The sequence below is a fragment of the Leucobacter sp. wl10 genome, assembly GCF_003569785.1.
GTDB lineage: Bacteria > Actinomycetota > Actinomycetes > Actinomycetales > Microbacteriaceae > Leucobacter.
In genome coordinates this window covers 168,889-216,187 of sequence record NZ_KZ983991.1, presented here as the reverse complement: position 1 = coordinate 216,187, position 47,299 = coordinate 168,889, and the positions used below count along the sequence as shown (strand labels likewise).

Genomic DNA, 47,299 nt, shown 5'->3' with positions numbered 1-47,299 from the left:
CGCCGGACCCCACACACCGTTCATCGGACAGACCCGAATCCGCTAAACACCTTACCGGTGAACGGTGTTCCGGATCTCTGTCAGGCTTCGATCAGCACTGACGGTTGTCTGTTTGGCGTAGGTGGCCATGGGCCACTCCGCCTCGGCAAGGTCGAGCTTGGCGCGTGTGCGCGCATCGGTGGAGCCAGCCGTCGTCTGTCCGGCTTCGACCTCAGTGAGCACGCGTGCGACACGAGCGTCTCTCACATGCGGGGTGGACTGTGATCTGTTCGTTGGGCATCGGGGTACCTTTCCACTGGTTCCCCAGATGAATGCGCGGGCGCAGCTCACCAGTTGCCGCCAGTGTTCGGAATCCCGATGATATCGGCGAGTATCGATTCCTCCCTTTCGAGAAAAATTCCGAGGTGAACCGCGGGTCGCCAGTGTGCATGACGACCAGACTCCCGCCCATCGGTGTGAGTGTCAGCGTCTTCTGCCAGCGCTTCGAGCAGCGTGAGCGCAGCCGCTTCACCCGCGCGGCCGACGGCCGCTGGGTCTACACCGACGGGGTCGAAGCGTAGCGCTCGCCGGTTCAGCGGATGTAGACGTCGAGGTGGTTGCCCACCGTGCCCCGGTCGTAGATCTTGCCCCGGTACCCGAAGGGCGTGTCGTAGACGGTGCCCTTCGGCGCCGACCCCGCGAGCACGATGTAGCCGTCGGCGTCGCTGACGTAGCCGTCGGCGTTGACCCGGCGGCCCGGGATGTCGAGCCCCGTTCCCGGAAGCACCTGCTGGCTGTAGAAGGTGAACTTGTACCCCTGCCAGTTGACGGCGCCCATGAACATGAACTGCTGCAGCGTGTAGAGGGCCTTGCCCGACGGCCCGGCCGCCCCCGCGCCCCCGGGCTCGGCGGCGGACACGCCGGTGTCGACGACGGTCTCGGCCGAGCGGGCGGCGTCCAGGCCCTGCGCGCGCTGCGGGCCCCGGTCGGCGGCGGATCCCGCGTCCGCGAACGCCGCGGCCACCGAGAACGGCGACAGCGCCGCCGTGCCGAGCAGCACGAGGGCGGCGCCCGCCGCGCCCGCGCCGCGCACGCGGGCTCGCCACGAACCGCTCGGGTGCGCAGAACCGGAAGCCATGGGCATCGATTCTAGCTCCGATAGCTCCGCTGTCCAGCGGAGCCCGGCGAGATCGTCGCGTCTCGCGGGTGCCCCCGGCGCTGCCCGGCATCGGCCCCGCGCGGCGGATCGGTCACGCCCGCGACTGCGCCCGCCGGATCCAGTCCTCCACCTCTGCGGCGGTGCGCGGGATGCCCGCCGAGAGGTTCACGCAGCCGCCCTCGGTGACCGCGATGTCGTCCTCGATGCGCACGCCGACGCCCCGGTACTGCTCGGGAACCGTGAGGTCGTCGGGCTGGAAGTAGAGCCCCGGCTCGATCGTGAACACCATGCCCGGCTCCAGCACCCCGTCGAGGTACAGCTCGCGGCGGGCCTGCGCGCAGTCGTGCACGTCCAGGCCCAGGTGGTGGCTCGTGCCGTGCACCATGTAGCGGCGGTGGTAGGCTGTGTCGTCGCCCTCAGCGGTCTCCGGCAGCAGGCCCCACTCGCGGGTGCGGCGCTCGATCACGGCCATCGCGGCCTCGTGCACCTCGCGGAAGCGGATCCCGGGCCGCACGATCGCTCGGGCCGCGTCGGCCGCCTCGAGCACGGTCTCGTAGACGCGCCGCTGCACCTCGGAGAAGGTCCCCGAGACCGGCACCGTGCGGGTGATGTCGGCCGTGTAGAGGCTGTCCATCTCCACGCCGGCGTCGAGCAGCAGCAGATCGCCCTCGAGCACGGGGCCGTCGTTGCGGATCCAGTGCAGCGTGCAGGCGTGCGGGCCAGACGCCGCGATCGTCTCGTAGCCGACAGCGTTGCCGTCGAGCCGCGCCCGCTGGTTGAACACCCCCTCGACCACGCGCTCGCCCCGGGGGTGCGCGCTCGCCCGCGGCAGCGCCGCGAGCACCTCCTCGAACCCGCCCGCGGTCGCGTCGACGGCGGCCTGCATCTCGGCCAGCTCGTAGGAGTCCTTCACCAGCCGCAGCTCGGACACGGCCCGGGCAAGCTCGGCGTCGTCGAGGGTGCGGTCGGAGTCGCCCGCGGCGAACTCGGCGAGCGGAGCGGTGCGGATCCCGAGGGCTGCCGAAACCTGGGCGAGCGACGGGCGCGGGCCGATCCAGAACTCGCCGATCTCGGGGTCGGCGAAGAACTCGTCGCTGTCGCGGCCCGCGCGCTCGCGGAAGTACAGCGTGGCGTCGTGCGCGGCGTCGCCGGAACCCGCTGCGGGATCGCCGGTCGCGGGATCGCCGATCGCGGGATCGAGCACGAGGATCGCGCCGGGCTCGGCATCGGAGCCCCAGCCGGTGAGGTGCGCGAACGCGCTGTGCGGGCGGTACTGGTAGAAGGTGTCGTTGGAGCGCTGCTTCATCGCGCCGGCCGCGATCACGAGCCGCTCGCCCGGGAAGCGCGCGCCCAGGGCCGCGCGTCGGCGAGCGGCGTAGGGCGCCGCGGGCCGCGGGTCGGGCAGCGGTTCGGGGCGGTCGGCCCAGTGCGCCGAGATGTACCGGGCGAAGCCGGCCGTCTGCGGGGTCGTGCTGCGATTGCTGTTGTCGATCTCCACCTCGTGGGTGGCCTGCGCGGAGTCGGTCATGCCCCCATCCTCTCACCGCACCCGAGTCCATTTAGAATGAGGGGATGACGGGAGCGACGGGCGGGGGCGCATTCGACCTGCACACGCACTCGGTGTTCTCCGACGGCACCACCCGTCCCGCCGACATCGCCCGCGAGGCCGCGGAGCTCGGGCTCGCGGGCTTCGCGCTCACGGATCACGACACGATCGACGGCTGGAGCGAGGCGCGCGAGGCGGCGCGCCGGCACGGCGTCGGCTTCCTCCCCGGCATCGAGATCACTACGAAGCACGACTGGCACTCGCGTCACCTGCTGGCCTACGGCATCGACCCCGCCGCGGGCGAGCTGTTCGAGGCGCTCGCCGAGGTGCGCGGCCATCGGCTCGGGCGGGCCAGGGAGATGGTGCGCCGCATCGCGGCCGACTACGCGATCACCTGGGAGGCGGTGGTGGGTGCGGAGGACGCGCGCACCGTCGGCCGCCCGCACATCGCCGATGCGCTCGTGGCGGCGGGGTACTTCGCCGATCGCAGCGCCGCGTTCGCCGACGTGCTGCACCCGGGATCCCCCTACTACATCGGCACGTACGCGCTGGAGACCGTCGACGCGATCCGTCTCGTGCGCGCGGCCGGCGGCGTGCCGGTGCTCGCCCACCCCGCGGCGAGCCGCCAGCGCGGCACGACCTCGCGGCAGGAGATGCGAGAGTTCGCGGCGGCGGGTCTGTGGGGCGCCGAGCTGGATCATCCCGAGAACCGGGCCGAGTGGCTGCCGCCGCTGCGCCGAGCGGCCGCCGAGCTCGCGCTGGAGACCACGGGCGCGAGCGATTACCACGGCGCGGGCAAGCCGAACCGGCTGGGGGAGCGGTCGACGCAGGCGGCCCTCGTGGAGCGTCTGCGCGAGCTCGTCGTCACCCCGCGCTGACCGGGCGCCTGCCGCCGGCCCCGATCCCGCTCACTGGGCAGAGCCGTCGGCTCCGCCGTCGCCGGACCCCCCGGTCCGCCGCCGGCGGCGGCGCTTGGGCGCCGATCCCTCGCCCGGCTCCTGCAGCAGGGGAGCCCCGGGCTCGCCGCCGCCCTCCGTGTCGTGGCCGTGCTGCTCGTGCCCGTGGGCCTCGTGACGGCCGGGCCCCTGCGGGTTGGCGCTGCGCGTGCGGCGCCGGGTGCGCTTGCGGCCGCCCCCGCTCCGCTCCTCGCCGGATCCGCCGTCGCCCGCGCGCGTCGAGGATCCGCCGCGCGGCGCGCGCTCCTTCACGGGGGTAGCCTTGAGCCGCCCCTTCGAGCCCTCCGGGATGTTGAGGTCGGCGTAGAGATGCGGTGACGAGGAGTACGTCTCGACGGGCTCGGGCACGCCGAAGTCGAGGGCCTTGTCGATGAGCGCCCACTTGTGCAGGTCGTCCCAGTCGACGAACGTCACCGCGATGCCCGTGCGCCCCGCGCGGCCCGTGCGGCCCACGCGATGCAGGTAGGTCTTCTCGTCGTCGGGCACCGTGTGGTTGATGACGTGCGTCACGTCGTCGACGTCGATGCCGCGCGCGGCCACGTCGGTCGCGATCAGGATGTCCTTCTTGCCCGCCTTGAACGCCGACATGGCGCGCTCGCGCTGATCCTGATTGAGGTCTCCGTGCACCGAGGCGGCGTTGAAGCCGCGATCCACCATCTCCTCCTGCAGCTTCGCCGCAGCGCGCTTGGTGCGCATGAAGACGACCGTCTTGCCGCGGCCCTCGGCCTGCAGGATGCGCCCGATCACCTCGTCCTTGTCGAGCGAGTGGGCCCGGTAGACGATGTGCTCGATGTTGGCCTGCGCCACGCCCTCGTCGGGATCGGAGGCCCGGATGTGGATCGGCTTCGACATGAAGCGCCGCGCGAGCGTGACGATCGTGCCCGGCATGGTCGCCGAGAACAGCATGGTGTGGCGCGTCGCCGGGGTCTTCGCGAAGAGCTTCTCGATGTCGGCGAGGAAGCCGAGGTCGAGCATCTTGTCGGCCTCGTCGAGCACCATCTCGCGCACGTCGCCGAGGTTCAGGATGCGCTGACTCGCAAGGTCGAGCAGGCGGCCCGGGGTGCCGACGACCACCTGCGCGCCGTCCTTGAGCTGCTCGATCTGCCCCTCGTAGGCCTTGCCGCCGTAGATCGGCACGACGGTCGCCGCGCGGTTCTTCGCCGCCAGCTCGAGATCCTCGTACACCTGCACCGCCAGCTCGCGGGTCGGCACGACCACGAGGGCCTGCACGCCCGGTTCGGGATCCGCGCCGACGCGCTGCAGCAGCGGCAGACCGAAACCGAAGGTCTTGCCGGTGCCGGTCTTCGCCTGGCCGATGATGTCCTGACCCTCGAGAGCCAGGGGGATCGTCTGCTCCTGGATGGGGAAGGCCTCGATGATGCCCTGGTCTGCGAGCGAGTCGACCATGTCCTGGTCGACGCCGAGTTCGAGGAAAGTCGTCACGTTGCGTCCTATCTGCGCCGGTGCGGCGTGTGTGTGCTGCGCGCACCTTCTCGAGGGCGCAGCGGCGGGGGATCCGGTGCCCCCGCGGCGAATACGTACGAGGCCCAGTCTATTCCAGTGCGACCGCCGCCCGAGGGTAAGCTGTCAGGGTGTTCGAGTGGATCCGTGGGCTGCGCAAGAAGAGCGCTCCGGCGCGCAAGCTGCGCTCGCGCGGCGAGGGGAACGACACCGAGCGAGTCGAACTCGCCGAGTTCGCCCCCGGCATGCTGCCGTTCCTCGGGCTCACGGCCTACCTGCAGCTCGAGCTGTACGAGGCGGCGACCCGCGCGGTCTCGGGGGCGCCGACGCTCGAGGCGAAGGAGGTGCTCGCCCGGGTCGCGGGCCTGACCCTCGCCAAGCACCAGCGGCTCACCGACGAGATCCGCAGGCGCGACGAGGAGCCCCACGTGGTGATGGCGCCGTTCTCCCGCGTGATCGACGAGTACGTGGAGCGCATCGACACCGCCGACTGGCACCAGCACGTGCTCTCGCTGTATCTCGTGGGGGGCCTCTTCGACGACTTCTTCGCGAGCCTCGCCGAGGGCATGCGCGACGGCTACCGCGCCCAGGCGATCGAGATCCTCAGCAGCGACAGCGGGCGCACGGAGGTCAGAGAGCTGCTCGCCGACGCGCTGGCCGCCGACGAGGGGCTCTCGAGCTGGCTGGCGCTGTGGGGCAGGCGGCTCGTGGGCGACACGCTGCTCGTCTCGCGCGCGGTCCTGCTGCTCAGCGAGCACCGCGCCTTCGACGCCGACGAGGTCGAGCCGGTCTTCACCGAGCTCATCGCCGACCACATCCGCCGCATGGACGGGCTGGGCCTCACAGCCTAGCCCCAGCCCTAGCCCCATGGATCTCCCGCGCTGCGACTACTTCGAGGCGGGGCGCTGCCGCAGCTGCGCCCTCATCGAGACCCCCTACGACGAGCAGCTGCGCGCCAAGGAGCGGCGCTGCCGCGACCTGCTGCCGTCCGTGCCCGCCTCCACCTGGCTGCCGAGCGTCGCGGGCGGCGTGCGCGACTTCCGCAACAAGGCGAAACTGGTCGTCGGCGGCCGGCCCGCGTCGGTGACCCTCGGCATCCTCGGGCCGGACGGCGAGGGGGTCGACCTGCGCGACTGCCTCATCCAGTCGCCCGGGATCCGCCGGGCGATCCCTCGCCTCGCCTCCTTCCTCGAAGCGACCGGGCTGCCGCCCTACGACGTGCCGCGCCGCCGCGGCGAGCTGAAGTTCGTGCACGTGACGGAGGCCCCCGGTGGAGTCTCCGCCGGGGGCGAACTCATGCTGCGGTTCGTCGTGCGCAGCGAGCGAGGTCTCGCGGCGCTGCGCAGGGGCCTTCCCGCGCTGCGCCGCGCGATCCCGAACGCCGCCGTGGTCTCGGTCAACCTGCTGCCCGAGCACCGGGCCGTGCTGGAGGGGGAGCGGGAGGAGACGCTGCTCGGCTCCTCGCTCGCGATGGATCTCGGCGACGGCGTGCCGCTGCACCTGCGCCCCCGGAGCTTCTTCCAGACCCACACGGGCGTGGCGCGCGAGCTCTACGCGCAGGCCGCGGCGTGGGTGGCGCGCGAGAACCCCGCGTCGCTCTGGGACCTGTACTGCGGCGTGGGCGGCTTCGCGCTGCACGCCGCCGAGCGGGCCCCGGGGGGCGCTCGCGCCCGTCGCGTGCTCGGCGTCGAGATCAGCGAGGCCGCGGTGCGCTCGGCCCGCCGCAGCGCGCGCGAGGCGGGGATCGCTGCGCGCTTCGAGGTGGCGGACGCGACGGCGTTCGCGCTCGCGGCCGATCCCGCGGCCCTGCCCGAGTCCGTCGTCGTGAACCCGCCCCGCCGCGGGATCGGGGCCGAGTTGTGCGCGTGGCTCGAGGCGTCGCCCGTGCGGCAGGTGATCTACTCGAGCTGCAACACCGAGAGCCTGGCGCGCGATCTCGAGGCCGTGCCCTCGTACGCCGTGCGCGAGGCGCGGGTGTTCGACATGTTCCCCCACACGCGGCACATGGAGGTGGCCGTCGAGCTGGTGCGGGCGGGCTGAGGCACGGCGCGGCGAGGCGTGCGGCGGCGCACGGCGACAGCGCCGAGGGGCGTGGGATGATGAACGCATGAACATCGTGCTGGGAGTGACCGGCGGCATCGCCGCGTACAAGGCCGTCGTGCTGGCGCGGCTGCTGGTGGAGGAGGGCCACGACGTGCACGTCGTGCCCACCGAAGACGCGCTGCGCTTCGTCGGCCGGCCGACGTGGGAGGCCATCAGCCGCCACCCGGTGACGACCTCCGTGCACGAGGACGTGCCCGAGGTGCGCCACGTGGCGCTGGGCCGGCGCGCCGACCTGGTGATCGTGGCCCCGGCCACCGCCCACTCGCTCGCTCGCATGACCGCGGGGCTCGCCGACGACCTCCTCGGCACGACCCTGCTCGCCACGCGGGCCCCGCTGCTCGTGGCCCCCGCGATGCACAGCGAGATGTGGCAGCACCCGTCGACGCAGGACAACGTCGCGATCCTGCGCTCGCGCGGCGTCGAGTTCATCGGCCCGGAGAGCGGGAGGCTGACGGGCGACGACAGCGGGCCCGGCCGCATGAGCGAGCCCGAGCAGATCGCGGCGCGCGCCCGGGAGATGCTGGAGGAGGCCGGAGCGGCGGGGGGGCGGCCGGGGACGGCGCCGGATCCCGAACCCGCCGACGCGACGCCGCCCTCAGAGGCGGACGCCCCGGCCGACGGCGCGACGCCGCCCGCCGATCCGGTGCCGCCCGGCGATCTCGACGGCGTGCGGGTGCTCGTGACCGCGGGCGGCACGCGCGAGCCGATCGACCCGGTGCGCTACCTCGGCAACCGCTCGAGCGGCAGGCAGGGCGTGGCGGTCGCCGCGGCCGCCGCGGACCGGGGGGCCAAGGTGGTGCTGCTCGCGGCGAACGTCGACGAGGCCGTGCTGGCCGATGTCCGGGATCGCCCGGGCGTGCGGATCGTCCCGGTCGGTACGGCCGCCGAGCTCGACTCCGCCGCCCGTGCCGCCGCGCCCGGAGCCGAGGCCGTCATCATGGCCGCGGCCGTGGCCGACTACCGCGTCGCCGAGGTCGCCGAGCACAAGATCCGCAAGGAGGACTCCCCGGATCGGGCTCCCACGCTCACGCTCGTGGAGAACCCGGACATCCTGGTCGGCCTGGTCGGCGACCGGCGTCCGGGGCAGCTGATCGTCGGCTTCGCGGCCGAGACGGTCGCAGCCGAAGCCGGCGCGGAGGCCGTCGAGGAGCTGCTCGAGCGGGGTCGGCGCAAGCTCGCTCGAAAGGGCGTCGACCTGCTCGCGGTGAACGCCGTGGGTTGGAGCGAGGGCTTCGAGAGCGGCGAGAACACGGTGCACGTGCTCGACGCCGACGGTCGCGTCGCCCGCAAGGCCTCGGGCTCGAAGCGGGAGGTGGCGGATCGCCTGCTCGACGCGGTGCGCGAGGAGCTGAGGGCGCTGAGCCGCTGAGCTCCGCGAGAAAGGACCGTCATGACCGCACCCCCGATCGTCCCCGGCCCTCCCGGTCCGGCACCCGCGGATCCGGGACCGGCCGCTCCCGGACCCCGCGCGCCGAAGCCCCTCGCGCACCGCATCCGCCGCTGGATCGTCGTGGTGATGGTGGCGTCGTTCGCGATCGCTGCTGTCGCGGGCATCGCCGTGCTGCTCGGCGGTGCGACCTCCGAGCCCGCCTCGAAGGTGCTCGGTACGACCGCGCTGACCGGCGTGTTCAGCGTGGCGGTGCTCTGCGGCGCCGCGCTGATCGGGCGGCCCGTGCAGTGGTTCGGCTGGATCACCGTCGCGGTCTCCGCGGCCACGCTCGCCCGGATGCTCTGGATGATCTGGGTGGAGCCCGGCTGGGACGAGGACCCCTTCAAGCTCACGATCACGATGGTGATCCTCACCGGCGCGTGCGCGATCGCCTCGCTGCTCCTGCTGCTCGTCTCCCACGACCGCAGGTCCGTGCGCGCGGCTCTGCTGACGACGCTGGCTCTGCTCGCCCTCGGCGTGCTGCTCACGATGCTGCTGATCTGGGAGGTGGCGGGCGACGAGGACGACGTGTATCTGCAGGCGACGGGCATCGTGTGGATCCTCGCCGCTCTGGGGATCGTGGTGCTGCCCGTGATGTCCCTGCTGCTACGCACGCCGCCGCCCAGCCGCCCTGTGGCCTCGGACACGGGAGTTCAGGGGCCTGCGGATGCGACAGGTCTCTCGCGGGCGTCGCTCGAGCGCATCGCCGCCGCCGCTCGCGCGGAGGGCGTCACCCCTGACGAACTGGTGGAGCGGCTGCTGCCGTAGGGGCATCCGGCATGCGACGACTCGTCTTCACCCGTAGTGCCCGAGCTATGACAGGGAGTCGCGCCCGAACACCGTCAGTGATACTTCTCCGTTCTCCGCAGGAACGGAGATCGTCGTGGTGCGTTCAAGCTCCATCGGGCCGTACCGGACCACGAGCTGCCCGAATGCCTGGGATCCGGGGATCTGCTTCGCCGCCGCTGCCGCGTCGGCTCCGTCCGGGAGCAAGTACGTTTGCAGTACCGTGACCGAGGTGTCGCCCTCGTCGGCGATGCCGACCTGCATCGATCCGGGGACGCCCGCCTTGACGGTTTGCTCCTCGCTGCCGCAGTACCCGGCGACATTGCCGGTAGCGTTCGCCAGCGAGATGACGCAGATGTTGTCCGAATTGTCGCGGGCCGTCCAGATCTGGAACTCATCTGTCTCCGCCATCGCGCGAACAGTCGAGAGGTCGACCCCTCCATCCCCGATACCATCGGTCGACACCCCGCTCGGAAGCGGATCTGCTGCCTCAGCAGAACCGGTGTTCCCGGGTTGACCGACTGCGATCGCCCCGACGACGACTGACAGCCCGACGACCGCAGCGAGGACGAAGCCGTTCATTCCTTGAGCTCTCATCTCGATCCTCCTGCACTGGTGGACGTGCAATATCGGTTGTGTGCATTATTCTTGCCTGTTCGGCATTGCTCGACGAAGGGAAACAGGCATCATGAGCACAGACCACGACGAGCTGGCGGCGCGCGCTGAGCGCGGCGACCTCACGGTGAAGCCCGGTACTGTGCGCCGAGGCGCGGAGGGCACCGCCGAGGCGCAGCGGCTCCTGACGGAGGCGACCGGCGCGACGAACGCCGACGAACTGGCACATAGATTCAACGCTCTACAGGCTTCACGCATCGGAGTCACTCCATTGGAAGAGCTTGCAAGCTAGGGCAAACGTTCCGGCGGCTAGGCTGAAGAGCAGGATCGTAGTCAGCCAGAGCGGTATGGGCGCGGGGGAAGTTCCGAGCAGTTCGCTTGCAAGTTGCTCGGTTAGCAGCGTTGTCGGCAGCCACGACAATGTCGCGCCAACTGCATCGGGAAACGCGCTGTGTGGCAGCGCGGTGCCCGAGGTCGCGATGAGCACGAGGATGAGGATGTAGGAGAAGTTCATTGTGCGTTCGGGGTTCTGAAACCGAGCACCGATCAGATATCCGAGCGCCAGGAGCAGGAGCATCGCCGCAACCAGCAGCGTGCTTGCCCTTGAAAGCGTGGCGAGGGTGGTGGGTGTGAAGAGCACCGCGAGCGCCAGCAGTATGACGATCTGAATGAATCCGAGCGCGAGTCGAATAGGAAGATGCGCCGCGATGAACAGGGTACGACTGACAGCGGTGGTGCCGAGCTGCCGCAGGGTACCGTTCGAGCGGTACTTCGCCAGCGGCACGGCGGTACTCGTCAGCCCGAGGCTGGTGAACCCGATGAGTGCAATCAGCGGTAGGGAACTGGCGAGCACTCCTGCACCCATGAGCGCACCTGGAAGACGCGACTTGGTGTTTGCTGCGACCAGGAGGTCGAGCACGCTGAGGCCGATGGTCATGCCGCCAAAGATGAGAAGCATGGTGACCATGCCGCGCCGGTCACGCAATGCCTCAAGACTGTGCGCGAGGGCGAGCTGTCGAAACTGGTTTCGCCCGAACGCTAGAGGACGGCTCATCGTCGCATCGGATCCGGCAGTGGTTCGGTAGTCCAGTCGCGGTGTTCTTCTCCGGCGAGCTTTAGGAACACGTCTTCAAGTGAGGTGGCTTCGACGCGGAGCCCTGTGGCGTGTAGACCGCGCTGGAACGTCACCCGCCGTAGGAGAGCGTCGGGGTCTGCGGTATCGACCTGAACGAGTAGCGCACCGGAAACCGGCTTGATCTTGGCTTCTTCGCCCGACGATGCTTCGAGGATTGTGCCAGGGTCGGTTCCGGATGGCACCATGAATCGCACTCGTGAGGTTGTGCTGTGCTCTGCGATGAGTTGCTCGGGTGTGCCCTCGGCCACGATGTGCCCGGACACCATAATGGCGAGGTGATCGCACAGTTCCATCGCTTCATCCATGTGATGTGTGGTGAGCAAGACCGTGACCGCTTGATCGCGGAGGGATCGGATCAGGTTCCACAGTTCCCTCCGAGCGGCAGGATCAAGCCCGGCAGAGGGCTCATCAAGAAGCACGAGTCGCGGTCTGCCGATCACAGCGACAGCGATGAGCAGCCGCCTCGATTGCCCACCCGAGAGCTTCTTCACTCGCACGTTTCGTGAATCTTCAAGCCCCACGAGCCCGATCACTTCCTCCACGCTTCGGGGTCGCTCGTAGAAAGAGCCGAAGAGTTCGAGAGTTTCCGCGACGGTGAGTGTTGGGAACAGGTTTGCGGCTTGCGGCTGTAACGACACCAATCTGGTGAACTCGTCGCGCTCGGCTAACGGGTCAAGACCGAGCACCCGCACCGTGCCCTGCGTGGGGCGACGCAGACCTGCGATCATCTCTACGGTGGTCGTCTTTCCAGCCCCGTTCGGCCCGAGCAGCCCGAACACTTCGCCGCGCTCGACGTGCAGATCAACCCCAGCGACAACGTCACGGGCACCGTACCGCTTGACGAGTGAGTGCGCGACGATTGCGGGTTGCTTGTCTGTGGTGCTCATCGTTTGCCTCCGCTCGGTGGGGCATCGTTCTCGGAGGGGAAGAAAATGCGTTCAAGTGGCAGGCCGAACACGGCGGAGATGCGAAACGCGAGTGGCAGCGAGGGGTCGTAGCGGCCTTTTTCAAGCGCGTTCACGGTTTGCCGGGATACCCCGAGCGTTTCTGCGAGTTGTACCTGCGACCAGCCATGCTCCGTGCGCAGTTCGCGGACTTGGTTTTTCATCGGTCGCTCTTCATCGTGTTCACGGGGATCGCAATACCCCAACTCGTCATGCCAGCGATGAAGATAATCCACTCGCCGCCAGGAACCTCGATACCACCACCGCGCAGCAGCGCGATCACCAAGGTGGCGAGCATGGTGACCGCGAACCCGAATGCGAAGCTGCGCACCAGCACGGCGCCTTGCATCTCATCAACATTGCGCACATGCCGCCACAGCGCGATCACCGCCCAGAGCAGCGGCAGAATCGGCAGGAGCGTTCTCACCAGATGCGGCCAAGTGCCAGGTTCGGTCACCCACCAGTTCGGCAGCATGAGGAAGAGGAGGACGAACAGCACCATTCCGATGCTGAACTCCCACACATATCGGGCAGCGGCTCTCTTTTCGCGGCTCGTCATGCCGGTTTCATCGCTCATCACGACACCATCTCTTTCATAGCCGATTTCTGTCCACGCGGCGGAGTGTGCGTGACGGCTTCTTCGTGATCCCACTCGAATCGGCGCACTGCGAGCACCCCAGCAATGACGGTGACGGCGAGCATCATCACCCACAGCGCCAGCACTGGCAGAAACGGTGCTGCACCAGTAAGGTCAGCACTTATCGCGGCAGCAAACCATGTCGTAGGGATCGCGTTCGTGAAAATCTCGGTGAACGCAGGCAAGGTGCCTGGCGGCAGGAACGTGCCCGAGAACACGAACACCCCCATCACGAGAATGGTCATGCTCTGATGCGTGGATTCGGTGTTGCTTGACCGGCTCGCCAGGAGCATCGCACAGGCGAACAGCATGGCCGTACCGATGATGAGCGTGCCCAGCAGTCGCCAGTAGTTGTTGTGGTCGCCAACGAAACCGGCCACAACTACCAGAGTGACGATGAAACCGACTTCCAGAGCGATCAGCGCGAGGCGCGACGGAAGCTGCGCGAGAAGAAAAATGGGTCGCCTCAGCGGTGTCGTACCGAACAACCGGAGCAGGCCGCGCTCGCGCATTGACACGAGCGGCACCGTGGTAACCATAAACGCGATCCCAGCAATCCCCGTCACGAGGATACTTGGGAGCGCTGCACGCAACGGATGCGTTGCGGGGTCGCTGGCTGCCTCGCTCAACATGAACGACAGAACACCGTAGATCAACACCAGCCACGCAAACAGGAACATCGGCGCAAGACCAGTGAGCCTGTTGCGCAGCATGTCTTTCATGCTCATCGCAGCGAGGAGCCTCAAAGCTGACCGTTGAGCCATCACCAAGCCCCATAAGTATCGGAAAGTAACCTTTACACTAAAATATCCAACTGTCTACCCTATGTCAAGTATCCTTGTCGTTGTTCGTAGTCGTCAGTCACGCGACCCGAGCAGCCTTCTCTTATTGAATGCACGCGGACGACCGACGATAGCGAGTGGAGGGGCGGAGAAATCCCAGGTCAGGCGGGTGTCATCTCATCTATTCTGACTTCGGGGCACTTGCGCGGCACCGGCGAATGATGCATCTGATGCAGTAGCTCCCGGAGGGTGGCCTGCTTGTAAACATCGTAGAGATGATGACCGCCCAAGGGGCGGCTCGGTCCTTGGGGGTAGCATCGAGCTTTTGTGTTGGAAGCGGGCGTCGGAACGCTCAATATCTCTGCGTGTAGCCGGCCCCGTCTGCGGGTGCGTAGATCCTCCCGCGATTCTGGTACACCTTGAAGGCTCCACTGCTCGGTTTGGCGCCGACGGCGTAATACCCATTTGCTTTACGTGCTCCACGCAAGCGCCCGTGCAGCGGAGGGGGCGATAGCGATGACGCCAATGCCGACCAGAAGGCCAGTGAGGCCTCCGGGAATCCTCTTTTTCACGCTCCATCGATTCACTTCACTGTGATTATTAATAACGCTGCATTACATAAGCATCACGAAATGAGAAGAATATCCAATTCTGAAGAGAATTCATTCGTCAGTGCGGACATGCCGAGACCGCGTGCGCGCGTACGCCGAGGAGGAACGCGCGAGCCTGACGCAGGGCGACCGAGATGTCGCGTCTCAGCAGACCGATCGCGTCAGCGGCCTCGAGAGTGGTCGATGGCTCCCCGGTTCCCGTCGGCCGTCCACGCTCCTTCCAGACCGGCAGCTAGCTGATGAAGCCGACCCTGCGGCTGCCCTCGCCTCCGAGCTCGACGTAGGCGATGGAGTCGGTGCCTATGAGGTACTGCCGGCCCTTGGAGTCGGCGAGCGCGACGAGCGCTGCGTCCTTCGCCACGGCGTCCTCGACGAGCCCGCGCACCTCGTCCGCCGTCGAGTCCGTCTCGAATGAGAGCTCACGGGGCGAGTGCTTGATGCCGATGCGAATTTCCACGGGTGCCTCCTCGGGTGCTGCGGCTCGCGCCGCGCGTTCAACTGACTCCGAGTCTAGGGCTGGGCGGGGAGTCGGAGTGCCCGACAGGCGCGGGCGTTCGCCCTCGGCGCAGCCAGGAGCCCCGGTCCGTGAACGTCGGAGGCGCTCAGTAGGCTGAGCGCATGACCGGATTCGACCCCTCCCAGCTTCGCGCGCTCGAGCTCGATCCGGCGCGGCACGCCCGCGTGCTGGGGGCGCCGGGCTCCGGCAAGACGCGCGTGCTGGTCGAGGCGTACGTCCGGGCGCTCGATCGCCCCGGGTGGGAGGAGGAGGACGTGCTCGCGATCGCCCCGAGCCGCCTCGTGGCCTCCGGGCTCCGGGCTGCGGTCGAGGGTCGAGCGGGCCGCGCGATCGGCGGCACCCCCGTGCGCACCGCGGCCTCGCTCGGGTTCGCGGTGCTCGCGCGGGCCGCCGCGCTCGCCGGACGGGACGCCCCCCGGCTGCTCACCGGGACGGTGCAGGACGAGGAGATCGCAGCCGTGGTCGACGGCGGCGCAGCCGGGGCGGGTGTCGCGGGCCTTCCGCACGAGGTGCTCCAGAGCCCCGCCTTCCGTGCGGAGCTGCGCGAACTCTGGCGCATCGCCGACGATTTCGGCCTCGAACCGGCGGCCCTGGCGGCGCGCCTGCGCGAGCTGCGCCGGGAGACGGGTGCCGAGGCGTTCACGCGGCTCCCGGACCCGGGCCTGCTCGAGCGGTGGCGCGACGGGCTGGAGCTCATCTCGGCGGTCGCCCGCGATCTCGCGCGCAAGCGGCCCGACGAGCTGAGCTCGAGCGCCCTGCTCCGCGCCGCCTCGGACGCCGTGCGCGAGGGGGGATCCGTCGCGGCCGACCCGGTCGCGTCCGGATCCGCGGCGCACGCGAGCGGGCTCCGCGTGCCGCGCCTCCTGCTCGTCGACGACGCGCAGGAGATCGGCGAGGGAGAGCTCGCCCTGCTGGCGGCGTGCGCGGGCGCCGGCAGCGCCGTCTGGGTGTTCGGCGATCCCGACATCGCCACCGGCGCCTTCCGCGGGGAGCGCACCGGGGTGCTTTCCCGGCTGAGCGGGGAGCTGGCCCGGCGCGGCGCCGGCCTCCGAGCCGGGCTGCCCGAGCAGCTCGCGGTGCTCGAGACCGTGCACCGGCACGGGCCCGAGCTGCGCGGTCTCGTCCGCGAGTTGACGGCGAGGATCGGCGCCGCGGGTGCGGGAGAGCAGCGGGCGGCGGAGGCATGCGATGCCGCTGCCGGGACCGCGCGGACGCCCGCGGACGCCGAGGCGCGGTTCGCGGCGGCCGGATCGCCCGCCGAGCAGCTCGGCGTCATCGCGCACCGGCTCCGCGCCCGCCGCCTCGGGCTGGGCGGGGCGGGACGCGCCGGGTGGGGCGACATGGCGGTGATCTGCCGGAGCCGTCTCGAGGCCGCCCGCGTCGCGAGGGCGCTCGCCTCGCACCAGGTTCCCACGGACGTCGCGGCCGGCGGCCTGGTCCTGCGCGAGCACCAGATCGTGCGCGAGCTGATCCGCCTGCTGCAGCACGTCCTCGGTGCCCGTGCGCTCGGCTCCGAAGACGTGCTCCGTCTCGCGGGCGGCGTGATCGGCGGCCTGGATCCCGTCGCGGTCAGGCGCCTGCGCGGCGCGCTGCTCCTGCAGGAGCGCCGCGACGCCCGCGACGAGGGTCGGGAATCGAGGGGCATCGACGAGCTCGTGCTGGAGGCCTTCGCGCTGCCCGGAGACACGCCCGCGATCGACAGCGCCGGCGGCCGCGCGCTGCGGCGTCTCGGGCGCCTCGCGGTCGAAGCGGCGCGGGTGCGGCGAGCAGGGGGCACCGCTCGAGAGACCCTCTGGGCGCTGTGGGAGGGCACGAGCCTCGCCGAGCGCTGGCAGGAGGAGGCGCTCGACGGCCGGGGGGCGCGCTCCGACGAGGCGCACCGCTCGCTCGACGCCGTGATGGGCCTCTTCTTCGCGCTGCAGAGGCACGAGGAGCAGGACAGCGAGCAGCCGGTGGCCGCGCTGCTCGAGGACCTGCTGCGGAGCACCGTCGCCGAGGACACGCTGGCGCAGCGCAGCCAGCGCACGGCCGTCACCGTCACGACGCCGCAGGGCGCGATCGGCCGCGAGTTCGGCGTGGTCGCGGTGATCGGACTGCAGGACGGCGCCTGGCCCAATATCCGCGCGCGCGGCACGCTGCTCGGCACGGCCGCACTCGAGCGATGGCTGCGAGGCGGCGAGGCGATTCCGCCCTCGCGCCGCGACACGATCCACGACGAACTGAGACTGCTCGCGCACGCCTGCGCCCGCGCCCGGGACGAACTCCTCGTCGTGGCGGTCTCCGACGAGGATCAGCACCCGAGTCCCTTCTTCGGCTTCGGGCGCGACCGCCGACGGGACGATCTCCCGAGCGCCCGCCTCACGCTGCGCGGAGCCACGGCCGAGATGCGGCGCAGGCTCGCGCGCGACCCCGGGGACGGGCGCGCGCTGCGCGCGCTCGCGGCGCTCGCCGAGGAGCAGGTGACCGGCGCGCACCCGGACGAGTGGTACGGCGTCACGCCGGCGAGCACCGCGAGACCGATCCACGACCTCGACGGCGATCCCGAGGCGCTCGTGCCCGTGAGCCCCTCGCAGCTCGATCGGGCCGAGACCTGTCCGCTCGACTGGGCCATCTCCGCGCTCGGCGGGGGCGGGGGCGGGGTGCAGGCCGGCCTCGGCACCCTCGTGCACCACGCGCTCGAGACCGCCGAGGGCCACGACCCCGAGCGGCTGCTCGAGACCGTGCTCGGCGAGTGGCACAAGCTCCCCTTCGAGGCCGAGTGGGAGTCGGAGCGCACCCGGCGCCTCGCCGAGGCCCAGACGCGGGGGGTCGCAGCCTACCTGCGCGACTTCGAGGCTTCGGAGCGGCGGCTCGTGGGGCGGGAGGCCCGCTTCAGGATCCCGATCGACCGCGCCGTGCTGGGCGGCCTCGCCGACCGCCTCGAGGCCGTGCCTCGGGGCGACGGAGGGTTCGAGATCACGGTGCTCGACCTGAAGACCGGCCGCAAACCGCCCACGAAGGCCGAGGCCGAGACCCACACGCAGCTGCAGGCCTATCAACTGGGGGTATCGGAGGGCGCCTTCGAGCTCGAGGCCGGCGCGGACCCCGGCCCGCTCGGAGCGCCCGACGCCGGTGCGGCGAGCGGCGGCGCCCGGCTGCTCTACGTCCATCCCGACGCCGCGAAGGGGGCCGACTACGTCGAGCGCGTGCAGCAGCCGATCTCCGACGAGGCGAAGGATGAGCTGCGCGGTCGGGTCGCCGCCGCCGGGCGCCTCATGGCCGCCGGCGAGTTCACGGCCCGCGTCGAGCACCACTGCTCGGACCCGCACCAGCCGGGGAGCTGCCGGCTGCACATCATCCCGGCGGTGAGTCATGCGTGATCGCGAACCGGTGTTCTCCGCCGAGCGCATCGCGAGGATCCTCGCGGGCCCTTCGCAGGCGCCGATCGTGCCGACCGACGAGCAGCGCTCCGTCATCGAGCACCCCCTCGCGGGAAGCGCCCTCGTGATCGCCGGCGCCGGCAGCGGCAAGACCGAGACCATGGCCAACCGGGTGGTGTGGCTCGTCGCGAACGGACGCGTCGCTCCCGGCGAGGTGCTGGGCCTCACCTTCACCAGAAAGGCGGCGGGCGAGCTGCGCGAGCGCATCACCGGCAGGCTCGAGATCTTCGCCGACCGCCTGCGCGACGCCGCCGAGCGCGGTCGGCTCGATCAGGCGGAGGGCGAACGCGCGGCGCGACTCGTCGAGCTGCTCGCCGACGGGCTCGAGATCCCGGAGGTCAGCACCTACAACTCCTTCGCCGCCGGCGTGTTGCAGGAGTTCGGGCTCGCGGCGGGCGTGGCCCCCGACGCCGCGGTCATCGACGAGGCGACGGCCTGGCGCATCGCCAGGGAGGTGGTCATCGAGAGCCGGGATCCGGAGCTGCCCCGCAGCGAGCTCAGCGTCCCGCAGCTCGTCAGGCACGTCCTGGGTCTCGACCGAGCCGTCGCCGACCACCTCACCTCGTTCGACCGCGTCGACCGGGTGATCGAGGAGTTCGGCCGGGTGCGGCAGCTCCCGTACAACGAGAGGACGCCCCCAGACAGCGGCAAGATCTACGCCCCGCTGCGAGACGCCGTGGCGAGCCTCGCGGAGACACCGCTCCTCACCCGGCTCGCGCGCGAGTACGCTGCCGAGAAGCGGCGGCGCGGGCTCATCGAGTTCTCGGATCAGCTCGCCCTCGCCACGCGCGCGATCGAGCGCTCGGCGGAGGCGATCCCCGTGCTCCGGCGACGCCACCGCGCGGTGCTGCTCGACGAGGTGCAGGACACCTCGGTGGGGCAGACGCGGTTCCTGTCCAGGATCTTCGCCGGCGCCTCCGTCATGGCCGTGGGCGATCCGCACCAGTCCATCTACGGCTGGCGCGGAGCCTCGGCGGCCGGACTCCGGTCGTTCCACGCGGACTTCCGCGGGCGCGGCGCCGCGCCGGGCTCGGAGGGCGGGCCGCCGACCACTCTCACGCTCTCCACGAGCTGGCGCAACCCCGCCCGTGTGCTCGACGCCGCGAATGCCGTCGCGGCACCGCTCGCCGCGGCGGCGGCGGTCTCGGTGCCGAAGCTCGCGCCGCGGCCCGGCGCCGGGAACGGGAGTGTGGAGTGGCGCTACCCGGAGACCGTGCACGAGGAGCGCCTGGCCGTCGCGGAGTGGATGCGCGCCGCGCGCGAGACCCACCTCGCCGAGCACGGAGCGCCGCCGAGCGCGGCCGTCGTCTTCCGCAAGCGCAGTCCCATGGCGGCCTTCTCGGCGGCGCTCTCGGAGGCGGGCGTGCCCAACCGCATCGTCGGCCTCGGCGGGCTGCTCACCACCCCCGAGGTGACCGACGTCGTGAGCGTGCTGCGCTGCCTCTGGTACGCCGACGCCGGAAGCGAGCTCATCCGGGTGCTGGCGGGCCCGCGATTCCGCCTGGGCGCGGCGGACATCGCCGGGCTGCGTGACGCGGCCCGGTGGTTCGCGGATCGCGACGTCTCGCAGCAGCCGCTCAGCGAGGCGGACCGCGAGGCCGACAGCGTGCTCGCCGACCCCGACCGGCGGTACACCCTGATCGACGCGCTCGACCAGATCGCCTCCATGCGCGACCTCGGGCACCGGGCGCTGCGGGGCATCAGCGAGACGGGGCGTATGCGCCTGCGCGACGCCGGCCGCATGCTGGCCTCGCTGCGCCGGGGCGCCGGCGGCAGCATCGGCGAGCTGATCGGCGCCACCGTGCAGGCGCTGCGGCTCGACATCGAACTCGACGCGAACGAGGCGCGGGAGGCCGCCGGTACCTCGGCCGCGCACGCCAACCTCGACGCCTTCACCGAGCTGGTGGAGGGCTACCTCGCCGTCGACAGCCGCGGAACGCTGCCCTCGCTGCTCGAGTGGATCGAGCGCGCCACCGAGTCCGACGAGGCGGCCGAGCACGTCGCGGCGCCGCAGCCCGGCACCGTGCAGCTCATCACCGCGCACGGGGCCAAGGGCCTCGAGTGGGACCTGGTCGCCGTGCCCCGGCTCGTGACCGGCGAGTTCCCCGGAGCCTCTCGTATCGGCGCGGGGTGGCTGCGCACCGGCGAGATCCCCGACGAGCTCCGCGGCGACGCTCCGGCCAGGCCCGAGCTGAACTGGCGCATCGCCACCACCCAGAAAGAGCTCTGCGACCGCATCGCCGACTACCGGGAGCAGCTCAAGGAGCGGCACCAGGACGAGGAGCGGCGGCTGGCCTACGTCGCGGTCACCCGCTCGGCGCGGCGGTTGCTGCTGAGTGGTTCGTTCTGGGGCGGGCAGACCCGCGCGCGCACGCCGTCGCCCTACCTGCTCGAGCTGCAGGAGGCCGGCGTGATCGCGGGGCTGCCCGAGGCGAGCGCGCACGAGGGCGACCCGAGCGAGCTCGCCGAGCTCACGATGCGGTGGCCGCCGGATCCGCTGGGCGCGCGCGGCCCCGCGGTGCGGCGCGCTGCGGAGGCGGTGCGGGCCGCGCTCGACGCGCGCGACGCGCGCGAGGCCGACCTGCGCGACGATCCCGACCTCGACGAGACGGTGCGGCTGCTGCTCGCGGAGCGGCGGGCCGCGCAGCACGACCGCGCCGCGGATCCCGCGCGAGGCCCGGGTGAGGAGGGATCCTCGCTGCCCGAGCGGATCACGGCCTCGACCTTCCACGAGTTCGTCGAGGATCCCCGCCGGGCGGAGCGGCGGCGGCTGCGTCCCGTGCCGCAGCGCCCCTACCGCCGCACGCGCATCGGCAATCGCTTCCACGAGTGGGTCGAGCGGCGGGCCACGACCGCCCGCGGCACGGCTCTGCCGCTCAGCGGCCTCGAGCTCGAGTTCACCGATCCCGAAGTGGCGGAGTTCGACGGATCCGCCGACGCCGAGGCGCTGCGACCGCTGATCGAGCGGTTCGAGCGCTCGCGCTGGGCCGAACGGCGGCCGATCGCGGTGGAGCAGGAGGTGACGCTGCCCTTCGCGGGGCGCACGCTCGTGTGCAAGCTCGACGCCGTCTACCGCGTGACCGATCCCGCCGCGCACCCGGGCTCCGAGAGCTACGAGATCGTAGACTGGAAGGCGGGGCGCGCACCGCGCACCGACGCGGAGCGCGAGAGCCGGTTCTTCCAGCTCGACCTCTACCGGCACGCGTACGCCCGGTGGGCGGGCATCGAGCCCGAGCGCATCGACGTCTCGCTGTTCTACGTGGCCGAGGGCGTCGAACTGCGGGGTGGCGCTCCGCGCGGCCTCGCCGAGCTGGAGGAGATCTGGCGGGCCGCGGCCGCGCGGCTCGCGCAGTAGCCCAACCGGGATCCCGGCTCGAGCTCAGCTCAGCGCGTCGAGCGCGAGGTCGGTCCGATCGGTGATGACGCCGGAGACCCCGAGCCCGACCAGCTCGCGCATGCGCTGCGGGTCGTTGACGGTCCAGACGTGCACCTCGACGCCGAGGCGGCGAGCCTCATCGATCAGGCGGCGACTCAGCACGCGCACGGGCCCCCGCCGCTCGGGGATCTGGAGCGCGTCGACCCCGGCGACAGCGCGCGCGAAACCCGCGCGGGATCCGGCCGCGAGGGCGAGCAGAGCGGCGGCCAGGCGGCCGCGGCCCGGCGAGGTCGCCGGACGACCGGCCCCCGGCACGCTCGCCGCCGCGCGCAGCGCCCGCAGCCGGTGCCGGTCGGAGAAGCTCGTGACGAGCACCCGATCCGCGGCCGCCGCGAGAATGCGCCCCGCGGGCTCCGCGGCCTCCGCCGACTTGACATCCACGTTGAAGCGCGAACGCGGAAACTCCCGCAGCGCCTGCTCGAGCGTGAGCAGGCCGCCCCGGCCCTCCATGAGCCCGGCGAGTTCGCGAGCGCTCACGGAAGAGACGGGGCGGGGGTCGCCGATCAGTCGCGCGAGGCCGTCGTCGTGGCAGAGCACGACCTCGCCGTCGCTCGTCAGGCGGCAGTCCGTCTCGAGGTACTCCGCCCCCGCGGCCACCGCCGCGGCGAACGCCGCGCGGGAGTTCTCGACGGCGCCCTCTGCCGCGAGTGCGGCCGGCACGAAGCCGCGGTGCGCCAGCACGCGCGGCACCGCCGTCCCGGCGAGATACGGATGGGTCATGCGCTTGCTCAGGAGGCCCGGGGCGGCGGAGATCCGGGCAGATCGTCGGGGTCGATGGGCTCGGTGAGCTGCTCGGAGGCCCCGCCCTCGGCGTCGGCGCGGTCGGCAGGATCGCTCACCCCGCCGCGCGATTCCCCCTTCTCTCGCGCCTCCCCGGTCTCCGAGCGCTCCGGGTCTCCCTCACCGGCGTCGCGCAGCGGTTCGATGAAGTCGGTGTCGACCCCGAACATGCGATCCTCGTCGAGGGCCTCGTGGGCGGCGGTGTCGGAGAGCTGGTCGACGACCTCGGGGGTCTCCGCCAGCAGCGCCGAGACCTCGGCCTCGCCCAGCGGAGTGCGCGACGAGTCCGCGGAGAGCGCTCGGCCGAGCGGACCCGCGACCCCGACCATGCGGTCGAGCATGCCGACGGCGTCGTCGACGATCGATCGATCGTGGGCCTCGACGCCTTGCAGCAGCCAGCGCGCCACCTCCAGTTCGTGGTAGAGCGCCGCGCGGGTGCGCAGGTGCGCGAGCGAGCCGGTGTTGCGACGCTGGGCGTAGCGTGCGAGCACCGCATCGAGCACGTCCGATCCCGCCGCGAGCAGCCAGGAGAGGTCCGAGGCGGGATCGCCGAGCGCCAGCTCGGACCACCCGAGCACCGCCGTGATCCGGTCGTCCTCGACGCGCATCTGGCCGGCGTCGAGCGAGCCGTGCACCATGACGGGTGAGAAATCCCACAGCTCAGCGCTCTCGGCAGCGTGCTCCCAGCGTCGCTGCACCGTCTCCGGCAGCATGCGCGTGGCCCTCGCGCGGTCGATGAGCCGGGTCGCCCGCAGGCGGAGATCCTGCGCGCTGCGCACAGGCAGGCCCCCCTGCTGGGCCACGCTCAGGGGGAGGTCGTGGATCGCCGCGAGCGCCTCGGCGATCGACTGCACCAGAATCGCATCGTCGGCGAGGTCCTCGGCCGAGAACCGTCCGCCCTCGAGCAGCGTGGAGACGACGGCGCGGGTCTCGCCGGCCCGCGTCATGCCGAGCGTCTCCGGCACCTGGAACGGCAGGCGGCTGCGCGAGCCCTCGGTGAGCGCGGCGAGACCGAGCAGCTCGGCCGACTGCTGCACCTCTGCGGCCTGGGAGCGCGGCACCCGCACGAGCAGATCCGCGTCCTCGCTCGCCACGATCGCTTCGGCGAAGTTCTCGTCGTCACGGTGCTCGCGAACCCCGAACACCACGAGCCCCGGCACCGCCGAGGTCGCGAGCGCGGCTAGAGTGAAAGGAATGCTGACCATGTACTCAGGGTATGCACGCGTGCGGTCTCGGCAGCCGCGCCACGCGCATCGCGTTCCACACGGCGCCGAACACTCCGGGAGCTCCGCCGCACCCGACCGGCCCGTCGGCGCGAGTCGCACCCGAGAGGAGGAGCGATGATCCCCGACCGACCGCCGCTCGCGACCGGCGCGCTCGACCGCGACGCCGTCACCCGCATGGATCCGCAGCGCCTCCGGGAGGCCTGGTCGGAGCCGGGGGCGCGGCTCCTGCGCGTGCGCGGCCTCGAGATCCCGGTGCACCGCGAGAGCGGATCGCTGCGGCTCGCGCTGCTGCCGGTCTCGGGCGAGTACGCGCTCGCCGGTCCCGGATCGGGGAGCGCGCGCCACCTCTATCTCGGCCGGTCGGACGGACGGCCGGTGTTCGCGGTCGCCGACGGCGAGAGCGCGGGGGAGGCGGCCTGCTCCGACGGCCCGGCGGGAGCCGGTGCGAAGGGCCCGGACGACGAGGAGTGGCGGCACCCGTTCGAGGTCGGCGGCGACCTGAGCGACACCGAGCGCGAGCTCGTGGCGGTCGCCTCAGCGCTGCTGCGGTGGCACGAGACCGCGGTCTTCTCGCCGGGGGACGGCCTGGCGACGGCGCCCGAGCACGGCGGCTGGGCGCGCCGGGACTCCCGCGGGGGCGAGCTCTTCCCCCGCACCGACCCGGCCGTGATCGTGCTCATCGAGCACCGCGACCGGGTGCTGCTCGGGTCGAACGCGCTGTGGGAGGCGGGGCGGTTCTCCCTGCTGGCGGGCTTCGTGGAGGCGGGGGAGTCGCTCGAGCAGGCGGTGGTGCGCGAGGTGTTCGAGGAGTCCGGTGCGCGCCTCGGCGAGATCGAGTACGTCACCTCCCAGCCCTGGCCGTTTCCGAGGTCGCTCATGGTCGGCTTCCGCGCCCGCCTCGCCGACGGTGCCGATCCTGAGGATCTGCGCCCCGACCCCGAGGAGATCTCCGAGCTCCACTGGTTCGCGCGCGCGGAGCTGCGCCCCCCGGCGCCCGGCATCACGCTGCCGATGCCGCTGTCGATCGCGCGCTGGATGATCGATCGCTGGATCGATGAGGGCGACGCCGATGCCGAGTGAGCTCGGGCGCATCCTCGAGGGCCTCGATCCCGAGCAGCGCGAGATCGCGGAGTGCCTGCGCGGCCCCGTCGTCGTGCTCGCCGGGGCGGGCACCGGCAAGACCCGCGCCATCACCCACCGCATCGCCTACGGCGTGCGGAGCGGCGTCTACGCCGCGGACCGGGTACTCGCGGTCACCTTCACCCGCAAGGCGGCGGGGGAACTGCAGGGGCGCCTGCGCGGGCTCGGCGCCGAGGGTGTGCGGGCGCAGACCTTCCACGGAGCGGCGCTGGCGCAGCTGGGCCACTTCTGGCCGCAGCTGGTCGGGGGTGCCGCCCCGAAGATCCTGCCCGGCAAGGTCGCCGCGATCTCGCAGGCCGTCGAGAGCCTCGGCCTGAAGCTCGGAGGGGAGGCGCTGCGCGACGTCGCCTCCGAGATCGAGTGGCGGAAGACGTCGATGCTCAGCATCGACGGCTACGAGGCCCGCGTGGGGGAACGGCCGATCCCCCTGGGGCTGACCGAGGAGCAGCTGGTCGAGGTGCACCGGGGGTACGCCGCGCTGCTCGAGGAGCGGAGGCAGATCGACTTCGAGGACGTGCTGGTGCTGCTCACCGGCATGCTCGAGAGCGAGCCGCGAGCGGCGCTGCAGGTGCGTGAGCGCTACCGCTTCTTCACGGTCGACGAGTTTCAGGACGTGTCGCCGCTGCAGCACGCGCTGCTGCGGGTGTGGCTCGGGGATCGCGACGACGTCTGCGTGGTCGGCGACGCCAGCCAGACCATCTACTCCTTCGCGGGGGCGTCGAGCTCCTACCTGCTGCGTTTCGGAACCGAGTACCCGCACGCGCGGCGGATCAGGCTCGAGCGCAACTACCGCTCGACCGAGTCCGTGGTGCGCCTCGCGAACCGCCTCGTGCGCGATCAGCCCGGCGCGCTCACGCTGCAGGCCGCCCGCACCGACGAGGCGCGCACCCGGCCGGAGCCCACCTTCGAGTGGTTCGCGAGCGAGCACGACGAGGCCGAGGCCGTGGCCGGCTCGGTCGCGGGGGCGCTGCGCACGGGCACGCCCGCGTCCGAGATCGCGATCCTGTACCGCACGAACGCGCAGTCGGCGCGCTTCGAGGCCGCGCTGCAGCAGCGCGGGATCAGCTGCCGGGTGCACGGGGCGCAGCGCTTCTTCGAGCGCGCCGACGTGCGGCAGGCGGTCATGCTGATCCGGGGCGAGGCCAAGGTCGCCGACTCGCGCCCTCTGTTCCAGATCGTCAGCGATGTGCTGCGGGCGGGCGGTTGGAGCGCGAAGGCGCCCGAGGGGCCCGCCGAGCGGGAGCGCTGGGAGGCGCTCGGCGCGCTCCTCTCGCTGGTCGACGAGATGCCGCCCGGATCCGGCATCCGGGAGTTCAGCGAGGAGCTGCTCGCGCGCCAGCGCACCCAGCACGAACCCACCCTCGAGGCGGTGACGCTGAGCGCGATCCACGCGGCGAAGGGTCTCGAGTGGTCGCTCGTGCACGTGGTCGGCCTGAGCGAGGGCGTGCTCCCGATCGCCCACGCGAGCGACGAGGCGAGCATCGAGGAGGAGCGGCGGCTCTGCTACGTCGCCTTCACGCGGGCGCGCGATCTGCTGCGGCTCTCGGGCGTCGAGGGCGGCGCGCGGTCGCGCCGCCGGCCGTCGCGCTTCGTCGTCGAGGCCGGGCTGCTGAGCTGAGCGCGCACTACAGCGCGCACGCGCACTCCGGGTGGGGCGCGACGGATTCGACGCGCGGAGCTCCGGCCACCAGGCCGCGAGCCACGGGGATCACGATGCGCTTCGCGTGCGCCGCCGGATCGCCAGAGAGCCACTCGCGGATGAGCACCGCGGCGAAGGCCGCGACCATGTGAGCGGCCGCGACGGTCTCGCTGCGCGGGGTACGGCCCGAAAGCTGGGCCGCGAGCACCGGATAGGCTGCGTCCCCGGCGAGGAAGGCGAGCGTGATGCAGCTGTGGCAGGGGCGCCCGCGATCCCCGACGAGCGGGCCGACCTGCACCGCTCCGTCGGTGAACCGCGCGAGCAGGTGCGGCACGCCCTCGATGAGCCAGCGCTGAGCGCGTTCGAGCGGCTCGAGGAAGCGCTCGACGTAGATCACGAGATCGTGGGCGGGGGCCCATCCGGTTCCCGAGCCGCCGTCGCACGCGATCCCGTCGAAGGTGCACAGCCCGGTCGCGATGAGCGCGTCGCGCAGCCCGGGCGGTTCGCGCCCGTCGTCGCTGAGCAGCGTGCGCAGCAGTCGCGGGGGCGGTGACGAGCGCTCGGCGACGACGGCGGTGACGAGCGCCCCGTCCAGTGCGCGGAGCACTCCGCGCGCCTCGCGGGGCGTGATGCCGGCCAGCTGCGCCTCCCGTGGAAGCCGGCCGGGATCGAACCCGGTGAGCAGACGCCCGATGAGCCGCTGCGCTCCGGGGGAGGGGGTGCGCAGGCGCGCGAGCGGCCGCTCGAAACCGATGCGTAGCGTCTCCGGATCCTCCCAGCAGACGGGGAAGTCGGGATGGATGCGGGTGATGCGTTCGTCCATGGCACGAGTCTGGACGACCGCGCGGCGCGTTCGGCCGTTATCCACAGGGGAGCAGGAGGATTTTCGGGCGACGGCTGGGAACGCCCGGTTGTGAGCGAGGTGCGGGTTGGCCGCGGCAGGCGCTCAGCCGGCCGCGCCGCCCTCCCTGCCCTCGTGGGGGGGAAGCTCGCCGTCGAGGAGCTGGGCGAGCGCGGCGTCGAAGTCGTCGACCTCGGCGTCGGGGGCCACGCCCGCGAGCCCGAGACGCTCCAGCAGCCGGGCCGGATGGTCGAGCTCCTCGGAGCTCGGCAGCAGATCCGGGTGCGCCCACAGGCCGTCGCGGGTCGCGACGTCGCTGCGCTCGGCCACGAGTCGCCACAGCGCTGCGGCCTCGCGCAGGCGCCGGGGCCGCAGCTCCAGGCCGACGAGAGCCCCGAAGGCGTGCTCGGCCGGCCCGCCCGTCGCGCGGCGGCGGCGCACCATCTCGGCGATCGCCTCGGCGCCGGGCAGCCGCTTCGCCGCGTCCGCCGTCACGACGTCCACCCAGCCCTCCACGAGGGCGAGCATCGTCTCGAGCCGGGCGTGCGCGGCCTCCTGCGCCCCGGTCTTCGGCGGGATGAGCGCCCCGCCGGCGATGACCTCCTGGATCTGCTCGGGGTGCGCCGGGTCGATCTCCCGGGCGATCTCGTCGATGCGGTCGGTATCGATCCGGATGCCCCGCGCGTAGTCGGCGATGGCCGTGAGCAGGTGCAGCCGCAGCCACTTCGTGTGCCGGAAGAGCCGGGCGTGGGCCAGCTCGCGGACCGCGAGGTAGAGGGTCACCGCCTCGGCGTCCTGATCCAGACCCGCCGCGAACGCCGCCGCCCCGCCGGGGAGCAGCGCGCCCCCCTCGCGCCCCGGCCCGGAGAGCAGCGGGATGCCGACGTCGCCCGCCGACACCACCTCGCCCGAGAGCCTGCCGACGATCGTGCCGAGCTGCACCGCGAACAGCGCGCCGCCCACGCTGCGCAGCAGCGGGGTCGCCCCCCGCAGGGCGCCGCTGAGCTCCTCGGGCATCTGGCTCCGGAGCGCCTCCATGAGCGCCGCCGTGATCGACCGGGCCACGGGGTCGGCGAGCCCCACCCAGGTGTCGATGGACTGCTGCACCCACTCGATGCGCGTCAGGGTGCGCGGAGCATCGGGCGTGGCCCCCAGCTCGGTGACCTCGTCCAGCCACAGCGCGGCGACGGGGAAGGCGCGCTCGGCGGACGCGGGATCGCCCAACGAATCGCCGTTGCCCGCAACCTCGATCGCGGTGCGGCGCGCAGCCGACCAGTCGATCTCGTCGGTGGGTCGCTGCATCGCCCCCTGCAGGGCGTTGAACAGGCCCTTCAGCGTCTGCGGATCGATCGGCAGGCCGGCGGCCTTCGCGAACTGCTCGGGATCCATGCCGGACGCCGGGGCGCCGCCCGAGAGCATGCTGCGCAGCAGACGCTGGAGCTCCTCGAAATCATCGTTCCGGCCCTGGTCGCCCTCGCCACTCTCGTCGTTCGCGCTCATTCCCGTTCCTCCGGTCGTCCGTTGCCCACCACGCTACGGCAACGCGGTCAGATCCGCCTGCTAGATTGACCGTCGCCCGGCGATTTCCGTTGCGCCGACTGCGAACAGCCGCGCCCGGCGGCGGAGAGACTGGGGACAGGTGTACGACGACAAACTCGAACGGCGCAGATCGCGCGCGACGCTCGGGCTCATGATTCTCGCCTGCATCCTGCTGCTCGCCGCCCTGGTGCCATCGCCCTACGCCGTCGAGCAGCCGGGCCCGGTGGTCGACACGCTCGGAAAGGCCCTCGTCGACGGGAAGAACACCCCGGTCCTCGCCATCGAGGGGGCCGAGACCTACTCCACGAGCGGCGAACTCAACCTGCTCACGGTCACGATCCTCGGCGATCCCGAGCAGCCGAGGAGCTGGCTCTCGCTCCTGCCCGCCCTGCTCGACCCGTCCCAGCGCATCGCGCCCGTGAGCGAGTTCTACCCGCAGGGCACCACCGTCGAGCAGCGGGAGAAGGCGAACACGGTGCTCATGAACGGCTCGCAGGCCCAGGCGGCGGCGGCGGCCTTCCGCGCGATGGGGAAGAAGGTCGGGGTCGAGCTGAGCGTCGCCGATGTCTCCAAGAACGGCCCCGCCGACGGCGCTCTCGAGCCCGGCGACCGGCTTCTGAGCGTCGACGGCCGGAACATCGAGGACTTCGCCTCGCTGCGCCGCAGCATCATCGACGCCGGTGACGGTGCGCAGATCCGGATCCGGTTCGAGCGCGACGGAGAGGCGCGCGAGACCGTGCTCACGCCGCGCGCGCCCGAGGGAGGCTCCGAACCGCTGATCGGTGCGGCGATCTCGATGGACTACCAGCTGCCCGCCAAGGTCGACGTCAGCCTCTCCAAGATCGGCGGCCCGAGCGCCGGGCTCGTGTTCGCCGTGGCGATCATCGACCGTCTGACGCCGGGACCGCTGCTCGACGGACTCACGGTGAGCGGCACCGGCACGATGTCGGACTCGGGGCAGGTGGGAGCCATCGGCGGGCTCACGCAGAAGATGTGGGCGGCTCAGCGGGCCGGCAGCGATCTGTTCCTCATGCCGCTCGCGAACTGCGGGGATCTGCCCCGGCGGCCGCCGCAGGGCTTGAGGATCGCGCCTGTCGGGACGCTCGACGAGGCCGTCGGCGCGATCGAGGCCGTCGCCGCGGGTCAGGAGCCCGCGGGACTCGAACGCTGCGGGTGAGGCGGAGCGGTTTGTCAGCGGCGACCGATAGGGTGGTACGGACCCCGCCCGGCGCCCATCAGGGTGCACTCTGGACAGGAAGAACTGCAGAGACGTGACCGACCAGAACGCCAACGCCCCGGCTCGTCAGCGCCGACTCTCGCCCCTCGCCGTCACCGTGATCCTGGTGGTGGTGCTGATCCTCGGCTTCCTCGCCGTCGCGGCGGTGCTCACCGAGGTGATGTGGTACGACCAGCTCGGGTACCTGCCCGTGCTGACCACGCAGTGGATCGCGGCGGGAGTGATGTTCGCGATCGGCTTCGTCGGCATGGCGGTGCCGGTGTTCTTCGCCATCGACGTCGCCTATCGCAAACGCCCCGTCTACGCGCGGCTCACGGCGCAGCTCGACCGCTACCAGGAACTGTTCGAGCCGCTGCGCCGGCTCGTGAAGTGGGCTCTGCCCGCCATCGTCGGCCTCTTCGCGGGCTTCAGCACCGCGACGCAGTGGCAGCGGGTGCTGCTCTGGCTCAACGGCGAGGCATCGGGGAAGAAGGACGCCCAGTTCGGACTCGACATCTCGTTCTTCCTCTTCGATCTGCCGATGCTGCGGGGCATCGCAGGTTTCGCCTCCGCGGTCGTGCTGCTCTCGCTCATCGCGGGCATCGCCACCAGCTACCTCTACGGCGGCATCTCGTTCTCCGGCCGCGACGTGCGCGTCTCGAAGGCCACCCGCATCCAGGCGGCGGTGCTCGCCACCCTGTACCTGCTGCTGCAGGCCGGGAGCCTGTGGCTCGACCAGTACGGCGCGATGACGAACACGGGCGGGCAGTGGACCGGTGCGATGTTCCAGGACGTGAATGCGGTCATCCCGGGCAAGCAGATCCTCGCGGGCATCGCGATCATCGTCTCCGTGCTCTTCCTCGTCACGGCTTTCACCGGCAAGTGGCGGCTGCCGGTGATCGGCACGGCGCTCTTCCTCATCTCCAGCATCGTGCTGGGCATCGGCTACCCCTGGGCCGTGCAGCAGTTCCAGGTGCGCCCGGACGAGAAGAGCCTCGAATCCGAGTACATCCAGCGCAACATCGACGCCACCCGCACCGCCTACGGCATCGACAAGGTCGAGGTCGAGCGCTACGACGCGGCGACCGACGCGGAACCGGGGGCGCTGCGCAACGATGCCGTGACCACGGCGAACATCCGCATCATCGACCCCGAGATCGTGTCGCCGACGTTCGCCCAGCTCGAGCAGATCCGCCAGTACTACCAGTTCCCCACCTCGCTCAACGTCGACCGCTACAAGATCGACGGGAAGGTCGAAGACACCGTGTCGGCGGTCCGCGACATCGACATCAGCGATCAGAGCGGCTGGTACAACCGCACGCTCGTGTACACCCACGGCTACGGGCTTGTCGCGGCCTACGGCAACCAGCGCTCACCGGGAGGCGAGCCGGTGTTCCTGGAGAACGGGATCCCGACGACCGGCAAGCTCGGCAAATTCGAGCCGCGTGTCTACTTCGGCATGAACTCGCCCGAGTATTCGATCGTGGGCGGTGATCGCTCGAAGCCCATCGAACTCGACTTCCCGGCCGACGGGGAGAGCAACGCCGAGGCCACGGCCGAGGATCCGCAGCCGGCCGAGCCGGGCGGCAGCGGGACCACCACCGAGACGCCGCCCGCCGAAGACCCCGCGCCCGACGGGGCCCCCGCGGGTCGCCAGAACATGACCACCTTCTCCGGCAACGGCGGTCCCAAGCTCGACAACTTCTTCTCCAAGCTCATCTACGCGCTGAAGTTCCAGGATATGGAGGTGCTGCTGTCCGGCGCCGTGGTCGACGGATCCCAGATCCTCTACGACCGCAGCCCGGTGACCCGCGTGCAGAAGGTCGCCCCGTACCTCACGATCGACAAGTCCCCGTACGCCTCGGTGGTCGACGGGCGGATCGTCTGGATCATCGACGGCTACACCACTTCGGCCGACTACCCCTACTCCCAGCAGGCGGACATGAACGCGCTGACGGTCGACGCCGACAACGACCGCACCGATCCGATGCCCAAGCCGGTCAACTACATTCGCAACTCGGTGAAGGCCACCGTCGACGCCTACGACGGTTCCGTGAAGCTGTACGCGTGGGACGCCGAGGATCCGCTTCTGAAGTCGTGGGGCAAGATCTTCCCGGGCACCCTCAAGAGCGTCTCGGATATGAGCGGAGAACTGCTCAGCCATGTGCGCTACCCGAGCGATCTCTTCAAGGTGCAGCGCGCGATGCTCGGCCAGTACCACGTGACCGATCCCGACGCCTTCTACTCGGCCGAGGACAAGTGGCGCACGCCCGACGATCCGGTGTCGACCGCGTCGGCGGGGGCGGCCAAGCGTCCGCAGCCTCCGTACTACCTCACGCTCGCGGCCGGGGCCGATGCCGAGCCCGACTTCTCGATCTACTCGACCTACATCCCCGACCAGCAGGGCGAGGGATCGCGCGACATCCTCACGGGATATCTCGCTGCGAACTCGAACGCCGGCTCGACGGCGGGCAAGGTTTCGGGCGAGTACGGAACGCTCAAGCTGCTCACGCTTCCGAAGGGCAACCCCATTCCCGGCCCCGGACAGGTGCAGAACAGCTTCACCACGGACTCGGAGGTGTCGCGACTGCTCAACATCCTGCGCCAGGGCGAGAGCCGCGTCATCAGCGGCAACCTGCTCACCCTGCCCGTCGGCGGCGGTCTGCTGTACGTGCAGCCGGTGTACGTGCAGGCCTCCTCCGGAACGAGCTTCCCGATCCTGCAGAAGGTGCTCGTGTCGTTCGGCGATCAGATCGCCTTCGAGAACACGCTCGACGAGGCGCTCAACGCGCTCTTCGGCGGCAACTCCGGAGCCAGTGCCGGCGATGACGGCGCGGCGGGCTCGACGGCGGGGGGCTCCGGCGAGCCCGGTGATGGCACCGGCGGGACGGGCGGCACCGGCGGGACGGGCGGGGGAGACGGATCCTCCGGCGGCGGCTCGGGTGGTTCCGGCACGAATCTCGCCGACGCGCTGAGTCAGATGCAGCAGGCCATCAAGGATCGTGATGAGGCCATGCAGGCCGGCGACTGGGCCACCTACGGGGAGGCCGACCAGCGCCTGCGCGCGGCGCTGGAGGCCGCTCTGCAGGCCCAGTAGCGGGCCCACGCAGGTTCCGAGCGGTCTCGCGAATCGTATCGTCCGCCGGGCCCGGTTTCGCCGGGCCCGGCGGGAAGCCCGCGTGCGCACGCGCCCGCCCGGTATCCGGTAATCCGGGGAGTGTGGTGTTTGTCTTGGGTGAGCCTTGTGTGGGTGGGGCGGGCGGTGGCGTCGCGTCGTGGTTTGGTGAAGGTGTTCGCTTGTGGGTGTGCGGGGGTGGGATAGGGGCGCGATGCTTGATGCGTTGGTCGTGGCGGCGGGCTGGGCCCGCTCCCGCCGGGAGGCCATGCTGTTCCCGAGACGCCATGCTATTCACGTGATTTTCGTGGCGCCTCGGGAGGATCATGGTCTCCCGGCGCGTTCCCACGACGCGGCACGCGCTGCCCGACAGCTCAAACCCGATGAACCGGTGATCCTAGGAGCCCGCTCTTCGCTCACACGTGAGCGAAGAGGCACTGGTCGCAGAAGCCCGAGGGCGGGGGTAACGGTGTGCCCGGCGTCCCCTGCCCGATAGCCCCGCGCTGCCCGTCAGGGCGATCGACGCTCAGGAGGGCAAATCGCGGATCCCCCCGGGTTCGAAGAAAAGAAGAAGAGGCCCTCAGCAGAGGGCCTCTTCTTGTGGTTGCGGGGGCGGGATTTGAACCCACGACCTCCGGGTTATGAGCCCGGCGAGCTACCGAACTGCTCCACCCCGCGGCACAAGAAATGACTCTAGCACGAATCCTCTGCTGGTGCGAATCGAGCCCGACACGCCCCTGTGGATAGGCGGGACGGCCGACGCGGCGCAGCGAGCAGCATCGATGGGAGCGCCCGTTCGCGGCGCGATCGATCGATGCGTACCAGGAGGATGCGACATGATGAGATTCGATTCAGAGGGGCTTCGTGGCGGGTCTCGTGCCCCGCGCCCCGGTCTGCGGGAGCGAGTGGGACGGCTCGCGCGGCGGTTCGCGGGAGCCGCCGCGGCCTGCCTGCTCGTCGTCGGGGCGGTGGTCTCCGTCGATTCGACCCCTGCTCAGTCGCTGCCGCGGGGTGAGCGCGTCGAATTCCCCGGCGGCCTGACCATCTCGAACTTCGTGATGCCGAACGGCAAGCGGGCCTACTGCATCGAGGTGCCGCTCAGCGAGCCGTCGGGGTACATCTCCGAGGCCGGTCGCGTGGGGATTCTGCCGGGCCGCTCGGGCATGTTCCCGGCCTGGGGCGAACCGGCGGGCATGCGGCAGATGAACTATCTCATCGACCGGCACGGGCAGAACGGCGACGCCTGGAAGGCCGCGGCGGTGCAGCTGACCATCTGGCGCATGCGCGAGAACTTCACGGGGGGCAACGTCTCCCTGAACCAGAAGATCACGGTGCTGCAGAGTTCGCAGCGGGGCCGCGATCTCATCGCGGCATCCGATCGGCTCTACGCGGACGCGAAGAGGAACGCCAAGGCGCCCGTCGATCCGAAGCCGGTGACCGGCGCGCTCAGCCTCGGTGCGGACCCCGGTGGCCAGCCGGGTCGGTACCGGGTCGCCTACCCGAAGGGCACGACCTCACTGACGGTGCGCGGAGGAGTCTTCGTGCGCAACGGGGCCGAGAGGATCGCGGTGTCGCCGGCTGAGGCTGCTGCGCGGTACATCGACCTGCAGCCGGGCGCGGAGGAACTCGAGGTGACGGGCGCGTGGGTGGCGAAGGGGACCCGAGGCTGGGAGCCGAAGCTCGATATCTACAACACGAGTTCGGCGACGGGCGCGGTGGGGCAGCGGATCGCCGTGACGATCGGCAGTTCGGTCGGCCGGGACCTGACCGGCGTCTTCAAGGCGGTGTCGCAGGATACGCGTGAGCCCGCACCCCCGACCGCGTCCTCCCTGGCTCAGCCCTCTGCAGAACTGGGCGAGACGATGACCGACGTGCTGATCGTCACGCCGCCCGAAGGCAAGGAACTGCAGATGTGGCCGGATGCCGAGGCGGAGTTCACGGCCTACCTGCAGCCGGAGGCCGGGGCGCAGAAGTACGACGAGGCCTGGCGGCCGGTGCTGGGCGAGCCCTATGAGGCCCAGGCGGAGGATCCGGACACCGGTGCAGCTCTGTGGCGTGAGTGGTGGGCGGCGACCGATGGCAGCCCCCTGCTGGACCGGGCGGGCGAACCGATTCCCGTGGTGGGCCCCGACGGCCTGCCGACGTCGGGCACCGCCGCCGACGGCACGAGCTATCCGGTGCCGGAACTCGACGGGAACGGCCGGGCGGTTCTGGACGAGAACGGAGCACCCGCCTATCTCACGGGCCGGGACCCGGTGATGGAGGAACGGCGCGATCCGATGCGATGGAGCGCCGAGGAGATCGAGGCGATGAGCCCGGCCGAGCGGTGCACCGCTCAGCCGGTGCACCGGCAAGCGGGAACCCCCGTGCCCGGAGCGGGGCGATTCAGCTCGTCTCCCGTGCGGGTCCGCTCTTCCGGGACGATTCACTGGGTGGAGCGGGTGCGCTCGGGCGGCGAGGTGGTGCACGAGGGCGAGTGCGGTCTTGCGAACGAGACCACGCGCGTCGGGCAGCCGGGGGTGGTGACGCAGGCGCTGCCCGAAGCGGCGGTCGGCGAGGAGATCTACGACGTGGCGACCCTCTCGGGCACGTTCAGCCCGGAGACGAAGTACACCGTGCGCTTCGAGGCCTACCGGGCGCCGGGCGCGGCGGACGGCGAGGGGGCCGGCGCCCCCTCGGCCCCGCCGATCGGGCCCGCGCCACCGCCCGCGCCGGCTCCGGAGGCCCCGGTCTGCAACGCGGAGAACATCATCTTCCGCTCGGAGGCACTGCCGGTCACGGAGCCGGGCGACGTCCGCTCGCCGGGGCTCACTGCCCGTTGGGAGTACGGGACGACCGTGTGGTGGGTGGAGACCCTGTTCGCCGATACCGGAGACGGCCCTCGGGCCATCCAGCGAGGCGAGTGCGGGCTCGAGAACGAGACCACGCGCATCGCACGGCCCGCCGTGGAGACGGTGGCGATGGCCACCGCCGCAGTCGGGGATCGGATCTCGGACGTGGCGCGCGTCTCCGGGCAGATCTCTGCGAACGACGCCGCGCGCTGGGAGGTCACCTTCCGCGGCTATCGCGAGCGCTACGAGGCGATCGAGTCCTCGGCGGAGCAGCGGGAGTCGGGCGCGGAGCTCGCCGGCCCGCCGCTGTGCACGGCGGAGAACCAGCTCTTCGAGACGGGAGCGACCGAGGTGACGGGCCCCGGAGAGGTGCGCTCTGAGGAGGTGCTCGCGCAGCCCGACTGGGCGGGAAAGGTCTGGTGGGTCGAGACGCTGTGGCTCGTGCAGGGTGAGGAGCGCATCGCCGTGAGCGAGGGCAAGTGCGGGCTCGACAACGAGACGACGGTGATCAGCGCTCCGGAGGTGGTCACCCGCGCGAGCGGATTCGTGGCCGTCGGAGACCGAGTGCGCGATACCGCCGTCATCACCGGCGAGCTGAGCAGGCGCGAGGGCGTGATGCACGAGGTGGTGTTCGAGGGGTATCGCGGCGACGCGCGCGCCACCGGAACCGACGCCGCGGAGTGCACCGAGGAGAATCGGCTGTTCGCGACGGAACCGGTGCCGGTGGGCGGGCCCGGCGAGGTGACCTCGCCGGAGGTGACGGCGCTGCCGGAGTACGGCGACACGATCTGGTGGGTGGAGACGCTGCTGATGCGCGAGGGCGGAGAATCGCTCGAGCTGCAGCGGGGCCGCTGCGGGCTCCCGAACGAGACCACCACGATCCAGTACCCGGAGGTGCGCACGGAATCGGCGGGTACGGTATCCGTCGGCGAGGACATGTACGACACCGCGATCGTGACGGGTGCGCTCTCGCAGCGCGAGGACGTCGAGTTCAGGGTGACCTTCGCCGCATACGGGCGCGCCGCGTCTGGCGAGCTGACCTGCTCGCCCGAGACGGAGATCCCGGAGCTCGGCGACCCCGAGGGGGTCGTGGTCGCCGGACCGGGGCGTTACGAGTCGCGGCGGGTGCGCACCACGCCGGAGCAGGTGGGCCTCGGCGGCTACGTGGAGACGCTCGTGATGATCGAGGCCGGCGAGAGATACGTCGTTCGGACGGGCCGCTGCGGTGCCGCAGGGGAGAACTTCGAGGTGCGCCGGAGCGAACCCGCGGCTCCGGCGAGGCCGCCTCTCGCCTCCACCGGAGACGGGACGTTGCAGCCGCTGCTGATCGCCGGCGGGCTGCTTGTCGCCGGTGGTGCGGTCGTCGGAGCGCTGATGCGTCGCGGCGGAGGCCGTCGCGGCCGGATCAGGGAGTGCCGAGACGTCGCGGAGCTCGCCGAGCCGGGGGCGGAGCCGAGCGGAGATGCGCGCCGTGGTCGCTGATTTCCGGCGATCCGCAGATCACATGCAGTGCGTGCAAACCTAATTCATAGATTGGCAGGCCAGTCTGGTCGTACGAGAAGGGAGTCCCCGATGACCAACACCCCCGAGTACGACCCGCAGGGTTCGCAGCGCGTTCCCGGCGCCTCCGGCGGGGCGGGATCCGACGCAGATCGTCCGGATGCCGTCCCGGCCGGGGGGCGGGACGAAGCGCCGCAGCCGCCGCAGTTCCAGCACACGCAGCCGACCGCCCCCCTGCCCGAGTCGGCGGCGCAGGGTGATCACCGGCCTCTGCCGAGCGGGTACCCGGCCGAGCCGCAGGCGTCGGCGTACGGGGCGCAGCCGCCGCAGGGGCCGCACGGCTTCGCCGCGACCCAGCAGCAGGCCCAGCACCAGTACGGCGCGCAGGGTCCGGCCGCTCAGCAGAGCGGGGTCGCCGAGACGCCCCACCAACCGACTCAGCCGAAGAGCCGCACGGGGGCGCTGCTCGCCGGCCTCGCGATCGGCGCGCTGCTGGGCGGCGCGGTCGGCGGCGGAGTCGCGGCCGTCGTGGCCTCCAACGCGACGCAGCAGGCGGCCGGGCAGGGGCAGGGCAGTGGAACCGGTACCATCACCCTGAACAACGCGGAGAACGCCACCGCGATCTCCGGAGTCGCCGCCGTTGCGACCCCGAGCGTCGTCACGCTCGAGATCGCGGGCGGGGGCGCCAGCGGGTCCGGATCCGGGGTGATCTACCGGAACGACGGTTACATCATCACCAATGCTCACGTCGTCACCCTCGACGGCGCGGCCACGAGCGACGCGCAGATCCGCGTCAAGCTGAGCGACGGACGGATTCTCGACGGCGCCCTGGTCGGCGCCGACCCCTACGCCGACCTCGCCGTGGTGAAGGTCGACGCCACCGACCTGCCCGCCATCAAGACGGCCGACTCCAACAAGCTGAACGTGGGCGACCTCACCGTCGCCATCGGCGCTCCGCTCAACCTCGCGAACACCGTCACGAGCGGTGTGGTGAGCGCGCTGAACCGCGGCATCTCGGTGGGCAGCCCGCTGATCCCGCAGGATCCCTCGCCGCAGCAGGACGAGGGCCAGGGCGGCGGCCAGGGCGACAACGGCTACGGCTTCCCCTGGGACTTCCGTTTCGGCCTCCCCGACGAGGGCCAGCAGCAGCCCCAGCAGCCCCAGCAGCCGCAGCAGCCCCAGCAGCCCCAGCAGCCCCAGCAGCAGTCGGGCGGCACCGTGACGCTGCCCGTGATCCAGACCGATGCCTCGATCAACCCGGGCAACTCGGGGGGCGCGCTGCTCAACGGCAAGGGCGAGCTCATCGGCATCAACGTGGCCATCGCTTCGGCGGCGGGCTCCGGCGGCGGCACCGCAGGCAGCGACGGCCTCGGCTTCGCCATCCCGGCCAACCTCGCGACCCGCGTGGCCGACGAGCTCATCTCGGGCGACCAGCCCTCGCACGGCCTGCTCGGGGCGACGGTGGCGGACTCGACGCAGGACACCGACGAGGACGCGAACCGCGCGGGCGGCCTGCTCATGGAGCTCACCCGCGGCGGCGCCGCGGAGCAGGCCGGGCTGAAGCCCGGAGACGTCATCACGGCGGTCGGCGGCGTCCCCGCGGTCGACGGCACCTCGGTCTCCGCGCTGATCCGCATGCAGCCGGGCGGCAGCACCGTCACGATCGACTACACGCGAGGCGGCAAGGCCGCGAAGACGGAGGCCACACTGGGCAAACTCAAGTGGTGATCCGTCCCTCCCACAACCCCACGCAGACGCCGCGAGCGCCCCTTCCGAGGAGCGCGCTCGCGGCGTCGCCGTGCGCGATGGCCTAAAGTGGATCCGATGAGTACCGCCGGATTCAGCTTCGCGAGCGGCAATCTCGCGAAGCTGCTCGCGCTTCCCAAGTACCTGCTGTCAGTCCTCGTCTCCTGGTTCGTGCCGAGGCGCGAGCAGCGCTGGGTGTTCGGCAGCGGGATCGGCGTCGGAGAGGGGGCGCTCGTCCTGGCGCGGGCGCTGCGCCGGGAGGATCCCGCGGCCCGGATCACGTGGCTCGTGGCCGACGAGGCCGAGGCCGCGGCCGCGCGCGCCGAGGGCTTCGAACCGCTCGCCCGCGTCGGACGGCAGGGGTACTGGGCGACGCTGCGGGCGGGGCAGGTCGTGGTGACCCACGGCCTCGGCGACGCCAACCGCTTCGGTGTGCACGGCGCGCTCGTCGTGCAGCTCTGGCACGGCGCACCGCTGAAGCGGCTGCACCTCGACTCGCCCGTGACCACCTCCGTGCGCGGCCCCGCCCCGCTGCGCGCGCTGCTGCGGCGCATGTACCTCGCGGGCTCCCGGGAGGTGGATCTCTTCGTCGCGGGATCGCCGCTCGCCGCCGAGCGGCTGCGATCGGCCTTCCGGGTGGCGCCGGGCCGGGTGCGGGTGCTCGGCGACCCGCGCGACGACGCGCTCGCGGTCCAGGCCGTCGACCCCCGCGCGGCCGGCGAGGCCCGCCGCAGCCTCGTCGAAGCGCTGGGAGACGCGGGATCGCGCATCGGGGCGGACGAGACCGTCGTGCTCTACGCGCCCACGTGGCGCGACGGCGAGCCGGATCCCGCGGTTCCCGACGGGGAGGAGGCGGAGCTCATCCGACGCGCGCTCGAGCGCGCGAACGCCCGCCTCGTGATCCGCCCGCACCCGCTCGGCAGCGGGGCGTACGAGCCGCTCCTCGGGGGCCGCATTCACGCGCTGGGCGCCGACCTGGTGCGCGACGCCACCCCGCTGCTCGGCGGCGTCGACGTCGTGATCACCGACTACTCCTCGCTGGCCCTCGACTTCTCACGACTCGGACGGCCCATCATCTGGTTCGCCCCGGACCTCGAGCGCTACTCGAACACGCGGGGCCTCTATGAGCCGCTCGAGGTGACGAGCGCGGGCCGGGTTCTGCGGAACTGGGCGGGCGTCGCGGCCCGGATCGAGGAGCTCGTTCCCGGATCCCACGCTTCCCGCGCGGCGGAGGCCGACGCGCGGGCGCTGGCCGCGCGCTTCCACGCGCGCCCGGAGGGGGGCGCCGCGCGGCGCGTGCTCGCCGAGATCCGCCGTCTCCGCACGCCGGCCCGCGAGCTCGTGGCGGAGGATGCGGTCTTCTTCGAGAGCTTCTACGGGCGGCAGGTCGGCTGCAACCCGCTGGCGCTGGACCGGGAGATCGCGCGCAGTCACCCGGGCCTCGCCCGCTACTGGAGCGTGACGAGCGAGCGCCAGTCGGTGCCCGAGGGGGCGACCGCGCTGCTCGTGGGGGGACGGGAGTGGTTCGCCGCGCGGCGGTACGCGCGGCTGCTGGTGGTCAACGACTGGCTGAGATACGGCTTCCGGCGGCGGCGAGGGCAGACCGTGCTGCAGACCTGGCACGGCACCATGCTCAAGCGCCTCGCCCTCGGCCGGCCGGGCGCGGGTCTGCGCACCCGGATCGCGATCCATCGGGAGAGCCGCCGCTGGAGCCTGATGCTGTCGCAGAACCCGCACTCGACCGCCCAGTTCCGCTCCAGCTACGCCTTTCGCGGAGAGATCCTCGAGACCGGATATCCGCGCGACGACCGGCTCGCACGCGCGGTGGCGGGCGAGGAGCCCAACCCGGTCGAGGTGCGCACCGCCCGCGCAGCGCTCGGCGTCGCCCCGGAAGCGCGCGTGCTCGTCTACGCCCCCACCTGGCGCGACGGCGGGATCACGCTCGTGGACGAGCTCGACGTGCGCCGTCTCGCCGAGGAGCTGGGGGAGGATTGGGTGGTCGTGGCCCGCGGCCACACGCGCACGCACGCCTTCGGCAGCTACGGGGTGGGCGCCGGGGCGCGAGTGCTCGACGCCTCGCGGCACGCCGACGTCAACGACGTGATCCTCGCCGCCGACATGCTCGTCACCGACTACTCGTCGATCATGTTCGACGCCTCGATCGCGCGCGTGCCGATGGCCTTCTTCGTGCCCGATCTCGCGGCCTACCGGGATCGCGAGCGCGGCTTCACGTTCGACTTCGAGCGGGAGGCGCCCGGGCCGCTGCTCGCGCACCGGGCCGAGCTGGTGGCGTGCGCGCGGGAGCTCGCGGAGCGCGGCGCGGAGGCGGACTGGATCCGGGCGCGGAAGGATCGGGCCGCGGCCTGGCGAGGGCGATTCAATCCGCACGACGACGGCCGCGCGGCCGCGCGGGTCGTCGAGGCGCTCGTCGAGCGGGGCGCGCTGCCGGCGTCGTGATCCGGGCCGGGCCGGGGTCGCTCGTCGTGGTCAGCCGCTCGAGCAGGCGGTCCGGGATCACGCGCGCGAGCGGCGAGAAGAGGCGGTAGCGCCAGTCGGAGACGACGACCGCGCGGCCGCGGCGGACCCCGCGGATTCCTTCGCGGGCGACGCGCGCGACGGGCGCCCAGGCGACGCGGGGGAGCGACGGCAGGTGATCCGCGCCCATGCGCTCGTGGAACTCGGTGTCGAGCAGCCCCGGGCACAGCGCCGTCACGTTCACCCCGCGCCCGCGGTACCGGGCGTTCAGCGAGCGCGACAGCGACACGAGCGCCGCCTTCGCCGAGCCGTAGGTGCCCGCGGGCGTGAAGGCCGCGACGCTCGCGACGTTGAGGATCCAGCCGCGCCCGCGCCGCAGCATGCCGGGCACCGCGGCGTGGCAGAGGCGCAGGGGCGCCCAGGAGAGCAGCTCGTGCAGCCGCCGTTCATCCGCGATACCGCTCGCCTCGAATCCGTCGTGCACGCCGAAGCCGGCGTTGTTGACGAGGATGTCCACGGGGGAGTCGTCGCGTCGCAGCCGATCCGCGACCCGATCCTGTTCCGAGCCCTCGCTCAGATCGGCCGCGAGCACCTCGGCCCGCACCCGGTAGCGGTTCCGGAGCTCGGCGGCAACGCCCTCGAGGCGCGCCTCGTCGCGCGCCACCAGCACCAGGTGCACGCCGCGCGCGGCGAGCTGCCGGGCGAGTTCACGGCCGAGGCCCGCCGAGGCGCCGGTGATGAGCGCGGTGAGGCGCACGTCGGAGGCCACGCGATCACACTCGCGAGCGGTCGACCACCCGGCCGCCGCCGAGGAGCAGGCCGCGCAGGAAGCCCGCGCCCCAGCTCAGATGCATGGTCACGAGGGTGGCCGCGGTGAGCAGGCGGTCGCGTGCGCCGCGCTGATCGGGGATCCGGATCACGGCGAAAGCGACCCCGAGCAGGTAGCCCGCGGCGGGCGCGAGCAGCAGCGGCCACCCCGACGCCCAGGGGAGCACGCCGAGTGCCAGCAGCAGCAGGCCGACGAGACCCGCGGCGATCCCGAGCACGAGCGCGCCCGGGACGAAGAACCGCCACGGGTTGGCCCGGCCGTAGCGTCGCACGAGCACCGCGCGCCAGGTGCCGGTGGCGAAGAACTGCCGCGCGAGGTCGCCGAGGCTCGCGCGCGGCCAGTAGGTCACGCCGAGCGCGGGCTCGAACCACACGGCGTATCCGGCGCGCCGCAGCCGCAGGTTGAGCTCCCAGTCCTCGCCGCGCAGGATCTCTGGGTCGTAGCCCCGCACCGCCTCGAGCGCCTCGCGCCGGAAGATGCCGAGGTAGGCCGACTCCGCCGGCCCCGGGGCGCCGTCGCCGTGGTAGGCGCCCCCGCCGAGGCCGAAGGGACTGTTGTATCCGCGCGCGATCGCCCGCTGCACCGGCCCGTCGCCGGCGGCCCGCATGACGCCGCCCACGTTCGCCGCGCCCTCGCGCCGCAGGGCCGCGATCCCGAGCCGCGTGTAGTCGGGGGTGAGCTCCGAGTGCGCGTCGACGCGCACCACCACGGGGTGCCGGCTCGACGCGATCGCGCGGTTGAGGCCCGCCGGGATGTCGCGCTCCGGGTTCGCGACGAGCCGAACCCGGGGATCCTCGGCGGCGAGGCGGCGGGCGATCTCGTCGGTGCGATCGCGCGAGGGGCCCAGGGCGAGCACGATCTCCTTCGCTCCCGTGTAGTCCTGCGCGAGGATCGTGCGCACCGCCGTCTCGAGATACCCCTCCTCGTTGAGCACCGGCATGACATAGCTCACCGCGGGGGAGTCCGGCAGGGGGGTGAGGAGCACCCCCCGATCCTCCCACAGGAAGAAACGATTACCCTGGAGGGATGCAACTGGCGAAGGATGCGAAGCGCGCCGTGCGGCTGGCGAAGCGCGTGCTCAAGGGGCGCCGGGCCTACTTCGAGCTGCGGGACATGATCGAGGGTCGCGGGCCGCTGCCCGAGCAGCACTACCGGGTCGGCGTCTACTTCGCCGACAGCGACGTCAACATCTATCAGATGCGCCAGTGGTACGCGCCGCTGCGCGGGCTCTCGAAGCGGTGGCCGGTGCTGGTGCTCGCGCGCAACGCGGCGGGGGCCCGGCAGCTGATGCGCGAGAGCGGGCTCGACGTCGCATTCGTGCCGAAGGTGACCGACATCGAGCAGGCGATCGAGCAGCAGCGGCTCGACGTGATCCTGTACGTGAATCAGAACACGCGCAACTTCCAGATGATGCGCTACGGCCGGCGCTGGCACGTCTTCATCAATCACGGCGAGAGCGACAAGATGTACATGACCAGCAACCAGCACAAGACGTACGACGTCGCGCTGGTGGCGGGCGACGCGGCGCGGGCGCGGCTCTCGAAGGCGCTGTGGGACTACGACGTCGCGCAGCGCACGATCCCCATCGGCCGCCCGCAGACCGATCACCTCGACGGACGCCCCCCGTTCGAGCCCGACGATCGCACGGTCGTGTTCTACGCCCCGACCTGGGAGGGCGACCGCCCCGCGGCCTGCTACGGCTCGGTCGCCACGCACGGCGAGAAGCTCGTGTGCGCGCTCCTGGCCACCGGGCGGCACCGGGTCGTGTACCGACCGCACCCGCGCAGCGGCGTCGTGGACCCCGAGTTCGGGGCGGCGAACCAGCGCATCATCGCCATGCTGGAGGAGGCGAACCGGCAGGATCCCGCGGCGCAGCACCTCTACGACGACTCCCCGGCGCTCGGGTGGCAGCTCAGCCTGCCCGATGCGGCCATCTGCGACATCTCGGCCATGGTGTACGACCGCCTCGCGACGGGCAAGCCGCTCATGGTCACGCGGCCGACCGCTCCCGAGGCCGCGGTCGACGAGGGAGGGTACCTGAGCGTCTGCGAGTGGCTCGACGCGGTCGACGCGCCCGACATCGCCGAGGTGCTGGATCGGGTGATCGGCGACGCCGCCGCCCGCGAGCGCCTCGGCACCTGGTCGCAGCACTACTTCGGCGACACCTCGCCCGGGGCGCCCACCGCGCGGTTCCACGCCGCGATCGAGGCGCTCCTCGCCCGCGCGGAGGCGCGACGGGCCTAGGCGGGGTGGTCGCTGTTGTAGCGGTCGAGCACCTCGTCGATGGGGGCGTCGAGCACGAGCCTTCCCTGATCGAGGTACAGGCCGCGGCCGCAGAAGCGGCGCAGGTCGCGCTCGTTGTGCGAGACGAGGAAGAGGGTCTTGCCCTCGGCCAGCAGCTCCTCGATGCGGCGGTAGCACTTGGCGCGGAACGCCCTGTCGCCCACCGCGAGCACCTCGTCGACCAGCAGTATCGGTTCGTCGAGCTGCGAGATCAGGGCGAACGCCACCCGCACCTTCATGCCGCTCGAGAGGTGCTTGAACGGGGTGTCGATCACGTCCTCCGCGCCCGCGAAGTCGATGATGGACTCGAAGCGCCGGGCGATCTCGCCCTTGCCGAGGCCGTGCAGCCCAGCCGTGAGGTGCACGTTGTCGCGCACGGTCAGATCGCCGACGAAACCGCCGGTGATCTCGATGAGCGGCGCGACGCCGCCGCGCACCCGAACGCGGCCCTCGTCCGGGAACAGCACCCCGGCGACGAGTTTGAGCAGCGTCGACTTGCCCTGCCCGTTGCGCCCGACGACGCCGATCGCCTCGCCGGGGCGCACATCGAAGGAGACCTCGCGCAGCGCCCAGAACTCGCCGGGCCGGCTGCGCCGCGATCGTCCCGCGAAGAGGTCCTTGAAGCTGCGCCGCGAACCCCGGTTGCGGCGGAAGCGCACGCCGAGGCCGCGGGCCGAGATGATGGTCCGCCCGGCGTCGGTCGAGGTGGCCTCCATCACAGCTCCTTCAGAACGCCGCCGATGGTGCGGCGGAAGACGACCGCGCCGACGGCGAGGATGACGAGCGAGAGCGCGGCGGAGACGCCGATGAGCGGCCAGTTCAGCTGATCCGGGAAGAATCCCGCGCGGAACAGCGCGAAGATGCCGGAGAGCGGGTTGAACCAGGCGAAGGGCTGCGCGAAACCGGGAAGATCGGAGGCGCCGTAGATGACGGGCGACGCGTAGAAGAGCACGCGCAGGATCAGCTTCGCCGCGCGCTCGAAGTCGCGGAAGAACACGGTGAGCGGGGCGATGATGAGCCCGATCCCGAGCGTGAGCGCGGTGAACAGCAGCACGGCCACGGGGAACAGCAGCAGCCCCCAGCCCGGTGTCGCCCCCGCCCCGATCGCGAAGACGACGAGCACCGGGATGCTGAGCAGGAACTCGATGCCCTTGGAGCACACGATGCGGCCCACCCAGATCCAGTGGGGCAGCGACACGGAGCGCACCAGCCTCACGTCGCGCAGGAACGCGCGCGTGGAGTCGGAGACCGCGCCGTTGAACCACACCCAGGGCAGCATCGCCGTGAGCAGGAACACGATGTAGGGCTCTTCGCCGACCGTGCGCGAGAACACCTGGGTGAAGATGAACCAGTAGATGAGGCTCATCAGCAGCGGGTCGAGGATCGACCACAGGTATCCGAGCAGCGAGGTCGAGTACCGCACCTTCAGGTCGCGGCGGCTCAGCAGCCACAGCGAGGACCACGCGCTCGCGCGCGGCGGCCGGTGCTCGGAGGAGGAAGTCACAACAGCTATTCTGCCGGTTCCTGCGGACCCGGCGCGCATCGGGCGGCGCGCCGGGTCGATCGGGCGGTGGATCGCCCCGCGGAGGCGCGGCCCCCGTGCGGTATGCACCGTGCGGTCGAGATGATTTGATAAATTAGAACTCGTGCCGCCCGAAACCACGTCAGCCACGTCCGTTCCCCAGTCTGAGGAGCGAGCGCCGCGTACGGGCCGCATTCAGGTTCCGGTGCCCTCCGTCGTGCGCGCCCGCGAGCGCGGGCGGCTGGCCGAGCAGAACCCGGTCGTGCTGCGCACGGAGATGCTCACGAAGACCTACGGACCTCTCGTCGCCGCCGGCGACGTTTCGATCGACGTGCACGCGGGTTCGTTCACGGGCATCGTCGGCCCGAACGGCGCGGGCAAGACCACCACGCTCTCCATGATCAGCGGGCTGCTGCGCCCCACCTCCGGCCGCGTGACCGTCGGCGACGTCGACGTCTGGTCGGATGGGCCCGCCGCGAAGCGGCTCATCGGCACGCTGCCCGACCGGCTCCGACTCTTCGACCGGCTCACCGGGGCGCAGCTGCTCTACTACTCGGGCGTGCTGCACGGGGTGCCCGAGGCCGCGGTGGCGAAGCGCTCCACCGAACTAGCCGAGGCGTTCGGCCTGGAGTCTGCGCTCGGCCGCCTCGTCTCCGACTACTCGGCGGGCATGCAGAAGAAGATCGCCCTCGCCTGCTCCATGATCCACGCGCCCGAGGTGCTCGTGCTCGACGAGCCGTTCGAGGCCATCGACCCGGTCTCGGCCTCGAACGTCACGGAGATCCTCGAGAAGTACGTCGGCGGCGGCGGCAGCGTGATCATGTCGAGCCACAGCCTCGATCTGATCCAGCGCGTGTGCGACCACGTCTCGATCATCGTCGACGGCAGCGTGATCGCGCAGGGCACGGTCGACGCCGTGCGCGACGGGCTCAGCCTGGAGGAGCGGTTCACGAAGCTCACCGGCACGAGCGACACGAGGAAGGGACTCGAGTGGTTGCACGGCTCTTCCGACTCCGAGTAGCGCTGCTGGGGGGCGCCTTCCGGGGCTCGCTCGCGAAGGGCCTGCGCACCTCGCTGTGGTACCTCGTGCTCGCCGCCGCCG

Annotated in this window: 37 protein-coding genes and 1 tRNA gene (1 of these 38 cut by a window edge); 19 read left to right on the top strand and 19 right to left on the bottom strand. The window is 71.6% G+C overall.

Going from position 1 to position 47,299, the window contains the following annotated elements:
• Positions 1–428 precede the first annotated feature (428 nt).
• A complete protein-coding gene (locus D1J51_RS18545; protein WP_256386000.1) occupies positions 429–560 on the top strand; it encodes a hypothetical protein in 132 nt (43 codons plus the stop codon).
• An 11-nt stretch (positions 561–571) separates the two neighbouring features.
• On the opposite strand, the gene D1J51_RS07130 is transcribed toward D1J51_RS18545, so the two are convergent.
• Together D1J51_RS07130 and D1J51_RS07125 are read right to left on the bottom strand one after the other, a co-directional pair.
• Positions 572–1,117 carry a hypothetical protein gene (locus D1J51_RS07130; RefSeq protein ID WP_119074486.1) on the bottom strand — a complete coding sequence of 182 codons (546 nt, stop codon included), beginning with the start codon at positions 1,115–1,117 and terminating at the stop codon, positions 572–574.
• Between the two features lie 112 nt (positions 1,118–1,229).
• On the bottom strand, positions 1,230–2,666 hold the full coding sequence (locus D1J51_RS07125; protein ID WP_119074485.1) for an aminopeptidase P family protein: 1,437 nt from the start codon (positions 2,664–2,666) through the stop codon (positions 1,230–1,232).
• Between the two features lie 44 nt (positions 2,667–2,710).
• Here D1J51_RS07125 and D1J51_RS07120 point away from each other — a divergent pair, with 44 nt between their 5' ends.
• On the top strand, positions 2,711–3,562 hold the full coding sequence (locus D1J51_RS07120) for a PHP domain-containing protein (RefSeq protein ID WP_119074484.1): 852 nt from the start codon (positions 2,711–2,713) through the stop codon (positions 3,560–3,562).
• Positions 3,563–3,592: 30 nt separating this feature from the next.
• Here the strand turns inward: D1J51_RS07120 and D1J51_RS07115 are convergent, their stop codons facing one another.
• Positions 3,593–5,047 carry a DEAD/DEAH box helicase gene (locus tag D1J51_RS07115; protein WP_119074504.1) on the bottom strand — a complete coding sequence of 485 codons (1,455 nt, stop codon included), beginning with the start codon at positions 5,045–5,047 and terminating at the stop codon, positions 3,593–3,595.
• Between the two features lie 185 nt (positions 5,048–5,232).
• Here D1J51_RS07115 and D1J51_RS07110 point away from each other — a divergent pair, with 185 nt between their 5' ends.
• The 4 genes from D1J51_RS07110 (at position 5,233) to D1J51_RS07095 (ending at position 9,401) form a co-directional block, all read left to right on the top strand.
• Complete coding sequence (locus D1J51_RS07110; protein WP_119074483.1) at positions 5,233–5,952, top strand: ferritin-like fold-containing protein; 720 nt, start codon at positions 5,233–5,235, stop codon at positions 5,950–5,952.
• 16 nt (positions 5,953–5,968) lie between these two features.
• A complete protein-coding gene (locus D1J51_RS07105) occupies positions 5,969–7,141 on the top strand; it encodes a methyltransferase domain-containing protein (RefSeq protein ID WP_119074482.1) in 1,173 nt (390 codons plus the stop codon).
• Between the two features lie 67 nt (positions 7,142–7,208).
• Positions 7,209–8,573, top strand: coding sequence for a bifunctional phosphopantothenoylcysteine decarboxylase/phosphopantothenate synthase (locus D1J51_RS07100; RefSeq protein WP_119074481.1), 1,365 nt, complete (start codon positions 7,209–7,211; stop codon positions 8,571–8,573).
• A gap of 21 nt (positions 8,574–8,594) precedes the next feature.
• Positions 8,595–9,401, top strand: coding sequence for a hypothetical protein (locus D1J51_RS07095; RefSeq protein ID WP_119074480.1), 807 nt, complete (start codon positions 8,595–8,597; stop codon positions 9,399–9,401).
• A gap of 45 nt (positions 9,402–9,446) precedes the next feature.
• Here D1J51_RS07095 and D1J51_RS07090 read toward each other — a convergent pair whose 3' ends face one another.
• The gene (locus D1J51_RS07090) at positions 9,447–9,830 is read right to left on the bottom strand and encodes a hypothetical protein (protein ID WP_162903706.1); all 384 of its coding nucleotides are present in this window, start codon (positions 9,828–9,830) and stop codon (positions 9,447–9,449) included.
• Between the two features lie 277 nt (positions 9,831–10,107).
• Here D1J51_RS07090 and D1J51_RS07085 point away from each other — a divergent pair, with 277 nt between their 5' ends.
• The gene (locus tag D1J51_RS07085; protein WP_119074478.1) at positions 10,108–10,326 is read left to right on the top strand and encodes a hypothetical protein; all 219 of its coding nucleotides are present in this window, start codon (positions 10,108–10,110) and stop codon (positions 10,324–10,326) included.
• On the opposite strand, the gene D1J51_RS07080 is transcribed toward D1J51_RS07085, so the two are convergent.
• The 6 genes from D1J51_RS07080 to D1J51_RS07055 form a co-directional block, all read right to left on the bottom strand.
• Complete coding sequence (locus D1J51_RS07080) at positions 10,285–11,088, bottom strand: ABC transporter permease (protein WP_119074477.1); 804 nt, start codon at positions 11,086–11,088, stop codon at positions 10,285–10,287. The genes D1J51_RS07085 and D1J51_RS07080 overlap by 42 nt on opposite strands.
• Positions 11,085–12,056, bottom strand: coding sequence for an ABC transporter ATP-binding protein (locus tag D1J51_RS07075; protein WP_119074476.1), 972 nt, complete (start codon positions 12,054–12,056; stop codon positions 11,085–11,087). Before D1J51_RS07075 ends, D1J51_RS07080 begins: the two co-directional genes overlap by 4 nt.
• The gene (locus tag D1J51_RS07070; RefSeq protein WP_119074475.1) at positions 12,053–12,277 is read right to left on the bottom strand and encodes a helix-turn-helix transcriptional regulator; all 225 of its coding nucleotides are present in this window, start codon (positions 12,275–12,277) and stop codon (positions 12,053–12,055) included. The genes D1J51_RS07075 and D1J51_RS07070 overlap by 4 nt, the downstream gene beginning before the upstream one ends.
• Positions 12,274–12,690, bottom strand: a complete 417-nt coding sequence (locus D1J51_RS07065) for a hypothetical protein (RefSeq protein WP_119074474.1) — start codon at positions 12,688–12,690, stop codon at positions 12,274–12,276. Before D1J51_RS07065 ends, D1J51_RS07070 begins: the two co-directional genes overlap by 4 nt.
• The gene (locus D1J51_RS07060; RefSeq protein WP_119074473.1) at positions 12,690–13,514 is read right to left on the bottom strand and encodes an ABC transporter permease; all 825 of its coding nucleotides are present in this window, start codon (positions 13,512–13,514) and stop codon (positions 12,690–12,692) included. The genes D1J51_RS07065 and D1J51_RS07060 overlap by 1 nt, the downstream gene beginning before the upstream one ends.
• Before the next feature lie 861 nt (positions 13,515–14,375).
• Positions 14,376–14,600, bottom strand: a complete 225-nt coding sequence (locus D1J51_RS07055) for a DUF3107 domain-containing protein (RefSeq protein WP_119074472.1) — start codon at positions 14,598–14,600, stop codon at positions 14,376–14,378.
• Between the two features lie 161 nt (positions 14,601–14,761).
• Between D1J51_RS07055 and D1J51_RS07050 the strand changes: the two genes are divergently transcribed.
• Together D1J51_RS07050 and D1J51_RS07045 are read left to right on the top strand one after the other, a co-directional pair.
• On the top strand, positions 14,762–18,019 hold the full coding sequence (locus D1J51_RS07050) for a PD-(D/E)XK nuclease family protein (protein WP_119074471.1): 3,258 nt from the start codon (positions 14,762–14,764) through the stop codon (positions 18,017–18,019).
• On the top strand, positions 18,012–21,434 hold the full coding sequence (locus D1J51_RS07045; protein ID WP_119074470.1) for an ATP-dependent DNA helicase: 3,423 nt from the start codon (positions 18,012–18,014) through the stop codon (positions 21,432–21,434). Before D1J51_RS07050 ends, D1J51_RS07045 begins: the two co-directional genes overlap by 8 nt.
• A gap of 24 nt (positions 21,435–21,458) precedes the next feature.
• Here D1J51_RS07045 and D1J51_RS07040 read toward each other — a convergent pair whose 3' ends face one another.
• The gene (locus D1J51_RS07040) at positions 21,459–22,235 is read right to left on the bottom strand and encodes a glycerophosphodiester phosphodiesterase family protein (RefSeq protein WP_119074469.1); all 777 of its coding nucleotides are present in this window, start codon (positions 22,233–22,235) and stop codon (positions 21,459–21,461) included.
• A gap of 8 nt (positions 22,236–22,243) precedes the next feature.
• Positions 22,244–23,500 carry a phosphotransferase gene (locus D1J51_RS07035; protein WP_119074468.1) on the bottom strand — a complete coding sequence of 419 codons (1,257 nt, stop codon included), beginning with the start codon at positions 23,498–23,500 and terminating at the stop codon, positions 22,244–22,246.
• A 135-nt stretch (positions 23,501–23,635) separates the two neighbouring features.
• On the opposite strand from D1J51_RS07035, the gene nudC reads away from it, so the two are divergent.
• Positions 23,636–24,601, top strand: coding sequence for an NAD(+) diphosphatase (gene nudC / locus D1J51_RS07030; protein WP_119074467.1), 966 nt, complete (start codon positions 23,636–23,638; stop codon positions 24,599–24,601).
• Complete coding sequence (locus D1J51_RS07025) at positions 24,591–26,279, top strand: ATP-dependent helicase (protein WP_119074503.1); 1,689 nt, start codon at positions 24,591–24,593, stop codon at positions 26,277–26,279. Before nudC ends, D1J51_RS07025 begins: the two co-directional genes overlap by 11 nt.
• Before the next feature lie 7 nt (positions 26,280–26,286).
• Here D1J51_RS07025 and D1J51_RS07020 read toward each other — a convergent pair whose 3' ends face one another.
• Both D1J51_RS07020 and D1J51_RS07015 read right to left on the bottom strand, forming a co-directional pair.
• Positions 26,287–27,123 (bottom strand): hypothetical protein, encoded by an 837-nt coding sequence (locus D1J51_RS07020; RefSeq protein ID WP_119074466.1) that lies wholly within the window; start codon positions 27,121–27,123, stop codon positions 26,287–26,289.
• Positions 27,124–27,246: 123 nt separating this feature from the next.
• The gene (locus tag D1J51_RS07015; RefSeq protein WP_119074465.1) at positions 27,247–28,641 is read right to left on the bottom strand and encodes a zinc-dependent metalloprotease; all 1,395 of its coding nucleotides are present in this window, start codon (positions 28,639–28,641) and stop codon (positions 27,247–27,249) included.
• Between the two features lie 139 nt (positions 28,642–28,780).
• On the opposite strand from D1J51_RS07015, the gene D1J51_RS07010 reads away from it, so the two are divergent.
• Positions 28,781–29,857, top strand: coding sequence for a YlbL family protein (locus D1J51_RS07010; RefSeq protein ID WP_119074464.1), 1,077 nt, complete (start codon positions 28,781–28,783; stop codon positions 29,855–29,857).
• A gap of 94 nt (positions 29,858–29,951) precedes the next feature.
• Positions 29,952–32,993, top strand: coding sequence for a UPF0182 family membrane protein (locus D1J51_RS07005; protein ID WP_119074463.1), 3,042 nt, complete (start codon positions 29,952–29,954; stop codon positions 32,991–32,993).
• Between the two features lie 619 nt (positions 32,994–33,612).
• Here the strand turns inward: D1J51_RS07005 and D1J51_RS07000 are convergent.
• Positions 33,613–33,689, bottom strand: a tRNA-Met gene (locus D1J51_RS07000).
• Positions 33,690–33,847: 158 nt separating this feature from the next.
• On the opposite strand from D1J51_RS07000, the gene D1J51_RS06995 reads away from it, so the two are divergent.
• The 3 genes from D1J51_RS06995 to D1J51_RS06985 all read left to right on the top strand — a co-directional run bounded on the left by D1J51_RS06995 (position 33,848) and on the right by D1J51_RS06985 (position 41,545).
• Positions 33,848–37,324: a hypothetical protein gene (locus D1J51_RS06995; protein WP_162903704.1), complete on the top strand. Its 3,477-nt coding sequence runs from the start codon at positions 33,848–33,850 to the stop codon at positions 37,322–37,324.
• A 90-nt stretch (positions 37,325–37,414) separates the two neighbouring features.
• On the top strand, positions 37,415–39,070 hold the full coding sequence (locus tag D1J51_RS06990) for a S1C family serine protease (protein ID WP_119074461.1): 1,656 nt from the start codon (positions 37,415–37,417) through the stop codon (positions 39,068–39,070).
• A 96-nt stretch (positions 39,071–39,166) separates the two neighbouring features.
• On the top strand, positions 39,167–41,545 hold the full coding sequence (locus tag D1J51_RS06985) for a CDP-glycerol glycerophosphotransferase family protein (protein WP_119074460.1): 2,379 nt from the start codon (positions 39,167–39,169) through the stop codon (positions 41,543–41,545).
• Here the strand turns inward: D1J51_RS06985 and D1J51_RS06980 are convergent.
• Positions 41,466–42,332: an SDR family NAD(P)-dependent oxidoreductase gene (locus tag D1J51_RS06980; RefSeq protein WP_240423012.1), complete on the bottom strand. Its 867-nt coding sequence runs from the start codon at positions 42,330–42,332 to the stop codon at positions 41,466–41,468. The two genes, D1J51_RS06985 and D1J51_RS06980, sit on opposite strands and share 80 nt — an antisense overlap.
• Before the next feature lie 4 nt (positions 42,333–42,336).
• Positions 42,337–43,377 (bottom strand): glycosyltransferase family 2 protein, encoded by a 1,041-nt coding sequence (locus D1J51_RS06975; protein WP_119074459.1) that lies wholly within the window; start codon positions 43,375–43,377, stop codon positions 42,337–42,339.
• A gap of 41 nt (positions 43,378–43,418) precedes the next feature.
• Between D1J51_RS06975 and D1J51_RS06970 the strand changes: the two genes are divergently transcribed.
• Positions 43,419–44,636: a hypothetical protein gene (locus tag D1J51_RS06970; protein WP_119074458.1), complete on the top strand. Its 1,218-nt coding sequence runs from the start codon at positions 43,419–43,421 to the stop codon at positions 44,634–44,636.
• On the opposite strand, the gene D1J51_RS06965 is transcribed toward D1J51_RS06970, so the two are convergent.
• Positions 44,633–45,391, bottom strand: a complete 759-nt coding sequence (locus tag D1J51_RS06965; protein WP_119074457.1) for an ABC transporter ATP-binding protein — start codon at positions 45,389–45,391, stop codon at positions 44,633–44,635. The genes D1J51_RS06970 and D1J51_RS06965 overlap by 4 nt on opposite strands.
• A complete protein-coding gene (locus tag D1J51_RS06960) occupies positions 45,391–46,218 on the bottom strand; it encodes an ABC transporter permease (RefSeq protein ID WP_119074456.1) in 828 nt (275 codons plus the stop codon). Before D1J51_RS06960 ends, D1J51_RS06965 begins: the two co-directional genes overlap by 1 nt.
• 184 nt (positions 46,219–46,402) lie before the next feature.
• Here D1J51_RS06960 and D1J51_RS06955 point away from each other — a divergent pair, with 184 nt between their 5' ends.
• Positions 46,403–47,218 carry an ABC transporter ATP-binding protein gene (locus D1J51_RS06955; protein ID WP_371414079.1) on the top strand — a complete coding sequence of 272 codons (816 nt, stop codon included), beginning with the start codon at positions 46,403–46,405 and terminating at the stop codon, positions 47,216–47,218.
• A protein-coding gene (locus D1J51_RS06950) for a hypothetical protein (RefSeq protein ID WP_119074454.1) crosses the window boundary here: on the top strand, positions 47,188–47,299 show its start. Its footprint extends 1,460 nt past the window's final position; only the first 112 of its 1,572 coding nucleotides appear in the window; the start codon lies at positions 47,188–47,190; the stop codon falls past the right edge of the window. Before D1J51_RS06955 ends, D1J51_RS06950 begins: the two co-directional genes overlap by 31 nt.

What these genes read in the sequence shown, in the direction of transcription:
- D1J51_RS07090 (WP_162903706.1), bottom strand. Translation starts at nt 9,830, where the DNA reads ATGGCGGAGACAGATGAGTTCCAGATCTGGACGGCCCGCGACAATTCG.
- D1J51_RS06970 (WP_119074458.1), top strand. Translation starts at nt 43,419, where the DNA reads ATGCAACTGGCGAAGGATGCGAAGCGCGCCGTGCGGCTGGCGAAGCGC.
- D1J51_RS07070 (WP_119074475.1), bottom strand. Translation starts at nt 12,277, where the DNA reads ATGAAAAACCAAGTCCGCGAACTGCGCACGGAGCATGGCTGGTCGCAG.
- D1J51_RS07060 (WP_119074473.1), bottom strand. Translation starts at nt 13,514, where the DNA reads ATGGCTCAACGGTCAGCTTTGAGGCTCCTCGCTGCGATGAGCATGAAA.
- D1J51_RS06995 (WP_162903704.1), top strand. Translation starts at nt 33,848, where the DNA reads ATGATGAGATTCGATTCAGAGGGGCTTCGTGGCGGGTCTCGTGCCCCG.
- D1J51_RS07050 (WP_119074471.1), top strand. Translation starts at nt 14,762, where the DNA reads ATGACCGGATTCGACCCCTCCCAGCTTCGCGCGCTCGAGCTCGATCCG.
- D1J51_RS18545 (WP_256386000.1), top strand. Translation starts at nt 429, where the DNA reads ATGACGACCAGACTCCCGCCCATCGGTGTGAGTGTCAGCGTCTTCTGC.
- D1J51_RS07080 (WP_119074477.1), bottom strand. Translation starts at nt 11,088, where the DNA reads ATGAGCCGTCCTCTAGCGTTCGGGCGAAACCAGTTTCGACAGCTCGCC.
- D1J51_RS07095 (WP_119074480.1), top strand. Translation starts at nt 8,595, where the DNA reads ATGACCGCACCCCCGATCGTCCCCGGCCCTCCCGGTCCGGCACCCGCG.
- D1J51_RS07035 (WP_119074468.1), bottom strand. Translation starts at nt 23,500, where the DNA reads ATGGTCAGCATTCCTTTCACTCTAGCCGCGCTCGCGACCTCGGCGGTG.
- D1J51_RS07025 (WP_119074503.1), top strand. Translation starts at nt 24,591, where the DNA reads ATGCCGAGTGAGCTCGGGCGCATCCTCGAGGGCCTCGATCCCGAGCAG.
- D1J51_RS07075 (WP_119074476.1), bottom strand. Translation starts at nt 12,056, where the DNA reads ATGAGCACCACAGACAAGCAACCCGCAATCGTCGCGCACTCACTCGTC.
- D1J51_RS07125 (WP_119074485.1), bottom strand. Translation starts at nt 2,666, where the DNA reads ATGACCGACTCCGCGCAGGCCACCCACGAGGTGGAGATCGACAACAGC.
- D1J51_RS07115 (WP_119074504.1), bottom strand. Translation starts at nt 5,047, where the DNA reads ATGGTCGACTCGCTCGCAGACCAGGGCATCATCGAGGCCTTCCCCATC.
- D1J51_RS07065 (WP_119074474.1), bottom strand. Translation starts at nt 12,690, where the DNA reads ATGAGCGATGAAACCGGCATGACGAGCCGCGAAAAGAGAGCCGCTGCC.
- nudC (WP_119074467.1), top strand. Translation starts at nt 23,636, where the DNA reads ATGATCCCCGACCGACCGCCGCTCGCGACCGGCGCGCTCGACCGCGAC.
- D1J51_RS07085 (WP_119074478.1), top strand. Translation starts at nt 10,108, where the DNA reads ATGAGCACAGACCACGACGAGCTGGCGGCGCGCGCTGAGCGCGGCGAC.
- D1J51_RS06990 (WP_119074461.1), top strand. Translation starts at nt 37,415, where the DNA reads ATGACCAACACCCCCGAGTACGACCCGCAGGGTTCGCAGCGCGTTCCC.
- D1J51_RS07020 (WP_119074466.1), bottom strand. Translation starts at nt 27,123, where the DNA reads ATGGACGAACGCATCACCCGCATCCATCCCGACTTCCCCGTCTGCTGG.
- D1J51_RS06965 (WP_119074457.1), bottom strand. Translation starts at nt 45,391, where the DNA reads ATGGAGGCCACCTCGACCGACGCCGGGCGGACCATCATCTCGGCCCGC.
- D1J51_RS06985 (WP_119074460.1), top strand. Translation starts at nt 39,167, where the DNA reads ATGAGTACCGCCGGATTCAGCTTCGCGAGCGGCAATCTCGCGAAGCTG.
- D1J51_RS07120 (WP_119074484.1), top strand. Translation starts at nt 2,711, where the DNA reads ATGACGGGAGCGACGGGCGGGGGCGCATTCGACCTGCACACGCACTCG.
- D1J51_RS07130 (WP_119074486.1), bottom strand. Translation starts at nt 1,117, where the DNA reads ATGGCTTCCGGTTCTGCGCACCCGAGCGGTTCGTGGCGAGCCCGCGTG.
- D1J51_RS07105 (WP_119074482.1), top strand. Translation starts at nt 5,969, where the DNA reads ATGGATCTCCCGCGCTGCGACTACTTCGAGGCGGGGCGCTGCCGCAGC.
- D1J51_RS07100 (WP_119074481.1), top strand. Translation starts at nt 7,209, where the DNA reads ATGAACATCGTGCTGGGAGTGACCGGCGGCATCGCCGCGTACAAGGCC.
- D1J51_RS07040 (WP_119074469.1), bottom strand. Translation starts at nt 22,235, where the DNA reads ATGACCCATCCGTATCTCGCCGGGACGGCGGTGCCGCGCGTGCTGGCG.
- D1J51_RS07015 (WP_119074465.1), bottom strand. Translation starts at nt 28,641, where the DNA reads ATGAGCGCGAACGACGAGAGTGGCGAGGGCGACCAGGGCCGGAACGAT.
- D1J51_RS06960 (WP_119074456.1), bottom strand. Translation starts at nt 46,218, where the DNA reads ATGCGCGCCGGGTCCGCAGGAACCGGCAGAATAGCTGTTGTGACTTCC.
- D1J51_RS07045 (WP_119074470.1), top strand. Translation starts at nt 18,012, where the DNA reads ATGCGTGATCGCGAACCGGTGTTCTCCGCCGAGCGCATCGCGAGGATC.